The organism is Paenibacillus sp. D9 (assembly GCF_001188365.1).
Classification (GTDB): Bacteria; Bacillota; Bacilli; order Paenibacillales; family Paenibacillaceae; genus Paenibacillus_O; species Paenibacillus_O humicus.
This window is the reverse complement of sequence record NZ_JZEJ01000001.1, coordinates 4,341,039-4,396,824: the sequence shown is the minus strand read 5'-3', so window position 1 is coordinate 4,396,824 and position 55,786 is coordinate 4,341,039. Positions and strand designations below refer to the sequence as shown.

63 protein-coding genes, 2 rRNA genes and 1 other annotated feature (2 of these 66 only partly in view) are annotated in these 55,786 nt (G+C 56.4%); of the genes, 5 read left to right on the top strand and 60 right to left on the bottom strand.

The features are described from left to right. From map to VE23_RS19500, 49 genes are all read right to left on the bottom strand, one after another. Positions 1 to 46: the start of a type I methionyl aminopeptidase gene (gene map, locus VE23_RS19735; protein WP_021878309.1), read on the bottom strand. 713 nt of this gene lie to the left of the window's left edge; only the first 46 of its 759 coding nucleotides appear in the window; the start codon lies at positions 44 to 46; the stop codon falls past the left edge of the window. Then, positions 43 to 696, bottom strand: a complete 654-nt coding sequence (locus VE23_RS19730) for an adenylate kinase (RefSeq protein WP_021878310.1) — start codon at positions 694 to 696, stop codon at positions 43 to 45. Before VE23_RS19730 ends, map begins: the two co-directional genes overlap by 4 nt. A 91-nt stretch (positions 697 to 787) precedes the next feature. Continuing rightward, positions 788 to 2,086: a preprotein translocase subunit SecY gene (gene secY / locus VE23_RS19725; protein WP_021878311.1), complete on the bottom strand. Its 1,299-nt coding sequence runs from the start codon at positions 2,084 to 2,086 to the stop codon at positions 788 to 790. Then, on the bottom strand, positions 2,087 to 2,527 hold the full coding sequence (gene rplO, locus VE23_RS19720; RefSeq protein ID WP_048743590.1) for a 50S ribosomal protein L15: 441 nt from the start codon (positions 2,525 to 2,527) through the stop codon (positions 2,087 to 2,089). A 58-nt stretch (positions 2,528 to 2,585) separates the two neighbouring features. After that, positions 2,586 to 2,765: a 50S ribosomal protein L30 gene (gene rpmD / locus VE23_RS19715; RefSeq protein WP_021878313.1), complete on the bottom strand. Its 180-nt coding sequence runs from the start codon at positions 2,763 to 2,765 to the stop codon at positions 2,586 to 2,588. A 13-nt stretch (positions 2,766 to 2,778) separates the two neighbouring features. Next, positions 2,779 to 3,279: a 30S ribosomal protein S5 gene (rpsE, locus tag VE23_RS19710; RefSeq protein ID WP_048743592.1), complete on the bottom strand. Its 501-nt coding sequence runs from the start codon at positions 3,277 to 3,279 to the stop codon at positions 2,779 to 2,781. Positions 3,280 to 3,299: 20 nt separating this feature from the next. Next, positions 3,300 to 3,668, bottom strand: a complete 369-nt coding sequence (gene rplR / locus VE23_RS19705; RefSeq protein ID WP_048743594.1) for a 50S ribosomal protein L18 — start codon at positions 3,666 to 3,668, stop codon at positions 3,300 to 3,302. A 59-nt stretch (positions 3,669 to 3,727) separates the two neighbouring features. Beyond that, positions 3,728 to 4,270 carry a 50S ribosomal protein L6 gene (gene rplF, locus VE23_RS19700; RefSeq protein WP_049868848.1) on the bottom strand — a complete coding sequence of 181 codons (543 nt, stop codon included), beginning with the start codon at positions 4,268 to 4,270 and terminating at the stop codon, positions 3,728 to 3,730. A 30-nt stretch (positions 4,271 to 4,300) separates the two neighbouring features. Beyond that, a complete protein-coding gene (gene rpsH / locus VE23_RS19695) occupies positions 4,301 to 4,699 on the bottom strand; it encodes a 30S ribosomal protein S8 (protein WP_021878317.1) in 399 nt (132 codons plus the stop codon). Positions 4,700 to 4,730: 31 nt separating this feature from the next. Continuing rightward, positions 4,731 to 4,916, bottom strand: coding sequence for a type Z 30S ribosomal protein S14 (locus tag VE23_RS26065; protein WP_010348808.1), 186 nt, complete (start codon positions 4,914 to 4,916; stop codon positions 4,731 to 4,733). 27 nt (positions 4,917 to 4,943) lie between these two features. After that, the gene (gene rplE / locus VE23_RS19690) at positions 4,944 to 5,486 is read right to left on the bottom strand and encodes a 50S ribosomal protein L5 (protein WP_021878319.1); all 543 of its coding nucleotides are present in this window, start codon (positions 5,484 to 5,486) and stop codon (positions 4,944 to 4,946) included. A 31-nt stretch (positions 5,487 to 5,517) separates the two neighbouring features. After that, positions 5,518 to 5,871, bottom strand: coding sequence for a 50S ribosomal protein L24 (gene rplX / locus VE23_RS19685; RefSeq protein WP_021878320.1), 354 nt, complete (start codon positions 5,869 to 5,871; stop codon positions 5,518 to 5,520). A 49-nt stretch (positions 5,872 to 5,920) separates the two neighbouring features. Continuing rightward, positions 5,921 to 6,289 carry a 50S ribosomal protein L14 gene (rplN, locus tag VE23_RS19680; protein WP_048743599.1) on the bottom strand — a complete coding sequence of 123 codons (369 nt, stop codon included), beginning with the start codon at positions 6,287 to 6,289 and terminating at the stop codon, positions 5,921 to 5,923. Positions 6,290 to 6,327: 38 nt separating this feature from the next. Continuing rightward, a complete protein-coding gene (gene rpsQ / locus VE23_RS19675; RefSeq protein WP_021878322.1) occupies positions 6,328 to 6,591 on the bottom strand; it encodes a 30S ribosomal protein S17 in 264 nt (87 codons plus the stop codon). Positions 6,592 to 6,637: 46 nt separating this feature from the next. Continuing rightward, positions 6,638 to 6,838 carry a 50S ribosomal protein L29 gene (gene rpmC / locus VE23_RS19670; RefSeq protein WP_048743602.1) on the bottom strand — a complete coding sequence of 67 codons (201 nt, stop codon included), beginning with the start codon at positions 6,836 to 6,838 and terminating at the stop codon, positions 6,638 to 6,640. Then, the gene (gene rplP, locus VE23_RS19665) at positions 6,828 to 7,262 is read right to left on the bottom strand and encodes a 50S ribosomal protein L16 (protein ID WP_048743604.1); all 435 of its coding nucleotides are present in this window, start codon (positions 7,260 to 7,262) and stop codon (positions 6,828 to 6,830) included. The genes rpmC and rplP overlap by 11 nt, the downstream gene beginning before the upstream one ends. A 2-nt stretch (positions 7,263 to 7,264) precedes the next feature. Further along, positions 7,265 to 7,930 carry a 30S ribosomal protein S3 gene (rpsC, locus tag VE23_RS19660; protein WP_021878325.1) on the bottom strand — a complete coding sequence of 222 codons (666 nt, stop codon included), beginning with the start codon at positions 7,928 to 7,930 and terminating at the stop codon, positions 7,265 to 7,267. A gap of 13 nt (positions 7,931 to 7,943) precedes the next feature. Beyond that, entirely contained in the window at positions 7,944 to 8,279 is a 336-nt protein-coding gene (gene rplV / locus VE23_RS19655; protein WP_021878326.1) for a 50S ribosomal protein L22, read from the bottom strand. 49 nt (positions 8,280 to 8,328) lie between these two features. Continuing rightward, on the bottom strand, positions 8,329 to 8,607 hold the full coding sequence (gene rpsS / locus VE23_RS19650) for a 30S ribosomal protein S19 (RefSeq protein WP_021878327.1): 279 nt from the start codon (positions 8,605 to 8,607) through the stop codon (positions 8,329 to 8,331). A 71-nt stretch (positions 8,608 to 8,678) separates the two neighbouring features. Further along, positions 8,679 to 9,509: a 50S ribosomal protein L2 gene (gene rplB / locus VE23_RS19645; protein WP_021878328.1), complete on the bottom strand. Its 831-nt coding sequence runs from the start codon at positions 9,507 to 9,509 to the stop codon at positions 8,679 to 8,681. Positions 9,510 to 9,535: 26 nt separating this feature from the next. After that, entirely contained in the window at positions 9,536 to 9,826 is a 291-nt protein-coding gene (gene rplW, locus VE23_RS19640; RefSeq protein WP_021878329.1) for a 50S ribosomal protein L23, read from the bottom strand. Continuing rightward, the gene (rplD, locus tag VE23_RS19635) at positions 9,826 to 10,449 is read right to left on the bottom strand and encodes a 50S ribosomal protein L4 (protein ID WP_021878330.1); all 624 of its coding nucleotides are present in this window, start codon (positions 10,447 to 10,449) and stop codon (positions 9,826 to 9,828) included. Before rplD ends, rplW begins: the two co-directional genes overlap by 1 nt. A 30-nt stretch (positions 10,450 to 10,479) precedes the next feature. After that, a complete protein-coding gene (gene rplC, locus VE23_RS19630; RefSeq protein ID WP_021878331.1) occupies positions 10,480 to 11,103 on the bottom strand; it encodes a 50S ribosomal protein L3 in 624 nt (207 codons plus the stop codon). Positions 11,104 to 11,150: 47 nt separating this feature from the next. Beyond that, entirely contained in the window at positions 11,151 to 11,459 is a 309-nt protein-coding gene (rpsJ, locus tag VE23_RS19625) for a 30S ribosomal protein S10 (protein ID WP_017692074.1), read from the bottom strand. A 510-nt stretch (positions 11,460 to 11,969) separates the two neighbouring features. Continuing rightward, a complete protein-coding gene (gene tuf, locus VE23_RS19620; RefSeq protein WP_021878333.1) occupies positions 11,970 to 13,160 on the bottom strand; it encodes an elongation factor Tu in 1,191 nt (396 codons plus the stop codon). Positions 13,161 to 13,257: 97 nt separating this feature from the next. Next, positions 13,258 to 15,333, bottom strand: a complete 2,076-nt coding sequence (gene fusA / locus VE23_RS19615) for an elongation factor G (protein WP_048743618.1) — start codon at positions 15,331 to 15,333, stop codon at positions 13,258 to 13,260. Positions 15,334 to 15,368: 35 nt separating this feature from the next. Beyond that, positions 15,369 to 15,839: a 30S ribosomal protein S7 gene (gene rpsG, locus VE23_RS19610; RefSeq protein WP_048743619.1), complete on the bottom strand. Its 471-nt coding sequence runs from the start codon at positions 15,837 to 15,839 to the stop codon at positions 15,369 to 15,371. A 53-nt stretch (positions 15,840 to 15,892) separates the two neighbouring features. Then, positions 15,893 to 16,312, bottom strand: a complete 420-nt coding sequence (rpsL, locus tag VE23_RS19605) for a 30S ribosomal protein S12 (protein ID WP_048743621.1) — start codon at positions 16,310 to 16,312, stop codon at positions 15,893 to 15,895. A gap of 159 nt (positions 16,313 to 16,471) precedes the next feature. Beyond that, positions 16,472 to 16,702 carry a ribosomal L7Ae/L30e/S12e/Gadd45 family protein gene (locus tag VE23_RS19600; protein WP_048743622.1) on the bottom strand — a complete coding sequence of 77 codons (231 nt, stop codon included), beginning with the start codon at positions 16,700 to 16,702 and terminating at the stop codon, positions 16,472 to 16,474. 216 nt (positions 16,703 to 16,918) lie between these two features. Continuing rightward, complete coding sequence (gene rpoC / locus VE23_RS19595) at positions 16,919 to 20,548, bottom strand: DNA-directed RNA polymerase subunit beta' (protein WP_048743623.1); 3,630 nt, start codon at positions 20,546 to 20,548, stop codon at positions 16,919 to 16,921. A gap of 35 nt (positions 20,549 to 20,583) precedes the next feature. Next, positions 20,584 to 24,129 carry a DNA-directed RNA polymerase subunit beta gene (gene rpoB / locus VE23_RS19590; RefSeq protein WP_048743625.1) on the bottom strand — a complete coding sequence of 1,182 codons (3,546 nt, stop codon included), beginning with the start codon at positions 24,127 to 24,129 and terminating at the stop codon, positions 20,584 to 20,586. A gap of 614 nt (positions 24,130 to 24,743) precedes the next feature. After that, the gene (locus VE23_RS19585; RefSeq protein WP_049868847.1) at positions 24,744 to 25,352 is read right to left on the bottom strand and encodes a class I SAM-dependent methyltransferase; all 609 of its coding nucleotides are present in this window, start codon (positions 25,350 to 25,352) and stop codon (positions 24,744 to 24,746) included. A 90-nt stretch (positions 25,353 to 25,442) separates the two neighbouring features. Beyond that, positions 25,443 to 25,805 carry a 50S ribosomal protein L7/L12 gene (gene rplL, locus VE23_RS19580; protein ID WP_048743628.1) on the bottom strand — a complete coding sequence of 121 codons (363 nt, stop codon included), beginning with the start codon at positions 25,803 to 25,805 and terminating at the stop codon, positions 25,443 to 25,445. A 119-nt stretch (positions 25,806 to 25,924) separates the two neighbouring features. Then, positions 25,925 to 26,428: a 50S ribosomal protein L10 gene (rplJ, locus tag VE23_RS19575; RefSeq protein ID WP_048743629.1), complete on the bottom strand. Its 504-nt coding sequence runs from the start codon at positions 26,426 to 26,428 to the stop codon at positions 25,925 to 25,927. A 64-nt stretch (positions 26,429 to 26,492) separates the two neighbouring features. Then, positions 26,493 to 26,628, bottom strand: a sequence feature (ribosomal protein L10 leader region). A gap of 13 nt (positions 26,629 to 26,641) precedes the next feature. Next, a complete protein-coding gene (gene rplA, locus VE23_RS19570) occupies positions 26,642 to 27,334 on the bottom strand; it encodes a 50S ribosomal protein L1 (protein ID WP_048743631.1) in 693 nt (230 codons plus the stop codon). 112 nt (positions 27,335 to 27,446) lie between these two features. Beyond that, a complete protein-coding gene (rplK, locus tag VE23_RS19565; RefSeq protein WP_021878535.1) occupies positions 27,447 to 27,872 on the bottom strand; it encodes a 50S ribosomal protein L11 in 426 nt (141 codons plus the stop codon). Between the two features lie 90 nt (positions 27,873 to 27,962). After that, positions 27,963 to 28,496: a transcription termination/antitermination protein NusG gene (gene nusG / locus VE23_RS19560; RefSeq protein ID WP_048743635.1), complete on the bottom strand. Its 534-nt coding sequence runs from the start codon at positions 28,494 to 28,496 to the stop codon at positions 27,963 to 27,965. A gap of 24 nt (positions 28,497 to 28,520) precedes the next feature. Beyond that, the gene (gene secE, locus VE23_RS19555; RefSeq protein WP_021878533.1) at positions 28,521 to 28,730 is read right to left on the bottom strand and encodes a preprotein translocase subunit SecE; all 210 of its coding nucleotides are present in this window, start codon (positions 28,728 to 28,730) and stop codon (positions 28,521 to 28,523) included. Between the two features lie 17 nt (positions 28,731 to 28,747). Then, positions 28,748 to 28,897: a 50S ribosomal protein L33 gene (gene rpmG, locus VE23_RS19550; protein ID WP_021878532.1), complete on the bottom strand. Its 150-nt coding sequence runs from the start codon at positions 28,895 to 28,897 to the stop codon at positions 28,748 to 28,750. Positions 28,898 to 29,273: 376 nt separating this feature from the next. Next, positions 29,274 to 29,924: an RNA polymerase sporulation sigma factor SigH gene (sigH, locus tag VE23_RS19545; RefSeq protein WP_048743637.1), complete on the bottom strand. Its 651-nt coding sequence runs from the start codon at positions 29,922 to 29,924 to the stop codon at positions 29,274 to 29,276. A gap of 300 nt (positions 29,925 to 30,224) precedes the next feature. Continuing rightward, on the bottom strand, positions 30,225 to 30,746 hold the full coding sequence (locus VE23_RS19540) for an NYN domain-containing protein (RefSeq protein WP_021878530.1): 522 nt from the start codon (positions 30,744 to 30,746) through the stop codon (positions 30,225 to 30,227). Between the two features lie 5 nt (positions 30,747 to 30,751). Next, a complete protein-coding gene (rlmB, locus tag VE23_RS19535; protein WP_048743641.1) occupies positions 30,752 to 31,540 on the bottom strand; it encodes a 23S rRNA (guanosine(2251)-2'-O)-methyltransferase RlmB in 789 nt (262 codons plus the stop codon). Then, positions 31,530 to 31,991, bottom strand: coding sequence for a Mini-ribonuclease 3 (locus tag VE23_RS19530; protein ID WP_048743642.1), 462 nt, complete (start codon positions 31,989 to 31,991; stop codon positions 31,530 to 31,532). The genes rlmB and VE23_RS19530 overlap by 11 nt, the downstream gene beginning before the upstream one ends. After that, entirely contained in the window at positions 31,988 to 33,466 is a 1,479-nt protein-coding gene (cysS, locus tag VE23_RS19525; protein ID WP_021878528.1) for a cysteine--tRNA ligase, read from the bottom strand. Before cysS ends, VE23_RS19530 begins: the two co-directional genes overlap by 4 nt. 17 nt (positions 33,467 to 33,483) lie before the next feature. After that, on the bottom strand, positions 33,484 to 34,167 hold the full coding sequence (gene cysE, locus VE23_RS19520) for a serine O-acetyltransferase (protein ID WP_174806382.1): 684 nt from the start codon (positions 34,165 to 34,167) through the stop codon (positions 33,484 to 33,486). Positions 34,168 to 34,658: 491 nt separating this feature from the next. Next, positions 34,659 to 36,134, bottom strand: coding sequence for a glutamate--tRNA ligase (gltX, locus tag VE23_RS19515; RefSeq protein ID WP_048743645.1), 1,476 nt, complete (start codon positions 36,132 to 36,134; stop codon positions 34,659 to 34,661). 256 nt (positions 36,135 to 36,390) lie between these two features. Beyond that, positions 36,391 to 36,873, bottom strand: a complete 483-nt coding sequence (ispF, locus tag VE23_RS19510; protein WP_048743647.1) for a 2-C-methyl-D-erythritol 2,4-cyclodiphosphate synthase — start codon at positions 36,871 to 36,873, stop codon at positions 36,391 to 36,393. A 2-nt stretch (positions 36,874 to 36,875) separates the two neighbouring features. Next, on the bottom strand, positions 36,876 to 37,658 hold the full coding sequence (ispD, locus tag VE23_RS19505; RefSeq protein ID WP_083436161.1) for a 2-C-methyl-D-erythritol 4-phosphate cytidylyltransferase: 783 nt from the start codon (positions 37,656 to 37,658) through the stop codon (positions 36,876 to 36,878). Between the two features lie 49 nt (positions 37,659 to 37,707). Further along, entirely contained in the window at positions 37,708 to 38,820 is a 1,113-nt protein-coding gene (locus VE23_RS19500; RefSeq protein WP_021878524.1) for a PIN/TRAM domain-containing protein, read from the bottom strand. Positions 38,821 to 39,125: 305 nt separating this feature from the next. Between VE23_RS19500 and VE23_RS19495 the strand changes: the two genes are divergently transcribed. Next, positions 39,126 to 39,521 (top strand): hypothetical protein, encoded by a 396-nt coding sequence (locus VE23_RS19495; RefSeq protein WP_021878523.1) that lies wholly within the window; start codon positions 39,126 to 39,128, stop codon positions 39,519 to 39,521. 234 nt (positions 39,522 to 39,755) lie between these two features. Here VE23_RS19495 and pssA read toward each other — a convergent pair whose 3' ends face one another. The 3 genes from pssA to radA form a co-directional block, all read right to left on the bottom strand. Beyond that, on the bottom strand, positions 39,756 to 40,499 hold the full coding sequence (gene pssA, locus VE23_RS19490) for a CDP-diacylglycerol--serine O-phosphatidyltransferase (RefSeq protein ID WP_049868846.1): 744 nt from the start codon (positions 40,497 to 40,499) through the stop codon (positions 39,756 to 39,758). 108 nt (positions 40,500 to 40,607) lie between these two features. Continuing rightward, positions 40,608 to 41,684, bottom strand: coding sequence for a DNA integrity scanning diadenylate cyclase DisA (gene disA, locus VE23_RS19485; protein WP_021878521.1), 1,077 nt, complete (start codon positions 41,682 to 41,684; stop codon positions 40,608 to 40,610). Positions 41,685 to 41,701: 17 nt separating this feature from the next. Then, positions 41,702 to 43,078, bottom strand: a complete 1,377-nt coding sequence (gene radA, locus VE23_RS19480) for a DNA repair protein RadA (protein ID WP_049868845.1) — start codon at positions 43,076 to 43,078, stop codon at positions 41,702 to 41,704. A gap of 195 nt (positions 43,079 to 43,273) precedes the next feature. Here radA and VE23_RS19475 point away from each other — a divergent pair, with 195 nt between their 5' ends. The 4 genes from VE23_RS19475 (at position 43,274) to VE23_RS26665 (ending at position 46,150) form a co-directional block, all read left to right on the top strand. Beyond that, positions 43,274 to 43,978, top strand: coding sequence for a response regulator transcription factor (locus VE23_RS19475; RefSeq protein ID WP_049868844.1), 705 nt, complete (start codon positions 43,274 to 43,276; stop codon positions 43,976 to 43,978). Positions 43,979 to 44,140: 162 nt separating this feature from the next. After that, a complete protein-coding gene (locus VE23_RS19470; RefSeq protein WP_049868842.1) occupies positions 44,141 to 45,289 on the top strand; it encodes a sensor histidine kinase in 1,149 nt (382 codons plus the stop codon). 84 nt (positions 45,290 to 45,373) lie between these two features. After that, entirely contained in the window at positions 45,374 to 45,535 is a 162-nt protein-coding gene (locus VE23_RS26670; protein ID WP_157054004.1) for a hypothetical protein, read from the top strand. Positions 45,536 to 45,973: 438 nt separating this feature from the next. Continuing rightward, positions 45,974 to 46,150, top strand: a complete 177-nt coding sequence (locus VE23_RS26665) for a hypothetical protein (protein ID WP_157054003.1) — start codon at positions 45,974 to 45,976, stop codon at positions 46,148 to 46,150. Positions 46,151 to 46,212: 62 nt separating this feature from the next. Here VE23_RS26665 and VE23_RS19465 read toward each other — a convergent pair whose 3' ends face one another. The 8 genes from VE23_RS19465 to VE23_RS19430 form a co-directional block, all read right to left on the bottom strand. Beyond that, positions 46,213 to 46,707: an antibiotic biosynthesis monooxygenase gene (locus VE23_RS19465; protein ID WP_048743653.1), complete on the bottom strand. Its 495-nt coding sequence runs from the start codon at positions 46,705 to 46,707 to the stop codon at positions 46,213 to 46,215. 240 nt (positions 46,708 to 46,947) lie between these two features. After that, complete coding sequence (clpC, locus tag VE23_RS19460; RefSeq protein WP_021878514.1) at positions 46,948 to 49,413, bottom strand: ATP-dependent protease ATP-binding subunit ClpC; 2,466 nt, start codon at positions 49,411 to 49,413, stop codon at positions 46,948 to 46,950. After that, positions 49,410 to 50,495 carry a protein arginine kinase gene (locus tag VE23_RS19455; RefSeq protein ID WP_083436162.1) on the bottom strand — a complete coding sequence of 362 codons (1,086 nt, stop codon included), beginning with the start codon at positions 50,493 to 50,495 and terminating at the stop codon, positions 49,410 to 49,412. The genes clpC and VE23_RS19455 overlap by 4 nt, the downstream gene beginning before the upstream one ends. A 73-nt stretch (positions 50,496 to 50,568) precedes the next feature. Beyond that, a complete protein-coding gene (locus VE23_RS19450) occupies positions 50,569 to 51,084 on the bottom strand; it encodes a UvrB/UvrC motif-containing protein (RefSeq protein ID WP_049868840.1) in 516 nt (171 codons plus the stop codon). A 27-nt stretch (positions 51,085 to 51,111) separates the two neighbouring features. After that, on the bottom strand, positions 51,112 to 51,576 hold the full coding sequence (locus tag VE23_RS19445) for a CtsR family transcriptional regulator (RefSeq protein ID WP_048743656.1): 465 nt from the start codon (positions 51,574 to 51,576) through the stop codon (positions 51,112 to 51,114). Positions 51,577 to 51,905: 329 nt separating this feature from the next. Next, complete coding sequence (locus VE23_RS19440; protein ID WP_048743658.1) at positions 51,906 to 53,081, bottom strand: GNAT family N-acetyltransferase; 1,176 nt, start codon at positions 53,079 to 53,081, stop codon at positions 51,906 to 51,908. A 251-nt stretch (positions 53,082 to 53,332) separates the two neighbouring features. Continuing rightward, positions 53,333 to 53,449 (bottom strand): 5S ribosomal RNA (gene rrf, locus VE23_RS19435). A 173-nt stretch (positions 53,450 to 53,622) separates the two neighbouring features. Then, positions 53,623 to 55,786 (bottom strand): 23S ribosomal RNA (locus VE23_RS19430) (it continues 765 nt past the right edge of the window).

Below are 55,786 nucleotides of genomic sequence, written 5' to 3'. Positions count from 1 at the left end.
CCTCTCTCATGAATCGCAGTTCGGCTTCAGACTTGCAGATTATCATTCGTTCGAACCCCGCAGAGCGGCAACGATCTCGGCCGTTACTTGGTCAATTTCCTTCTCTCCGTCCACTTCGCGCAGCAAGCCTTTGCCGCCGTAGTATTCCAGAAGAGGAGCCGTCTTCGAGATGTACTCGTCGAGGCGTGTACCGACCTTCTCCTCGGTGTCGTCCGAACGCTGGTAAAGCTCTCCGCCGTCCTTGTCGCAGATGCCTTCAACCTTGGGAGGGTTGAACATCACGTGATAAGTGGTGCCGCAGGTTTTGCAGATGCGGCGTCCCGTCAGCCTGGCCAGCAACAGACCGCGATCGACATGCAGGTTGACTACATGATCGATGCCGCGTCCCATTTCCGCCAGCATGGCGTCAAGCGCTGCAGCTTGCTGAAGAGTGCGCGGGAAGCCGTCCAGCAGGAAGCCTCTCTCGCAATCAGCCAGCAGCAGGCGTTCCCGCACGATCCCGTTGGTGATTTCATCCGGGACAAGAAGACCTTGATCCACGAATTCCTTCGCCTTTTGGCCAAGCGGAGTGCCCTGCTTCATCGCCAGCCGGAACGCATCGCCGGTGGAGATGTGAGGAACGTTGAACTTTTCTACGATTCTCTCGGCCTGGGTGCCTTTGCCGGCCCCCGGAGGACCCATGAAAAGAATGTTCATCCTGTCTTCCTCGCTTTAAGCACAATAGGCACGCGCGGGCTGACCACTACCTCCAGCTGGAGCCAGCAAGCCGCCCGTTCGAAGCCCAGTGTTATTTATTGATAAACCCTTTGTAGTGACGCTTGATCAATTGGGTTTCGATCTGCTTCATCGTGTCGAGAGCGACGCCGATGACGATCAGCAGCGAAGTACCGCCAAGCTGAATCGAACGATCCAAGCCGGCCAAGGATCCGAACAGTATCGGCATCAGCGAGATAACCGCCAGGAACAGAGCTCCGAAGAGGGTTATGCGGGACATGACGCGCGTAATGTAGGTCGAGGTCGGTTTGCCCGGGCGAACGCCTGGGATATAGCCGCCGTTCTTCTTCATTTGATCCGCCATCTGTACAGGGTTGATCTGCACGAAGGTGTAGAAGAAGGTGAAGCCGATAATCAGTATAACATAGATCACCATGCCGAGCGCCTTGTCGTAGCTCAGGTGGTTGATGATCCATTGAGCCCAGCTGTGGCCGGACCAGAACTGAGCGATCGTCGACGGGAACATCAGCAGCGATACCGCGAAGATGACCGGGATAACCCCTGCGCCATTGACCTTCAGCGGAATATGCGTCGATTGTCCGCCGTACATCTTGCGTCCTACAACACGCTTGGCGTATTGGACAGGAATCTTGCGGATGCCCTGTTGGACGAAGATGACGCCGACGAGCACGGCCAGAACCACAATCAGAATGGCCAGAACCTTCAGCACGCCCATGAATACTTCACCAGGCTGATCTACGAAGTAAGTCGTGTAGATCTTCCCGATGTGGCCCGGCATGGCTGCGATAATACCCGCGAAGATAATTACCGAGATGCCGTTGCCGATGCCGCGCTCCGTAATCTGCTCGCCCAACCACATGAGGAAGGCTGTACCGGCCGTCAGGATGACGGCGATCATCGCATAGGTAGCGAAGCCCGGATTTTGAACCAGTTCCATGTTAGTGAGACGATTGAAGCCTACTGCCGTGGCAAAGCCCTGAACAAGACCCAACACAATGGTACCATAGCGCGTAATCTGCGCCAGTTTCCGTTTGCCGTTCTCGCCTTCCTTGGCCCATTCTGCGAAGCGCGGAATGACATCCATGGAAAGCAGCTGCACGATGATCGATGCCGTGATGTACGGCATGATTCCGATCGCGAAGATCGAGAATTTGAAGAGCGCGCCGCCCGTGAACGTGTTCAGCAAACCGAACAGATCCGAACCTTGGTTATTGCTTGTGAAGACGCTCTTGTCGATGTTGGGCACCGGAATGAAGGAACCGATGCGGTATACAAGCAAAATGAAAAGGGTAAAGAGGATCCTCTTGCGAAGGTCTTCCACTTTCCAAATGTTTGAAACCGTCTTGAACAATTAGATCACCTCGGTTTGACCGCCGGCAGCCTGGATCTTCTCTACCGCAGATTGAGAGAACTTGCTTGCTTTAACCGTAAGTTGAACCGTTACTTCGCCATTGCCGAGAATCTTGATTCCTGCGAGAGGGTTTTTGATGATGCCCTTCTCAACGAGAACTTCAGGAGTTACTTCGGAGCCAGCTTCAAATACATTCAACTCTTCGATGTTGACAATCGCGTACTCTTTGCGGAATGGATTGTTGAAACCACGCTTAGGCAGACGACGATACAGCGGGTTTTGACCGCCCTCGAATCCAGGACGCACGCCGCCGCCGGAACGGGCATTTTGACCTTTATGGCCTTTGCCCGCCGTTTTGCCGTTGCCGCTACCGATACCGCGTCCTTTACGGAACGGGCTCTTGCGGGAACCTTCAGCTGGTTTAAGATCATGCAATTTCATCGTTCGTTGCACCTCCTTGTTGCTCTTTGAAAGTCTATGGATAGCGATTTGCTCGCTCTTATACTTCTTCTACTTTAACCAGGTGGTTAACCGTAGTCACCATGCCGCGGATAGCGGGGCTGTCGTTAAGGACAACCGTCTGGCGAATTTTGCGAAGACCGAGCGAAGCGACCGTTGCGCGCTGCTTCTCGTTGCGGCCGATCAGACTGCGGACGAGGGTTACTTGCAATTTAGCCATCGTGTTCCCCTCCTTAACCCAAGAGCTCTTCGACAGTTTTTCCGCGAAGCTTGGCAACATCTTCAGCGCGTTTCAGGCGGGAAAGGCCTTCGAGCGTTGCGTTAACCATGTTCATGGAGTTGGAAGAACCGAGGGATTTGGTCAGGATGTCGCCGACACCTGCCAGTTCCAGTACTGCACGCACAGGGCCGCCGGCGATAACGCCGGTACCTTGGGATGCTGGCTTGAGAAGAACTTCGCCAGCGCCGAAGTGGCCGAGCACCAAGTGCGGGATCGTCGTGTTCACGAGAGGAACAGAGATCAGGTTTTTCTTGGCATCCTCAATACCTTTGCGAATGGCTTCAGGTACTTCAGCTGCTTTGCCGATACCAGCGCCTACATGTCCTTTGCCGTCTCCGACAACGACCAGGGCGCTGAAGCTGAAGCGGCGTCCGCCTTTAACTACTTTTGCTACGCGGTTGATGTGGACAACCTTTTCGGTCAGTTCACCCAACGCATTTGCATCAATACGCAAGTCGATTTACCTCCTTTTAGTTAGAATTGGAGACCCGCTTCACGGGCTGCATCAGCCAGTGCTTGAATCCGTCCATGGTACAGGTAGCCTCCACGGTCGAATACGACGCTCTCATGGCCTTTATCCTTCGCACGCTTAGCGATCAGTTCGCCTACGAGCTTAGCGGATTCGACGTTGCCGCCGTTGTTCACTTTCTCAGCAAGCTCTTTGTCCAGCGTAGATGCGGACGCGATCGTTACTCCAGCCACATCGTCGATCAGCTGAGCGTAGATGTGCTTGGAGGAGCGGTAAACGGAAAGCCGAGGACGCGCTACAGTGCCGTTGATTTTCTTGCGCACGCGCAGGTGGCGTTTCAGACGGGCTTTGTTTTTGTCGCCTTTGGTGATCATTGAGGGATCCTCCCTTCTTGAATAGATGAACCTCTATACCAATAAGCATAGCCTTATGCTTATTTTTTCTTACCGGCTTTGCCTTCTTTGCGGATAATGCGCTCGCCTTCGTACTTGATGCCTTTGCCTTTGTATGGCTCTGGCTCGCGTACGGAGCGGATTTTCGCAGCCGTTGCGCCGACAAGCTCTTTGTCGATGCCGCGGACCGTGATTTTGTTGTTACCGATCACTTCGAACTCGATGCCGTCAGCAGGCACGATTTCAACCGGGTGGGAGTAGCCGACGTTGAGGACGACTTTCTCGCCGGATTTGCTAGCGCGGTAACCAACGCCTACCAGCTCAAGATTCTTGGAGAATCCATCCGTTACACCGCTGACCATGTTCGCGATGATGCTGCGGGTCGTGCCGTGCAGGGAGCGGTGCAGCTTGTTGTCGGAAGGACGTTCTACGAGGATCGTGCCTTCTTCCAAGTTGACTTTGATATCTTTGTGAACCGGACGGCTAAGGGAACCTTTCGGTCCTTTTACCGTGATCACCGTTTCGTCCAGGGAAACATTCACGCCGCTAGGGACGGTAATCGGTTTGCGACCAATACGGGACATTGTTGCACCTCCTATCGTTGTGGCGATTTATTACCAGACGTAGCAGACGACTTCGCCGCCAGCTTTGCCTTGACGTGCTTCTTTGTCGGTCATAACTCCCTTGGATGTGGAGATAATCGCGATTCCGAGACCGCCGAGTACGCGCGGAACCTCGTTGGATTTCGTGTAAACTCGCAGGCCGGGCTTACTGATACGTTTCAGACCAGTAATGACACGCTCGTTGTTGGAGCCGTATTTCAGGAAAATACGGATCATCCCTTGCTTGCTGTCCTCGATATATTCAGCGTCACGAATGAAGCCCTCGCGCTTGAGAATATCAGCGATTTGCTTCTTGATTTTCGAAGCGGGCATTTCAACGGTTTCATGACGAACAAGATTCGCGTTGCGGATACGGGTAAGCATATCTGCGATCGGATCAGACATAACCATTCTTGTGTACCTCCTTCCCGACTAAAGCTGATTACCAGCTGGCTTTTTTGACGCCAGGGATCTGGCCTTTGTATGCTAATTCACGGAAACAAATCCGGCAAATTTTAAACTTTTGCAGAACCGAGTGCGGACGTCCGCAACGCTCGCAACGAGTGTAGGCGCGGACTTTGAACTTCGGAGCGCGTTGCTGCTTAACTTTCATCGAAGTTTTTGCCACTTTGGTATTACACCTCCTGATTCGCGATTACTTCGCGAACGGCATTCCCAGTTGGGTCAGCAGCTCACGAGATTCTTCGTCCGATTGAGCCGTCGTTACGATAACGACGTCCATACCGCGGACTTTATCGACTTTATCGTATTCGATCTCCGGGAAGATCAGCTGCTCTTTAAGGCCAAGGGTGTAGTTGCCGCGACCGTCGAAAGCTTTGGTCGATACGCCGCGGAAGTCGCGTACGCGAGGCAGGGCAACGTTGAACAGCTTGTCGAGGAAGTAGTACATGCGGTCACCGCGCAGTGTAACTTTAACCCCGATCGGCATATTTTCACGAAGCTTGAAGCCAGCGATGGACTTCTTCGCACGCGTGATTACCGGTTTTTGACCGGAGATGAGGCGGAGATCTTCGACAGCGACGTCAAGCACTTTGGAGTTGGCAACAGCTTCGCCTACGCCCATGTTGATGACGACCTTCTCGATCTTCGGCACTTGCATCACCGTCTGGTAGCTGAACTTCTGCATCAGAGCAGGAGTGATTTCATTCAGAAAACGATCTTTCATTCTTGCTGCCATGGTAAAGGGTCCTCCTTTCCGTAAAGAGTAATTAGTCGATAACTTCGCCGGAGCGCTTAGCTACGCGGACTTTTTTGCCGTTATCAAGCACTTTGTAGCCGATTCGCGTTACTTTGCCGCTCTTCGGATCTACGTGCATCACGTTGGAAACGTGGATCGGAGCTTCCTGCTCGAGGATGCCGCCCTGCGGGTTCGCTTGGGAAGGACGCGTATGCTTCTTCACCATGTTAACGCCTTCGATCAGGACACGGTTCTCACGAGGGTAAGCTGCGATGACGCGGCCTTTTTTGCCTTTATCCTTGCCCGTGATGACGATAACGGTATCGTCTTTCTTCACGTGCAGCTTGTTGTTGTGGGATTCCAGAACTTTTTTAACCTTTGGCATGTGTTACACCTCCTGCTCCTTGACTTCAATCACGCCGCCAGGGCGTTAATTAGATAACTTCCGGTGCAAGCGATACGATCTTCATGAAGTCTTTCTCACGAAGCTCACGGGCAACTGGTCCGAAGATACGGGTACCGCGCGGGCTCTTGTCTTCCTTCACGATGACTGCTGCATTCTCGTCGAATGCGATGTAGGAACCGTCCTTACGGCGAACTGTACGCTTCGTGCGCACGATAACCGCTTTGACTACATCGCCTTTTTTGACAACGCCACCGGGTGTTGCTTGTTTGACAGAGCAGACGATCAGATCGCCGATGTGTCCTACGCGACGTCCCGTACCACCCAGAACGCGGATACACATCAGTTCCTTTGCGCCAGAGTTGTCAGCAACCGCAAGGCGTGTAAAAGGTTGAATCATTGAAATGTCCTCCTTTCAGTCATGATGGCCGAATCGTCTTAAAGTACAACGGCTTCTTCGACGACTTGAACCAGTCTCCAACGCTTGTCTTTCGACAGCGGACGAGTTTCCATGATTTTAACCGTATCACCGATTTTCGCAGTGTTGTTTTCATCATGGGCTTTGAATTTCTTCGTGTATTTGATGCGTTTATGGTACAGATCATGTTTTTTGTAGGTTTCTACAGCCACCACGATCGTTTTATCCATTTTGTCGCTGACCACTTTGCCAATCTGAACTTTGCGGTTGTTGCGTTCGCTCATGTTCTTCCTCCTTCCTCAGGCTGGGCCGTTCAGGCACAGGGCTGAATTAGCTGCTGATTCCCAGTTCTCTTTGGCGCAGTACCGTTTTGGCACGTGCGATTTCTTTCCGTACCGCGCTGATGCGGGTTGGATTATCCAATTGGCCGGTAGCCAGTTGGAAGCGGAGGTTGAACAGCTCTTCTTTAAAGCCGGCAACCTTTTGGTTCAGCTCGTCAGTGGTCAGGTTGCGGAATTCATTAGCTTTCATTTGCTTCACCACCCACTTCTTCGCGTTTCACAAACTTCGTTTTAACCGGGAGCTTGTGGGCCGCAAGGCGCAATGCTTCGCGCGCGATTTCCTCGGATACGCCGGCAAGTTCAAACATCACTTTGCCCGGTTTAACGACGGAAACCCATTTCTCCACGTTACCTTTACCGCTACCCATCCGGACCTCGAGAGGCTTTTGGGTGATCGGCTTGGAAGGGAAGATCTTGATCCAAACTTTACCGCCACGTTTGATGTAACGGGTCATGGCGATACGAGCGGATTCGATCTGACGGTTCGTGACCCAACCAGGCTCAAGCGCTTGAAGGCCGAATTCACCGAAGTGAACTTCCGTGCCGCCTTTAGCGCGGCCTTTCATATGTCCGCGTTGTTCTTTGCGGTGTTTGACGCGTTTAGGTACCAACATGATTAGTTGCCTCCTTCCTGGACGGCTGCTTTCTTCTTCACAGGAAGGATTTCACCGCGGTAGATCCATACTTTTACGCCGATGCGGCCGTAAGTCGTATGTGCTTCAGCTGTGCCGTAGTCGATATCGGCGCGCAGCGTATGAAGCGGCACGGTTCCTTCGCTGTATCCTTCTTGACGAGCGATCTCGGCGCCGCCGAGGCGACCGCTGACAGAAGTTTTGATTCCTTTTGCGCCTGCGCGCATCGAGCGCTGCAGAGCTTGCTTCATCGCGCGGCGGAACGAAGTCCGGCGCTCAAGCTGTTGTGCGATGCTTTCGGCAACGAGCGTTGCGTCCAGATCGGCTTGTTTGATTTCGGAGATGTTGATGTGAACCTTTTTGCCGTTCGTCAGGCGAGTCAGCTCGTTGCGAAGGTTCTCAACTTCAGAACCGCCCTTGCCGATGACCATGCCTGGCTTCGCGGTGTTGATCGTGACGTTCACGCGATTGGACGCGCGCTCGATCTCGATGCGGGACACAGCAGCGTCTTTCAGCTTGCCTTTGAGGAATTCGCGAACTCGAACGTCTTCCATCAGAAGATCGCCGAAATCTTTACCGGCGTACCATTTGGATTCCCAATCCCGGATGACCCCGATGCGAAGACCAACCGGATTTACCTTTTGACCCACTCGTTATCCCTCCTTATTTTTCAGATACGACCAGCGTAATGTGGCTGGTGCGCTTGTTGATGCGGCTTGCGCGGCCCATAGCGCGCGGCATAAACCGTTTCATAGTCGGCCCTTGGTTAACGAATACCTGGGATACGACCAGTTTGTTCACGTCGAGCTGGTAGTTATGCTCGGCGTTCGCAATTGCAGAGTTCAGAAGTTTTTCCACGATCGGGGATGCGGAGCGCGGAGTGTGGCGCAGGATTGCGATCGCCTCGCCAACTTGCTTGCCGCGGATCAGGTCAACAACGAGCTGAGCTTTGCGCGGTGCAATGCGCACTTGGTTAGCATGTGCTTTAGCTTCTGCCATGACAGGTACCTCCTCTCAAACAGCGATGGTATGGAAAGGGCAACGCAACTTAACGTCTGCCCGTTTTTTTGTCGTCGTCGTGACCTTTGTAGGTACGAGTCGGCGCGAATTCACCGAACTTGTGTCCAACCATGTCTTCCGTCACGTATACCGGCACGTGCTTGCGGCCGTCATAAACAGCCAGCGTGTGTCCGATGAATTGCGGGAAGATGGTGGAACGGCGGGACCAGGTTTTGATCACCGTTTTCTTGTTCGCTGCATTCAGTTCTTCAACTTTCTTCAGCAGGTACCCGTCGATGAAAGGACCTTTTTTCAAACTACGACCCATGGATCTGCTCCTCCCTTCCTCGAAGCGTTAGCGTGACGTACTTACGTCACGCACAATCGCTCAAGCGGTTATTATTTCGTACGGCGACGAATAATATATTGGCTCGATGCTTTCTTCTTCTTGCGCGTTTTGGCACCAAGGGTTGGTTTGCCCCATGGAGACATAGGCGACTTGCGTCCGATTGGAGCGCGGCCTTCACCACCACCGTGAGGATGATCGTTAGGGTTCATGACAACGCCGCGAACTTCAGGACGCTTGCCCAGCCAACGGGAACGGCCGGCTTTACCGATTTTCACGAGCTCGTGATCCTCGTTGCCCACAGAACCGATCGTTGCACGGCAAGTTTTCAGGATGCGGCGCACTTCACCGGAGCTAAGACGGATAACCACGTAGGATTCCTCTTTGCCGAGAAGTTGAGCTTCCGTGCCGGCTGCGCGAACAAGTTGTCCACCTTTGCCAGGCTTCAGCTCGATGTTGTGGATAAGCGTACCGACTGGAATGTTTTCCAGTGGAAGCGCGTTGCCCACTTTGATGTCTGCGGATGGACCGGAAACGATCGCATCGCCGACTTTAAGGCCTTTAGGCGCGATGATGTAGCGCTTCTCGCCATCGACGTAGTTGATCAGAGCGATGTTCGAAGTACGGTTCGGATCGTATTCGATCGTCGCTACGCGGCCTTCGATGCCGTCTTTGGTCCGCTTGAAGTCGATGACGCGGTATTTGCGCTTGTGTCCGCCGCCGTGGTGACGAACCGTGATTTTACCCTGGTTGTTCCGGCCGGCTTTTTTGAAAAGCGGCGCCAGGAGCGATTTCTCCGGCACGTTTGTTGTGATCTCTTCGAATGTCGAGACCGACATGTGGCGGCGAGCCGGGGAAGTCGGTTTGTACTTCTTGATAGGCACTTTGTTTCCCTCCTTATCTTGTCAGGTTAGACCGACTCGAAGAATTCCAGCTCTTTGCTGTCTTCGCTCAGTTGAACGAAGGCTTTCTTCCATTCGGACGTGTATCCGGAATGACGGCCGTAGCGCTTAGGCTTGGCTGGCACGCGAAGCGTGTTCACGTTCGTCACCTTAACGCTGAAGATCTGCTCGATGGCAGCTTTGATTTCCGTTTTGTTGGCACGGATGTCAACTTCGAACACATAGCGTTTTGCGCCCATGAGCTCAGTTGTCTGTTCCGTGATAACCGGGCGCTTGATAATATCGCGTGGATCTTTCATTACGCAAGCACCTCCTGTACTTTCTCGACCGCATCCTTGGTGATGATGAGTTGGTCATGCGACAGCACATCCAGAACATTGATGCCCGAGGCTGCGACGAACTTCACACCAGGAATGTTGCGGGCGGACAGAGCCACGTTGTTCTCGAATTCAGCCGTAACGACGAGCGCTTTGCGGCCTACTTTGAGGTTGTTCAGAACGGCTTGGAATTCCTTTGTCTTCGGAGCTGCGAAGCTCAGTTGATCGAGAACGATCAGCTCGCTAGCGATGACTTTGGAAGACAGTGCCGAACGAATAGCCAGACGACGAACTTTGCGTGGCAGTTTGAAGCTGTAGCTGCGCGGAGTCGGTCCGAATACCGTACCGCCGCCAACCCATTGCGGGGAGCGGATGGAGCCTTGACGCGCGCGTCCGGTTCCTTTTTGCTTCCAAGGTTTGCGGCCACCGCCGCGAACTTCGGAGCGTCCTTTGGTTTTGTGCGTGCCAGCGCGCTCGGCTGCTTGTTGCAGCAAAACTGCGCTATGCAGTACGTGAGTGTTAGGCTCGATGCCGAAGACATGCTCGGAGAGCTCGATGTCGCCGACTTTTGCGCCGCTCACATTTACCACATCTACTTTAGGCATAGCTTGTTCCTCCTTTCTTCAGGCGGCGAGTTATTTCTTCACCGTTTGTTTGATTTTAACGAAGCTGTTTTTAGGACCCGGAATGGAGCCTTTAACGAGCAGTACGTTGCGTTCAGCATCGACGCGTACGACTTCAAGCTTCTGAATCGTAATCGTCTCATGGCCCATATGTCCCGGAAGGCGTTTGCCTTTAGGTACGCGGTTCGCTTGGATGGAACCCATCGAACCAGGACCGCGGTGGTAACGCGAACCGTGCGCCATAGGGCCGCGGCTTTGTCCCCAGCGTTTGATAACGCCTTGGAAGCCTTTGCCTTTGGATACGCCCGTCACGTCAACGAACTCGCCTTCAGCGAACAGGTCAGCTTTGATTTCTTGGCCAACTTCGTATTCGCCCAGGCTGATGCCACGAATCTCACGAACGTAGCGCTTAGGAGCCGTATTGGCTTTTTTGGCATGGCCGACTTGCGGCTTGTTGGCGTTATTCTCTTTTTTGTCAGAGAAACCGAGCTGAACAGCTTCGTAGCCATCATTTTCTTGGTCTTTCTTTTGCAGGACGACGCATGGGCCGGCTTCGATAACCGTGACTGGCACGACATTACCCTCAGCTGTGAACACTTGCGTCATTCCGAGCTTTTTACCTAAGATACCCTTCATGTTGACACCTCATTTCGTTCTCACATTAGCTTACGCTTGTGGATAACTTACAGTTTGATTTCGATATCTACACCGGACGGCAGGTCCAGGCGCATCAGAGCATCGACCGTTTGCGGAGTCGGGTTCACAATATCGATCAGACGCTTATGCGTACGCTGTTCGAATTGCTCGCGCGAATCCTTGTACTTGTGTACTGCACGGAGAATGGTGATGATTTGCTTTTCCGTCGGAAGCGGAATCGGACCGGAAACGCCTGCCCCGGAACGTTTTGCAGTTTCAACGATTTTCTCTGCAGACTGATCAAGAATGCGGTGATCGTATGCTTTCAAGCGAATACGAATCTTTTGCTTTGCCATATAAGTCCCTCCTTCTATCGCCCAATTTAGTATCGGACATACTCCGCGTGAACTCCTTACACATGCTCCATGGCAAAGGAGCCGGGTGTGTCAGCAACCTCCCGCATCATCGCAACGTCACAGACCAACAGACAATATTTTATCACGTCACACATGCTAATGCAACATGTAAATAGGCTTGCGCTCATGTTATCTTCTTTTGCTCGAAAAAGCCTCCTGCAGGCTGTTTTTATCGTTGAAGAATTAGGACGTATACGAGATTCGGATGATTGGATTCCTCCCTGGAATGGAGAGAGTCGATTGCGTTTCTTCTATATAAATGGAGAGGCGTAATCAACGGCCATCTATGGCCATAAAGGTTGTAGTAGCCAACTCACCGCCCTATTCCTTTTTACAGCCGTTTCATCTCAGAACCAGTGCGAAGGATACGAATACAAATTAAAAATGAATACAAAAAAGCCCCCGCCGAAGCGAGGGCTTGTCCGATCCGCAGCTAGTGCTGCAGGATCATTATTTTTGGATGGATGCTACGGCGCCAGCGCCTACCGTACGGCCGCCTTCGCGGATCGAGAAGCGAGTTCCTTCTTCGATAGCGATTGGAGCGATCAGTTCAACGGTAACCGTGATGTTGTCGCCAGGCATAACCATTTCCGTACCTTCAGGCAGGTTGATGATGCCCGTTACGTCCGTTGTACGGAAGTAAAACTGTGGACGGTAGCCTGTGAAGAAAGGCTTGTGACGTCCGCCCTCTTCTTTAGTCAGGACGTAGATTTGAGCCGTGAAGTTCGTGTGCGGCTTAACCGAACCCGGTTTAGCCAGAACTTGTCCACGCTCGATGTCTTTACGGTCAACACCGCGAAGCAGTGCGCCGATGTTGTCGCCCGCTTGAGCGGAGTCCATCAGCTTGCGGAACATTTCCACGCCCGTAACGACGGATTTGCGGGATTCTTCAGCCAGACCGATGATTTCAACTTCGTCGGAGACTTTGACTACGCCACGGTCGATACGGCCAGTTGCAACCGTACCACGGCCCGTGATCGTGAACACGTCCTCGACAGGCATAAGGAAAGGCTTAGCCGTGTCGCGCTCTGGAGTCGGGATGTACGTATCAACTTGCTCGAAGAGCTCGATGATTTTGTCAGCCCAAGGACCGTCTGGGTTTTGCAGAGCTTCACGAGCAGCGCCGCGGATGATTGGAGTGTCGTCGCCTGGGAACTCATACTCGTTAAGAAGGTCGCGAACTTCCATCTCAACCAGCTCGAGGAGCTCTTCGTCTTCAACCATGTCGCATTTGTTCAGGAATACGACGATGTAAGGCACGCCTACTTGGCGGGAGAGCAGGATGTGCTCGCGCGTTTGCGGCATAGGGCCGTCAGCTGCGGATACAACCAGGATCGCGCCGTCCATTTGAGCTGCGCCGGTGATCATGTTTTTAACATAGTCGGCGTGGCCTGGGCAGTCAACGTGTGCATAGTGACGGTTAGGCGTTTCGTACTCAACGTGAGCCGTGGAGATCGTGATACCGCGCTCGCGCTCTTCTGGAGCTTTGTCGATTTGGTCGAAAGCCGTAGCTACGCCGCCGTATTTTTTGGAAAGAACAGTCGTGATGGCAGCCGTCAGCGTCGTTTTACCATGGTCGACGTGACCGATCGTACCGATGTTAACGTGCGGTTTATTACGTTCAAATTTAGCTTTTGCCATTGAACTTAATCCTCCTTAAGGTCAGGAAAGTTTATGTTAGGTGACAGACGAACGCCGCAAGCGGCTCTTCGCCTGTCACAGCGAACCTATATAGAGATTACTCCGATTTGCTCTTGGAAACAATCTCTTCTTGGATCGATTTCGGAACTTCTTCGTAGTGGGAGAGTTCCATGGAGAACACGCCGCGACCTTGGGTACCGGAGCGAAGTGTCGTGGAATATCCGAACATCTCGGCGAGAGGCACCTTGGCACGAACGATTTGCGCGCCAGCGCGCGAATCCATGCCTTCGATGCGTCCGCGACGGGAGTTCAGCATGCCCATGACGTCGCCCATGTACTCTTCTGGAATCGTGACTTCGACCTTCATGATCGGCTCGAGAATGACAGGTTTACACTTGTCTTTCGCAGCCTTGAGGGCCATGGAGCCCGCAATCTTGAACGCCATCTCCGAGGAGTCGACGTCATGATAGGATCCGTCGACGATCGTAGCTTTGATGTCGACCAGCGGGAAGCCTGCGATGACACCATTTTTCATGGACTCTTCGATACCCGCTTGAGTTGGGCCGATGAATTCACGAGGTACGACGCCGCCGACGACTTTGTTCTCGAAGATAAAGCCGCTGCCCGGCTCGAGTGGTTCGAATTCGATCCACACGTGGCCGAACTGGCCCCGACCGCCGGATTGGCGAACGAACTTGCCTTCGACCTTAGCCGCTTGACGGAACGTCTCACGGTAAGCAACTTGCGGTTTACCAACGTTCGTCTCTACTTTGAATTCGCGGAGCATGCGGTCAACGAGGATTTCAAGGTGAAGCTCACCCATGCCTGCGATGATCGTTTGTCCCGTTTCTTCGTCCGTATGAGCACGGAACGTCGGATCCTCTTCCGAAAGCTTCTGCAGAGCGATACCCATCTTGTCTTGGTCAGCCTTGGTCTTAGGCTCAACCGCAAGCTGGATAACCGGCTCAGGGAAGTTCATGGATTCGAGGATGACCGGATTCTTCTCGTCGCACAGCGTATCGCCAGTCGTCGTATCCTTCAGGCCTACTGCAGCGGCGATGTCGCCGGAGTATACCGAGCTGATCTCTTGACGGCTGTTCGCATGCATTTGAAGAATACGGCCGACGCGCTCGCGCTTGCCCTTCGTTGCGTTCACAACGTAAGAACCGGAGTTCAGAACGCCGGAGTAAACGCGGAAGAAGGTCAGCTTGCCGACGAAAGGATCCGTCATGATTTTGAATGCGAGAGCCGAGAACGGCGCTTCGTCGGAAGATTCGCGGGTCGTCTCCGTACCATCCTCAAGGGTACCCTTGATAGCAGGAACGTCGATTGGAGCCGGCAGATAGTCAACGACTGCATCCAGCATCATTTGAACGCCTTTGTTGCGGTACGAGGAGCCAGCGATGACGGGGAAGATCTTCACTTCGACAACGCCCTTGCGGAGCGCCGCTTTGAGTTCTGGAATGGTGATTTCTTCGCCTTCCAGATACTTCATCATGAGTTCTTCGTCCAGCTCGGCCACTTTCTCGACCAGCTCTGCGCGGAGCTCTTCGGCTTGATCAGCCAGCTCGGCAGGAATTTCGACTTGCTCAGGATCTTTTCCGAGGTCGTCTTTGTATTTGTAGGCAACACGTTCAACGAGATCGATTACGCCGACAAAATCATTCTCGGCGCCAATCGGCAGTTGAATCGCGACAGCATTGGCTTGCAGACGATCGCGCATGTCTTTGATGACATTCAGGAAGTCCGCGCCGATGATGTCCATTTTGTTGATGTAGGCAATCCGGGGAACGTTGTAGCGGTCAGCCTGGCGCCATACAGTTTCGGACTGAGGCTCAACGCCTTCCTTTGCACTGAAAACACCAACTGCCCCGTCCAATACGCGCAGGGAACGTTCAACTTCTACGGTGAAGTCAACGTGTCCCGGGGTGTCGATAATATTGATGCGGTTGCCCTTCCACTGAGCGGTCGTCGCGGCAGACGTAATCGTGATGCCGCGCTCCTGCTCTTGCTCCATCCAGTCCATCGTCGCTGCACCTTCGTGCACTTCGCCGATTTTGTGGGTACGGCCTGTGTAGAACAGGATCCGTTCGGTCGTGGTGGTTTTACCCGCATCGATATGCGCCATAATCCCGATGTTACGCGTATTTGCCAAGGAGAACTCTCTTGCCATTGGAATGTCTCCCTTCAAATTGTACTGCTAGAATCCTACCAGCGGTAGTGAGCGAATGCTTTGTTGGCTTCCGCCATTTTGTGCGTGTCTTCGCGTTTTTTAACGGAAGCGCCCGTGTTGTTGGATGCGTCGAGAATTTCAGCTGCAAGACGCTCTTCCATCGTTTTCTCCCCGCGGTTACGCGAGTAGTTCACGAGCCAACGGAGACCAAGCGCGGTACGGCGCTCAGGTTTAACTTCGATCGGCACCTGGTAGTTGGCGCCGCCTACACGGCGGGCTTTAACTTCCAGTACAGGCATGATGTTCTTCAGGGCTGCTTCGAACACTTCCATCGGATCTTTGCCGGAGCGCTCTTGAATCAGTTTGAAGGCATCATACAGCAGTGTTGCGGCAACGCCGCGCTTGCCGTCGATCATGATGCGGTTGATGAGACGTGTAACGAGCTTGCTGTTGTAGATAGGATCCGGCAGTACGTCGCGTTTTGTTACAGGACCTTTACGTGGCATGTAGCAAGTCCCCCTTTCCCTCAGTATCTAATAAGTTGAAGTTTATAAAAGTCTTACTTTTTAACTTTAGGACGCTTCGCGCCATATTTGGAACGAGCTTGCATACGGTTGTTGACGCCAGCCGTATCCAATGCACCGCGAACGATATGGTAACGTACGCCCGGAAGGTCTTTTACACGTCCGCCGCGGATCAGAACGACGCTGTGCTCTTGCAGGTTGTGTCCGATACCCGGAATGTAAGCCGTAACCTCTACGCGGTTCGTCAGACGAACACGAGCGTATTTGCGAAGTGCGGAGTTAGGCTTCTTCGGAGTCATCGTGCCTACGCGAGTGCAGACACCGCGTTTTTGCGGAGCGCTGATTTCCGTAGCCTCACGCTTCAGGGCATTGAATCCCCGCTGCAGTGCTGGCGATTTGGACTTGACCACTTTTGCTTGACGGCCCTTGCGGACCAGTTGGTTGATTGTTGGCATGTCGGTTGCCACCCCCTTCCCATAATTCATGAAACGCTGAACTGATTGACGCTCATTATTTAAGCCCACAGATCCAGGCGGTTCATCTTTGGACAAACAAAAGTTTTTGCCTGACGTATTGAGCGGAAAAATCCGAACCTTACCGGCAAAAACAACGTCCTACTCTTCATCTCCAACCATTGCTGCCATCGCGGCTCCGACGTCAATCCCGCATTGCTCTCCGAGATCGGTCATCGTCTCCGTCCAAGTCACTGGCACGCTCATTCTTCCGCATAACTCGACGATAGCGCCGGTCAGCCTGTCATCAGCGTCTCTGGCTACATAGACGTGAATCGCCTTGCCTGATTCAACGGTCTTGGTCGTCTGCTTCGTGCCAATCTTGTAAGCCATGGATTCACCATCCTTGCTTAAGCACAGAAATCCACTCACAGGCACACTTCGATATAGTAGCACTAGACTTATCCCCATGTCAAGATGGGCTTGTCCATTTGCTCAAAAGATATTCCGGTTCAAAGAGCACGCCCATAAAAGAGCAGCCGCCCGAAGGCCGGGCAGCTGCTGATGTGGAGCGGTATTGCAAGGCTCCGAAGATTTCCGGTTGAATTGTTAGGATTCGACCGGAACCGTCTCGCTGAGCTCGGCTTCCGCCGCTGCGGTCTCGAGTTCGTCCTCTTGGCCGACGAAGCGGATGCTGCGGTAACGGTTCATGCCCGTACCGGCAGGAATCAGCTTGCCGATGATGACGTTCTCCTTGAGGCCGAGCAGCTGGTCGACCTTGCCTTTGATGGCAGCGTCGGTCAGGACGCGGGTCGTTTCCTGGAAGGATGCCGCGGAAAGGAACGAATCCGTCTCCAGGGAAGCCTTGGTGATGCCGAGCAGGACCGGTTTGGCGACTGCCGGCTCGCGGCCGGAAAGAAGCACTTCGCGGTTGGCTGCTTCGTATTCGTGCACATCGACGAACGCGCCAGGCAGAAGCTTCGTGTCGCCGGCATCGACGATACGGATTTTGCGCAGCATCTGCTTGATCATGACTTCGACGTGCTTGTCATTGATTTCTACGCCCTGGTTCCGGTAAACGCGCTGAACTTCCTGCAGGATGTAGTTCTGTACCCCGCGGATGCCTTTGATGCGCAGCATTTCCTTCGGATCGATGGAGCCGTCCGTCAGCTCGTCGCCGGCTTCCAGATGCTGGCCTTCGATGACGCGGATCCGGGAACCGTAGCTGACCGGATACACTTTGGATTCGGCTTCGCCTTGAACTTCAATCTCACGGCGGTCTTTCGTTTCGCGAATGCTCTTCACGACGCCGTCCAGTTCGCTGATGATCGCTTGGCCTTTAGGGTTACGCGCCTCGAAGAGCTCCTGGATACGCGGCAGACCTTGCGTGATGTCGTCGCCGGCAACGCCGCCGGTATGGAAGGTACGCATGGTGAGCTGGGTTCCCGGCTCGCCGATCGATTGGGCCGCGATGATGCCTACGGCTTCGCCGATCTCTACATGCTTGCCTGTCGCCAGGTTGCGGCCGTAGCAGATCTTGCAGACGCCGTGACGGGCGCGGCAGCTCAGTACCGAACGGATCTGAAGCTTCTCTACGCCTGCATCGACGATCGCATCGGCCTTCTCGGCGTCGATGAGATCGTTGCGGGCAACGATGACTTCTCCCGTCTGCGGATGACGGATCGTCTCGAAGGAATAGCGGCCCTCGATGCGGTCGTACAGATCCTCGATGACTTCCTTGCCGTCCTGGATCTTGGCCACCGTGATGCCTTTGTCCGTGCCGCAATCGTCCTCGCGGACGATAACGTCCTGGGCGACGTCGACGAGACGGCGGGTCAGGTAACCGGAGTCGGCTGTACGGAGGGCGGTATCGGCAAGACCTTTACGCGCGCCGTGAGTCGAGATGTAGTACTCGAGTACCGTCAGGCCTTCACGGAAGTTCGACTTGATCGGGAGCTCGATGATGCGGCCGGATGGGTTGGCCATCAGACCCCGCATGCCGCCCAGCTGGGTGATCTGCGATTTGTTACCCCGCGCCTTGGAATCCACCATGAGCATGATGGAATTGTAGCGGTCCATCGATTTCATGAGGATTTCCGTAATTTGGTCTTTAGTCTTGCTCCAGATCTCGATGACGCGGTCATAACGTTCTTCGTTGGTGATCAGGCCGCGACGGTATTGGTTCGTCACGACTTTGACCTTCTCGTCGGACTGCTTCAGGATCTCTTCCTTCTCCGGCGGCACGATGACGTCGGAGACGGCTACCGTGATGCCCGCGCGGGTCGAGTACGTGAATCCGAGCTCCTTGATCTTGTCAAGGATGACCGACGTCTTGGTCGTGTGGTACTGGCGGAAGCATTCCGCGATCAGAAGACCGAGGTATTCCTTGCCGACAGCGCCCATTTGCGGCACGTTGTCCAGGAAGGAGTTCAGGTCCGCGCCTTTTTCGTACACGAAATATTTATCCGGCGTTCCGTCCATCAAGTTGGTCTTGGTCGCCTCGTTGATGTAAGGGAACGAGCTCGGGAAGATCTCGTTGAAGATGACTTTGCCGACCGTCGTCGAGATGAGCGAGCTGTTCTGCTGGTCCGTGAAGGCATCCTTCTTGAGGACCTTCGCCGGAATGAAGATGCGCGCATGCAGCGACACGATGCCCCGCTGGTAAGCGGAGACGGCTTCGTTGACGGAGCCGAAGACAGAGCCGGATCCTTGCGCTTCCTTGTTGTCCATCGTCAGATAGAAGGAGCCGAGGACCATATCCTGGGACGGAGTTACGACCGGCTTGCCGTCCTTAGGGTTGAGGATGTTGCCTGCCGCCAGCATCAGAAGGCGGGCTTCCGCCTGCGCTTCCGCGGACAGCGGAACGTGAACGGCCATCTGGTCGCCGTCGAAGTCGGCGTTGTAGGCCGTACATACGAGCGGGTGAAGCTTGATGGCGCGTCCTTCGACAAGGATCGGCTCGAATGCCTGGATGCCGAGTCTGTGAAGCGTAGGGGCGCGGTTCAGCAGAACCGGATGCTCCTTGATGACTTCTTCAAGAACGTCCCACACTTCGGCGCTAACTCGTTCGACTTTGCGCTTGGCGCTCTTGATGTTGTGGGCGAGGCCCTTGTTGACCAGTTCCTTCATGACGAACGGCTTGAAGAGCTCCAGCGCCATTTCCTTCGGAAGGCCGCATTGGTACATCTTCAGGCTCGGTCCGACAACGATAACGGAACGGCCGGAGTAGTCGACGCGCTTGCCGAGAAGGTTCTGGCGGAAACGGCCCTGCTTGCCCTTCAGCATATGGCTGAGGGATTTCAGGGGACGATTGCCGGGACCCGTAACCGGACGGCCGCGGCGGCCGTTGTCGATGAGGGCGTCGACGGCTTCCTGCAGCATGCGCTTCTCATTTTGCACGATGATGTCGGGAGCGCCGAGATCGAGCAGGCGCTTCAGACGGTTGTTGCGGTTGATGACGCGGCGGTACAGGTCGTTGAGGTCGGAAGTCGCGAAGCGTCCGCCGTCCAGCTGAACCATCGGACGAAGCTCCGGCGGAATGACCGGGAGCACGTCGAGGATCATCCAATCCGGCTTGTTGCCGGAATGGCGGAACGCCTCGATGACCTCGAGACGCTTGATGGCGCGGTTGCGGCGCTGGCCTTGGGCCGTGCGCAGCTCTTCCTTGAGCTGATCCAGCTCGCGCTCGACGTCGATGTCCTGAAGAAGCTTCTTGACGGCTTCAGCGCCCATGCCGGCTTGGAAGCCGTAGCCGTATTTCTCGCGGTAGCTGCGGTATTCCTTCTCGGACAGAAGCTGCTTTTTCTCCAGCGGGGTTTCGCCCGGATCCGTCACGACATAGCTTGCAAAGTAGATGATTTCCTCGAGCGAGCGGGGCGACATGTCGAGAGCCAGCCCCATCCGGCTAGGAATTCCTTTGAAGTACCAGATATGGGAGACAGGAGCGGCAAGCTCGATGTGTCCCATGCGCTCGCGGCGCACTTTGGCACGGGTGACTTCAACGCCGCAGCGGTCGCAGACGACGCCTTTGTAGCGGACGCGCTTGTACTTGCCGCAGTGGCATTCCCAATCCTTGGTCGGGCCAAAGATCTTCTCGCAGAAGAGCCCTTCCTTCTCCGGCTTGAGCGTCCTATAGTTAATGGTCTCCGGCTTCTTGACTTCTCCGCGGGACCAAGAGCGAATCTTCTCCGGCGATGCAAGGCCGATCTTCATGTACTCGAAGTTGTTCACATCCAACAAGGAGCAACCCTCCTTAGTTCAAGTATGGCTTAGGCTTATTCCGCGCCAGCTTCGGCGCCTTCCAGGTTGAGGTTCAGCTTGTCGCTGGTGCCTTCGTCCTCGTCGTCGATTTCCTTCATTTCGATCTCGTTTTCGTCCTCGTTCAGGATTTTGACGTCCATGCCGAGAGACTGCAGCTCTTTGATCAAGACCTTGAACGACTCCGGAACGCCCGGCTCCGGCACGTTCTCGCCCTTCACGATCGATTCGTACGTCTTCACCCGGCCGACCACGTCGTCGGATTTGACCGTCAGGATCTCCTGGAGGGTGTAAGCCGCGCCATAGGCCTCGAGCGCCCATACTTCCATCTCGCCGAAGCGCTGGCCGCCGAACTGGGCTTTGCCGCCGAGAGGCTGCTGCGTTACGAGCGAGTATGGACCCGTGGAACGGGCGTGGATCTTGTCGTCGACCATGTGCGCCAGCTTGATCATGTACATGACGCCGACGGTGACTTCGCGCTCGAACGTCTCGCCCGTGCGTCCGTCGTACAGAACCGTCTTGCCGTTGCGCTGCATGCCCGATTCTTCCATCGTGTCGAACACGTCGTACTCGCGCGCTCCGTCGAATACCGGCGTAGCGGCGTGGATGCCCAGACGCTTGCAGGCCATGCCAAGATGGACCTCGAGCACCTGGCCGATGTTCATCCGGGAAGGTACGCCCAGCGGGTTGAGAACGACTTCTACAGGCGTTCCGTCCGGCAGGAAAGGCATATCCTCTTCCGGCAGGATGCGGGCGATGACGCCCTTGTTGCCGTGACGTCCGGCCATTTTGTCGCCTTCGGAGATTTTACGCTTCTGGGCGATGTAGACACGGACCAGCTGGTTCACGCCAGGAGGCAGCTCGTCGCCGTTCTCGCGGGTGAACACTTTGACGTCGACGACGATGCCGTCCGTGCCGTGAGGCACACGCAGGCTCGTGTCGCGCACTTCGCGCGCCTTTTCGCCGAAGATGGCGTGCAGCAGGCGCTCTTCCGCCGTCAGCTCCGTTACGCCTTTAGGCGTTACTTTGCCGACGAGGATGTCCCCGGCGCTGATTTCGGCGCCGACGCGGATGATGCCGCGCTCGTCGAGGTTCTTGAGCGCTTCTTCGCCGACGTTCGGGATGTCGCGCGTGATTTCTTCAGGTCCGAGCTTCGTATCGCGGGCTTCGGACTCGTATTCTTCAATGTGAATCGACGTGTACACGTCTTCCTTCACAAGCTTCTCGCTGAGCAGGATGGCATCCTCGTAGTTGTAGCCTTCCCAAGTCATGAAGGCAACGACGACGTTGCGGCCCAGAGCCAGCTCGCCCTGCTCGGTCGAAGGACCGTCGGCGAGGATGTCTCCTTTCTTGACGATGTCGCCCTTGCGCGCCAGCGGACGCTGGTTGATGCAAGTGCCTTGGTTGGAGCGCATGAACTTGTGCAGCTTGTGCTTCACGAGATCGCCCGTAACCTGCTTGCCGTCCACCATCTCGACGCGGCGCAGCCAAATCTCGTTGGCCGAGGAGCGCTCGATGATGCCGTCATGCTTCGCTACGATGCAGACGCCGGAATCCTTCGCGGACTTGTGCTCCATGCCGGTACCGACAAGAGGCGCCTTCGGAATGAGCAGAGGCACCGCTTGCCGCTGCATGTTGGATCCCATGAGCGCGCGGTTGGAGTCATCGTTCTCGAGGAACGGAATCAGAGCCGTCGCGACGGATACGACCTGCTTCGGCGATACGTCCATGTAGTCGACGCGCTCGGTCGGCATCGTCAGGATGTTGTCGGCCTGCTTGTTGTAGCGCACGACAACCTGATCGTCGACGAACTTGCTGTCTTCCGTCAGGAGGGCGTTTGCCTGCGCGATGACGTAGTTGTCTTCCTCATCCGCGGTCAGGTAAGCGATCTGCTCCGTGACAATGGCGGTCTTCGGATCCACCCAGCGGTACGGAGCTTCAATAAAGCCGTACTCGTTGATGCGGGCGAAGCTGGACAAGGAGTTGATCAGACCGATGTTCGGTCCCTCAGGCGTCTCGATCGGACACATCCGCCCATAGTGGGAGTGATGGACGTCTCGGACTTCCATGCCGGCGCGTTCGCGGGTCAGACCGCCGGGTCCGAGGGCGGACAGACGGCGTTTGTGCGTCAGTTCGGCCAGAGGGTTCGTCTGGTCCATGAACTGCGACAGCTGGGAGGAGCCGAAGAACTCCTTGATGGACGCGATGACCGGACGGATGTTGATCAGCGCCTGCGGCGTGATCGCATTGGCATCCTGGATCGACATGCGCTCGCGGACGACGCGCTCCATGCGGGAGAGGCCGATCCGGAACTGGTTCTGCAGCAGCTCGCCGACGGAACGCAGGCGGCGGTTGCCCAGATGGTCGATGTCGTCCGTGCTGCCTACGCCGTGCAGCAGGTTGATGAAGTAGTTGATCGACGAAATGATGTCGGCAGGCGTAATATGTTTGACCGACTTGTCGATGACGTCATTGGAAATGACCTTGATGATTTTTCCATCTTCGTTGGGAGCGAATACGCTCACCGTCTGCAGTGGGATACTATCCGCATCCAGAACGCCGTTGGCGACGTGATACGTTTTGCTGTTCAGCTGTTTTTCCAGGAATGGAAGCAGCTCATCCAGCAGGCGGCGGTCGATCATCTGGCCGGCTTCGGCCAGAATTTCGCCCGTCTCGTTGTCCACGAGAGTTTCAGCCAGACGCTGGTTGAACAGACGGTTTTTGATATGAAGCTTTTTATTGATCTTGTAACGGCCGACATTGGCCAGATCATAACGTTTAGGGTCGAAGAAGCGCGCGACGAGCAAGCTCTTCGCATTGTCCAGCGTAGGCGGCTCGCCTGGACGCAAGCGCTCGTAGATCTCGATCAGGGCTTTTTCCGTGGAGTCGGTGTTATCCTTGTCCAGCGTATTCTTGATGTACTCGTCCTGTCCGAGCAAGTCCAAGATTTCGGCATCGCTGCCGAATCCAAGGGCGCGAAGAAGCACCGTTACCGGAATCTTCCGGGTACGGTCGATGCGCACGTAGATGATATCCTTGGCATCCGTCTCCAGCTCCAGCCAAGCACCGCGGTTAGGAATGACAGTGGCCGTGTAAGTGCGCTTGCCGTTTTTGTCGACCTTGGTGCTGAAGTACACGCTGGGGGAGCGTACCAATTGGCTGACGATAACGCGTTCCGCACCATTGATGATGAAGGTGCCGGTCTCGGTCATCAGCGGGAAATCGCCCATGAACACTTCCTGTTCCTTAACCTCGCCCGTTTCCTTGTTAAGGAGCCTTACCTTAACGCGAAGCGGCGCTGCATACGTAACGTCGCGCTCTTTCGACTCGTCGACGGAATACTTAGGCTCTCCCAGGCTATAATCGATGAATTCCAACGAAAGATTCCCCGTGAAGTCCTGAATCGGAGAAATATCCTGGAACAACTCCAGGAGATCGCTCTCCAGAAACTTCTCATAAGACTTTTGTTGGATTTCAATCAAGTTCGGGACTTCGAGCACTTCGTGAATCCGGTTATAGCTCCTGCGCGTGCGTCGACCATACTGAACAAGTTGTCCTGCCAACTTAACCTCACCCCTCATGTCTGCTTCTCAGCGTGATAAGCGCACTCATGAAACATGACCTAGCCAGACCTCAGCCGGTTACCTTCGGGCCGGCCGGTTTGAGCCTCAATCCCATGGTGGTAAATAAAGAAAAGCCCTTATCGAAGTGGTTTCGAAAAAAGAGCATACTTCCGGTCTGAAACCTCGGCCTCCCCCGCATGGACGAACCATAGGGAAGACATGGTCTCCTATCATGTAATTTTGCCCAAAATCTAAACATTATACGTCAAAAACCAATTTTGTATGCATGGCGCATCAAATAAATAATTCTTGACATTTTAGCGGACTAAAGAGATTCCGCCTATTTTAATGCTGACATTTCATAATAATAGCACATCGACAAAGGCGAGTCAACAAAAATGAGAATTTAGTCTCTAGTCAAAAACAGGAGCACACGATAAGGCGATGACCATCCCTTCATGAAGCATCGCGCGACGATAGTCGTTCCAATCTTCATAGTCGACAGATGGCTTGATTTAGCGGGTCATGAAGGATGAATCCGACGCCATGGCTGTCCGCCGGCTCCGCCATGGCGAGATCAACCTTGACCGCTGCTCCGAGAGGTTGATTGCCTGCTAATTGTCCAAGGAACGGATCGCCTTGAAAATCCGAAACCCTTTATCCTTGCCGACTTCCTTGACGCGGCCGAACAGCTGCTGAAGCTTGGCTTCGGCAGAAGGAGCCCCCTGCTTCTTTTGAATGACCACCCACATGCTGCCGCCGGGCTTCAGCAACGAATACCCTTCCTCAAAGATTCGGTGAACAGTCGCTTTGCCTGCCCGAATCGGCGGATTCGTCAAGATGACATCAAACGGCTCGCCGCCGGCTTTCTCGAACAGATCGCTCTGCTGTATGCGCACATTGGCGATTCCATTCAGCTTCGCATTCTCTCCGGCCAGCTCTACGGCTCGCTCATTGATATCCAGCATGACAACCTGTCCTTGCGGCGCCAGCCGCGCTGCCGTCAGTCCGATGGGGCCATAGCCGCAGCCGACATCCAGCACCCGGTCAGCCTCGCCGATTTCCATCTCCTCGATGAGGAAACGGCTGCCGTAGTCGATTCCGCTTTTGGAAAAGACTCCGTTGTCCGTCATGAACTGAAACCGGAAGCCTCTCAGCTCCGTCTCATGCTTCTGCCGGTTCTGCTGCGTTCCCGGCGTACGGGAATAGTAGTGGTCCGACATCATGTCCCTCCTTCCGGGTATGCCTTCTCATAGAGAGAACCCCTTGGAACCGCGAGGCTCCAAGGGGTTCTCAAGCTTTTAAGAGAAAGCTTATTTCACTTCTACAGCTGCGCCTGCTTCTTCAAGCTTAGCTTTGATAGCTTCTGCTTCTTCTTTAGCTACTTTTTCTTTGATTGCTTTTGGAGCGTTGTCGACAACTTCTTTCGCTTCTTTCAGGCCAAGACCTGTCAGCTCGCGAACGACTTTGATGACGTTGATTTTGGAAGCGCCAGCGCTCGTAAGGATAACGTCGAATTCGGATTGCTCTTCAACTTCAGCAGCGCCGCCGCCAGCAGCTACAACCGTAGGTGCAGCAGCCGTTACGCCGAATTCTTCTTCGATTGCTTTAACGAGATCGTTCAGTTCCAGAACGTTCATGCCTTTAATGGCTTCCAAGATTTGTTCGTTGCTCATGGTTGAACCTCCATTGGGTATAAGTTTTTTTGGTGGTGATGGATGCCGGCTATGCCGGCGCAAGGATTAAGCAATTCCTGCCGGCAGCCCGATGGCCGCCGGACGGAGGAAAATCGTTTTTAGGCTTCTGCTTCTTGCTTTTCCGCCACGGCTTTGACCGCCAGCGCGAAGTTGCGCATAGGAGCCTGGAGGACGCTGAGGAGCATGGAGAGCAGGCCGTCGCGGGATGGCAGGTCTGCCAGCGCCTTGATTTGGGCTGCGTCTACGACTTGGCCTTCGAGGATGCCGCCTTTTACTTTCAGGGCGTCATTTTTCTTGGCGAAGTCGGAGATGATTTTTGCAGGAGCTACGACGTCGTCCGCGCCGAAGGCGATAGCCGTCGGACCCGCGAGAACTTCCGTCAGACCGGAAAGCTCGGCGGATTCGGACGCGCGGCGAACGAGGGAGTTTTTGAGAACCTGGAATTCGATGCCTGCTTCGCGAAGCTGCCTGCGCAGTTCCGTTACTTGAGCCACGTTCAGTCCACGGTAGTCAGCTACAACCGTCGTCGTGCTTGCTTTCAGCTTGGCGGCGATTTCTTCCACCTGCTGCTGCTTGGATTCGATAACTTTTACGTTTGCCATTTTGTTTACACCTCCCGATGTGGATATCCGTTGCATCCTTTAGAACGGTTTACCTTCAACCTGCCGGTGCATGAATAAAGGCCTCCGCCAAGACAGCGAAGGCCATGATTGTCCGTTTACGGGAAACGTATATCATAACACCTCGGTAGGGGATTAAGCCCGAAGGCACCTACTGTCTTAGGTATGCGTGTTCTGAAGTTAGAATCGCAGCTCTTAGCGGAACGTGGAAACGTTGACGCGAGCGCCAGGTCCCATCGTAGAAGATACAGCGATGTTTTTCAGGTAAATCCCTTTTGCCGATGCCGGTTTGGCACGGTTCAGAGCGTCGATCAGCGATTTGAGGTTCTCAGCCAGCTTCTCGGCGTCGAACGACACTTTGCCGATCGGTGCATGGATTTGACCTGCACGGTCAAGGCGGTATTCGATCTTACCGGCTTTGATCTCCTGAACAGCCTTCGTCACGTCGAACGTTACCGTGCCGGCTTTAGGGTTAGGCATGAGGCCTTTACCGCCGAGGATACGTCCGAGCTTGCCGACTTCAGCCATCATGTCAGGCGTAGCCACGCAGACATCGAATTCGAACCAGCCTTGTTGAATTTTGTTGATCATGTCCGCATCGCCGACGAAGTCAGCGCCTGCAGCTTCGGCTTCCTTCGCTTTGTCGCCTTTGGCGAATACGAGGACGCGCTTTGTTTTGCCCGTACCGTGCGGGAGTACAACGACACCGCGAACGGCTTGGTCTTGTTTCCGCGGGTCGACGCCCAGACGGACAGCCACTTCGACGGATTCGTCGAATTTGGCGGTTGCTGCTTTTTTCACGAGCTCGATTGCTTCAGACGGCTCGTAAGTCGCTTCGCTGTCGATCAGCTTAGCGGCTTCAACGTATTTCTTGCCATGCTTTGCCATGAAGAGTTCCTCCTTATGTGGTGTGTAGCGGAACGCCTGACGTACAGCCGTCCCTCCCACTGCGAAACCAAGCGGTCCCGCTGTGACGCCGCGCCTCGAGGCGCGTCCTGGATTAGTCGACGATCGTTACGCCCATGCTGCGGGCAGTACCTTCGACCATGCGCATTGCAGCTTCTACGGATGCAGCGTTCAGATCCTGCATTTTTTGTTCTGCGATCTCGCGGACCTTGGAACGGTTGACCGTAGCGACCTTCTTCTTGTTCGGTTCGCCGGAACCCTTCTCGATGCCTGCTGCTACGCGGAGCAGTACGGCTGCTGGAGGAGTTTTCGTCTCGAACGTGAAGGAGCGGTCTTCGAATACGGTGATGACGACCGGAATGATCAGGCCGGCTTGATCAGCCGTACGCGCGTTGAACTCTTTACAGAACGCCATAATGTTGACGCCTGCTTGACCGAGCGCAGGACCGATTGGCGGAGCCGGGTTGGCTTTGCCTGCCGGAACTTGCAGCTTGACGAGTTTGATGACTTTCTTTGCCATGTGTTACACCTCCTGCGATCGAAGTCAGTTGCCTGACATGAAATGCTCATGCCGCCATCCGGATGAATCCGGAGGCCGGAAACCGGTTCATTATACCTTCTCGACCTGTGTGTAGTCAAGTTCAACCGGGGTTTCACGACCAAACATGTTGACATGGACTTTCAGCTTGCTCTTGTCCATTTGAATTTCTTCAATGACGCCGACAAAGTTAGCAAACGGACCTACTGTAACGCGAACGGTTTCTTTCAGCTCGAATTCCATCTTCGGCTTAGGCTCGGACATTCCCATATGGTTGAGAATGGCGTCCACTTCCTCCGGAAGCAGTGCCGTCGGCTTGGAGCCGGAACCTGTAGAGCCCACGAATCCCGTTACGCCAGGCGTATTGCGAACAACATACCAAGAATCGTCGGTCTGAATCATTTCCACCAGGACGTATCCCGGATAGACTTTGCGCATGACGGTCTTCTTCTTCCCGTCCTTGTTCACGATTTCTTCTTCCATCGGAACCAGCACGCGGAAGATCTTGTCTTCCATGCCCATCGATTCAACGCGGCGCTCGAGGTTGGCTTTCACCTTGTTCTCATAGCCCGAGTAAGTATGAACCACATACCATCTTTTTTCCATTAACAATCCACCTTTGGACCCTTCTTAAACAATCAGTTCAACCAGAGATGAGATCCCGATGTCAAGAAGCCAAAAGTAAATCGTCACAAACACGATCGTGACGAGTACAACGATCGTATAGCTTGTCAACTCTTTACGGTTTGGCCAGCGAACTTTCTTCAGCTCAGCCCAACTGTCTGCAAAAAAACCAAACGTCGATCCGAAGTTTTGCTTCAGCTTTGCGATAAAAGTCACCTGAACCCACCTCCTGACTATCTCGTCTCGCGGTGAGGAGTATGCTCGTTGCAGAACTTGCAGAACTTCCTCATTTCCATGCGGTCGGGGTGATTGCGCTTGTTCTTGGTGTTCGTGTAGTTTCTTTGCTTGCAGTTCGTGCATGCAAGCGTGATAATAACCCGCATTTAGGTCACCTCCCGATCTTAAGAGTGCGCTTCGTCAAACAACGTGCGATAGGACCCGAGAGGGCCTCAGGCCTGATCCGAGTCACTCTAAGTACCTTATCATAACGGATTCTTGCATGTCAATGCAAAATGGAAGGCGTCCGGGCGGCCCGGAAGCCGCACGCAGAGCGGCGGGAAGGCTGGAGAGGCAGGCGGCGGACAGCCCTTGCCGGCATCGGGACCGGAGGACGGCGCGCTGCTTTCATCGCTGTTTCCAAGTATAGCCGTTTTGATAGACTTCTAAACGGCCTTCCATCGGCAGCAGGCGGCGCGGAAAAGAAAAAAGACCCGTCATCCGGGTCTTGAAAGCAGGCAGGTTCAGGATCAGGGCGGCAGCCTAACAGCTGACGTCCCGCAGCTCGAGGTACTTCTCCAGCTTGCGCTTCACTCGCTGAAGGGCGTTGTCGATCGACTTGACGTGCCGGTCCAGATCAACGGCGATCTCCTGGTAGGAGCGGCCGTCCAGATACAGCATGAGAACTTTCCGTTCCAGATCGCTCAGAATCTCGGACATCTTGTCCTCGAGGCCGTCGAACTCCTCCCGATTGATGATGAGCTCTTCCGGATCGCTGACGCGGGTGCCGCAGATGACATCCAGCAGCGTGCGGTCGGAATCTTCATCATAGATCGGCTTGTCCAGCGAAACGTAGGAGTTCAGCGGGATATGCTTCTGCCGGGTCGCCGTCTTGATTGCGGTTATGATTTGGCGGGTGATGCACAGCTCCGCAAAAGCTTTGAAGGAAGCCAGCTTGTCACCCTTGAAGTCGCGGATGGACTTGTAGAGCCCGATCATGCCTTCCTGCACGATGTCTTCCCGGTCCGCTCCGATAAGGAAATAAGAGCGGGCCTTGGCACGAACGAAATTCCGGTATTTGTTGATCAGATATTCCAGCGCTTCGCTGTCGCCCGTCCGCACCGCCTCGACAACGTCTTCATCCGTTCGGCAGTCATAATCGTGCGTACTCCATTCTCTGAGGTCGATGCTCACCAACTATCCCTCCGGCCTGCAAAGCGTGCACTGCAAGGTCTATTTTTCTTAAGTCAGGAAAGCTCTCCTTCCGCTATCGTCCGGACTGGAAAGCCAGGCGGCGACAAGCGGCGGAAAAGCGGACAATTTTGCCAGAAATAATAAGGACAGTATACAAGACCTCTCTTGACATCGTCAACGCAAACGAGCGTTCTATAACCGATAGGATCTTGAAAAATTGTAAACAGATGGTTGGAAAACGCTATTGCGGAGGCAGATAAGCTTACACGTCTATCTCCATCAATCGCCAGTTCCGTCCATTCATTCCCCCCGTCTCATTCTTTCCAGCATCGTCCGCATTTCCAGCGACAGCTTGGCATCGATCGTATTGCGGGATTTGGCGCTGTCGGAACGCAGCGACTTGTCGATCTCGCGGCGGTTCTGCTGCAGTTCCAGCTCCAGCTCCCGGGCCGAGATCCGCAGGGCGCCTTTGCCGAACGCGACATGCTGCTCGACGGAATCCGAGGTCGCCACATAGATATGGCGGCTTCGCTTCTTGAGCTCGGTGACGAGACGTTCGATGCACTCGTCCGCCGTTTCCTTTTCTTTCGTGAATACGACCGTCAGCTTGTGCTGCTTGTAGGCCGAGCGGCTGCCGGGAACCTGATGCGCGTCAAACACGACGTACACCTGATGTCCCGTGTAGCCTTGATAGTCGGCCAGCAGATCGAGCAGCCGGTCCCTTGCCTCCTCCAGATTGCTTTCCTTCAAGCGTTCCAGCTCCGGCCAGGCGCCGATGATGTTGTAGCCGTCGACCAGCAGGACGTCCGACTGGCGGGACACGGCAGCTAGACGCCCCGGCGCTGCCGGACGACCTCGTACATGAGCACGCCGGCGGCCACGGAGGCGTTGAGCGAATTGAGCTGGCCCAGCATCGGGAGCTTGACGAGGAAATCGCATTTCTCGCGGATCAGCCGGCCCATGCCTTTGGCTTCGTTGCCGATGACGAGGGCAAGCGGAAGGTCGAAGCTGGTCTTGTACACATCCTGCTGCGCCGACACGTCCGCGCCCGCAATCCAGATTCCCTCCTGCTTCAGGCTCTCGATCGTCTGGGCGAGATTGGTCACTCGCGCCACCGGCACATGCTCGGCCGCTCCGGCGGAGGTTTTCCATACGGTTGCCGTCAAGCCGGCCGCGCGGCGCTTCGGAATGATGACTCCGTGCACGCCGGTGCATTCCGCCGTCCTCAGAATGGAGCCCAGGTTATGCGGATCCTCGATCTCATCCAAAATGAGCAGCAGTGGCGTCTCGCCGCGGTCCTTGGCCCTCTGCAGCAGCTCTTCCAATTCGGCATACCGGTAGGCCGCCGCCTGGGCTACGACCCCTTGATGGGAAACTTCAAGGCCCAGCTGGTCGAGCTTGCGCTTGTCCACGAACTGGACGACGATTCCCGCTTTCTTGGCTTCGGCCATGATCGGGGATACCGACGGCTTCTGCACCGTGTCGGCGATCCAGATCTTATTCAGCTCGCGGCCCGAGCGGAGCGCCTCCAGGACGGGATGTTTGCCCGCGATCCATTCCTGCTGCTCCTGCTCGTTCTGGTCGTTCTGTTCCTTCTTCTGCCTGTCACTGGCCATTCCCAGTCTCCTTTCCGCGTTCCGCTTCCTTCTCGGAGAAAGCGGCCGCCATCAACTCCCGGATCCGTTCGGTCCGGCCTTTGTAATATAAATACCCCATCAGACTCTCCAGAGCGGTCGCCTGCTTGTAATCGGCCGGATCCGCATTGCGCGGAGACTGGCCGGACTTGGCGTTGCGGCCGCGCCTGACGATGTCGGCCTCCTCCTCCGACAGCATCGGCGCCCAGCGCTCCAGCAGCTGCCGCTGCCCTTTGGCCGACACCATTCCGGTCGCCTCGCGATGGAGATGATGCGGCTTGAGATTCGGCTGGGCGAGCAGATGCTGGCGCACCAGCAGCTCGAACACCGCATCGCCGGCGTAAGCGAGCACGATGGGGTTCAGCAGCTCCGGCGTCTTGGAAGGCGGCTCGTAGGGAAGCTCGCGGCTTTGTTCCTTCACAGGCTCGTTCATTTGCGGCGCCACCGGATGCCCTGCGGAGTGTCCTCCAGCAGGATGCCTTGCTCTGCCAGCAGGTCGCGGATTTCGTCCGCGCGCTTCCAGTTCTTCGAAGCGCGCGCTTCCGTCCGCTCGACGATCAGCGCATCCACCTCGGCATCCAGCAGTCCATGCTGTTCGGACGCGGCCGGAAGCAAGCCGAGCACGCGGTCCATGGCGTCCATCAGCGCGATGAGCGCAAGCGCCTCCCGGGCCGTCACCACAGGCCGCTGCAGATGCTGGTTCGCTTCGGTCACCAGATCGAACAGCACCGTGATGGCATCGGGCGTATTGAAATCATCGTCCATTTTGGCTGTGAAGCGGCCGCTCAGCTCCAGAAGCCGTTCATCCAGCTCGGCATTTCCGGAATCCGGCACGAACCGGAGCGAGCCTAGGCCGGCGGAGCGGCTGCCTGGGGCATCGACGGCTGCATCGGCTTCCATGGAACCGCCGACCGCCGCCAGCCGGTGCAGCAGGTTGGTGCGGCAATTGGCGATCCGCTCCACGCTGCCGAGCGCCTGCTCTACCGTGTCGTCGCTGAAGTTGAGCGGCGAACGGTAATGGCCGGAAAGCATGAAGTAACGGATCGCTTCCGGCTTGATCCGGGTCAGCATGTCATGGACCGTAATGCCGTTGCCGAGCGACTTGGACATCTTCTGGTTGTCGATGTTGATGAAGCCGTTATGCATCCAATAGTTGGCGAGCGGCTTGCCGCTCAGCGTCTCGGACTGGGCGCATTCGCACTCATGATGCGGGAACTGCAGGTCGTTGCCTCCGCCATGGATGTCGAGGGTATCGCCCAGATGCCGCTTCGCCATCGCAGAGCATTCGATATGCCATCCCGGACGGCCCGGCCCCCATGGACTGTCCCATTTGATCTCTCCCGGCTTGGCGCCCTTCCACAGGACGAAATCCTGCGGATCCTCCTTGCGCTCGTCGATGCCGATGCGGATGCCCATCTGCAGCTCCTGCATGTTCTGGTGGGAGAGCTGGCCGTAGTCCGCGAAGGATTTCGTCCGGAAATAGACGTCGCCGCCGCTTTCATAGGCCGCTCCCTTGTCGACGAGATCCTGGACGAAAGCGATGATTTCCGGCATATGCTCCATGACGCGGGGATTCAGCGACGCACGGCGGACGCCGAGCCCTTCCGTGTCCTCGTAATAGGCGGAGATGAACGTGTCCGCGAGCTCCGGCACCGTAATGCCGAGCTGCTCCGCCTTGCGGATCATCTTGTCGTCCACGTCGGTGAAGTTGACGACGTAGTTGACCTCGTATCCGACCGCTTCCAGATAACGGCGCACGACGTCGAAGAAAATCGCGGGCCGCGCGTTGCCGATATGGATATAGTCGTAGACCGTCGGGCCGCATACGTACATTTTGACCTTGCCCGGCTCTTGCGACTTGAACGTTTCCTTGGTTCTGCTCATCGTATTGTAGATTTCCAAACTCATTTACGCTTCGCCTCCGCTTACCGGAATTTCACCGGTTCCTCCATATATTCACGAACGGGCGCCGCAGGCTGCTTGAGCCGGTCGACCTCCGCCTTGAGGGAATTGATTTCATTCTGCATGCTCCGGATCATCTCGATGAGCGGATCGGGCAGCTTCGCATGGTCGAGCCTGTCGCCGACCTTTTCTCCGTTGCGCTTGACGATGCGGCCCGGGTTGCCTACGACCGTGCTGTTCTCGGGCACCTCCCGGAGAACGACGGCGTTGGAACCGATATTGGAATAGTCTCCAACCTGGAACGATCCTAAAACCTTCGCTCCCGAGCCGATGACGACATTGCTGCCTATGGTAGGATGGCGCTTGCCCTTTTCCTTGCCCGTGCCGCCGAGGGTGACGCCCTGATAGATGATGACGTCGTCCCCGATCTCGCAAGTCTCCCCGATGACGACGCCCATGCCGTGGTCGATGAACAGGCGGCTGCCGATTCTGGCCCCGGGATGGATTTCGATTCCGGTCATGAACCGGCTGACCTGAGAGATGATGCGGGCGGCCGTGAACCATTTGCGCTTGAACAAATAATGCGCGGCGCGATGCGCCCAGATGGCATGCAGTCCCGAATAGGTGAAGATCACCTCGAACACGCTGCGCGCAGCGGGGTCGTTGTCGAACACGGCCCGTATATCGGATTTCATGTGACGCAACATCGGCTTCAGCCCCCTTCGGGCGAGATGATCCAAGCTTTCTTCCGTCCAATCAAAAAATAAGCCTCCGCAGCCCGAAGGCTGCAGAGGCGTACAGACGCGGTCCCACTCTGCGGCACAGGGCCGCATCCGCCCGGGAGAAACGCGCGCGAAGCGGTCTCAAGCGGGTCAGGATGCCTGGCGGCCCTGTCTCGTAGCCTGTAACGCCGGCCATGCGTTGCCGCCTACCCGAGCGGAAGAGAAGCTTCCGCAAGATCGGAGCAAGGCTCGCAGGTGCATGAACCCGCCGCCGGAATGGACAACTCCCAGCCGTCACCTTCCCGGCGCGTCGCGATATGCTGCGGCCGGATGCGTGGCGGTTGTCCTCTCTGCAATCCCGGATATGGCGGTTCTCTCCTGGTCAAAGCCTGTAAAAAGGTTCAATTACTTGTAGTATACCCGATAACCCGCAAAGTGCAAGAAGCCGGCGCGCGGAAATATATGCGGGGCCGTCCTCAGCCCAAGCGGGCGCGCAGGCGCTGTGCGACTTTGGCCCGGCCCAGCAGCGAGATGGTGCGGTTGAGGTCCGGTCCGTGCGTCTGCCCGGTGACCGCGGCCCGGATCGGCATGAAGAGCGACTTGCCCTTGCAGCCGGTTTCCTTCTGGACCGACTTGATGAGCGCCTTGATGCCCTCCTCGTTCCAGGCTTCGGGCTCCAGCGTCTCGACGCCGGACAGGAAGGCTCCCAGCACCGTCGGCACCGTTTCTTCCTCCAGCACGGCGACAGCCTCAGCCTCGTCCTCGAACGATTCCAGGAAGAACAGCTCGGTCAGCGGCACGATCTCGGCTCCCCAGCGCAGCTTGTCGCGGTAGAGGCCGATCAGGTCGGCCGCCCATTCGCGCTCGCCGGCCTCAGGCGCCTCCGATACCCGGCCCGCCTTCTGCAGATGCGGCAGGCAGAGGTCGACAAGGCGGGGAAGCTCCAGCGACTTGATGTATTCGTTGTTCATCCAGGCCAGCTTGTTCGTGTCGAACACGGCCGGGCTGCGGCTGAGGCGCGACTCGTCGAACGCCTCCACGAGCCCCTCGCGGGTGAACAGCTCCTGCTCGCCCTCCGGCGACCAGCCCAGCAAGGCGATGAAGTTGAACAGCGTCTCCGGCAGGTAGCCGAGATTCTCGTACTGCTCAATGAACTGGATGATGGACTCGTCCCGCTTGCTCAGCTTCTTGCGGGATTCGTTCACGATCAGCGTCATGTGGGCGAACAGCGGCGGCTCCCAGCCCAAAGCCTCGTAGATCATCAGCTGGCGCGGCGTATTGGAGATATGGTCCTCGCCGCGGAGCACGTGGGAGATCTTCATGAGATGGTCGTCGACCGCAACCGCGAAGTTGTAGGTCGGGATGCCGTCCTTCTTCACGATGACGAAATCTCCGGTTTCCTTGGTGTCGATGCTGATCGTTCCCTTGACCATGTCGTTCCATGTATATGTGCGGTCTTCCGGCACGCGGAAGCGGATGCTCGCGACGCGTCCTTCCGCTTCGAAGGCAGCCTGCTGCTCGGCAGTCAGATCTCGGTGGCGGCCCGAATAGCGCGGGGTTTCGCCGCGCGCGCTCTGCTCTTCCCGCTCCCGCTCGAGCTCTGCTTCCGTGCAGTAGCAGCGGTAAGCCTTGCCCTCGTCGAGCAGCTGCTGCCAGTACCGGCTGTAGATGTCGAGGCGTTCGGTCTGGCGGTACGGTCCGTAGCCGCCGCCGACATCGATGCTTTCATCCCAGGTGATGCCGAGCCAGCTCATGTACTTCAGCTGGCTCTCCTCGCCGCCGGCCACGTTGCGCTTCACGTCCGTATCCTCGATGCGGACGATGAACTTGCCGCCGTGCCTGCGGGCGAACAGATAGTTGAACAGCGCGGTGCGCGCGTTGCCGATATGCAGATGCCCCGTCGGCGACGGAGCATAACGGACGCGGATTTCCTGCGTTCCTTGGTCTGCCATCTTGAATTCCCCATTTCGTTCTTGTTTTCGTCCAGGGGCCTCGCCCTATGAACGCTATTTATGTAAGTGGAACCATTGCGGCGCTGGAGGCAGCGGCAACATGGAGGTGAAAACGCGGCGTCCGCCTATGAAACCGAGTTCCACTGCGCATAAGCAGGATGAGGAAATACGGGTTCGACAGCGAGCCGGTCGGTATCCTGTTCCGCTTGCCTGAGCGGACTGTACGGCTGCACTTAACCGCCTAAAATAAGTGCCATCATAGCATATTTTTCACGAGGCAGACAACCGCCTGAGCGGCGATTCCCTCGCCCCGTCCGGGAAATCCGAGCCGTTCCGTCGTCGTCGCCTTGACGTTCACCTGGTCCTGCTCCGCTCCCAGCACGCGGGCGATCACTTCCACCATCGCGGGAATGTACGGCGCCATTTTGGGAGCCTGCGCGATAATCGTGCAGTCCAGGTTCCCGAGCGCATATCCCCGCTGGACTGCAAGCGCCCACACATGCTCCAGCAGCTTGACGCTGTCGGCATCCTTGAACGCCGGATCGGTGTCCGGGAAATGCTTGCCGATATCGCCGAGCGCAAGCGCGCCGAGCACCGCATCCGCTACCGTATGCAGCAGCACGTCGGCATCGGAATGGCCGAGCAGCCCTTTTTCGAATGGAATGGCGACGCCCCCGATAATGCATGGACGGCCCTCCACCAGCTGATGCACGTCGAATCCTTGTCCCACTCTAATCATCTTTATCGTCCCCTCTCCCTCTGCTCCAGAAGAAATTCCGCGTAGGGCAGATCTTCCGGGGTCGTAATCTTGATATTCGTATATTCCCCTTCGGCTACGGCGACCGGATCTCCGAGCCGCTCCACGACCATGGAGTCGTCCGTACCGAGAAAGCCGTCCGCAAGCGCCCGTTCATGGGCTTCCCTGAGACGGGCGCGGCGAAAAGCTTGCGGGGTCTGGATCGCCCACAAGCTGCTCCGGTCCGGCGTCGATTCGATGATGCCCGCCGCGTCCACCTTCTTGATCGTGTCCTTGACCGGCACGGCGAGCACGGCCGCGCCGGTCTCCTCGGCACGCGCCAGGCAAGCGGACACCGCGGCCTCGCTGACGAGCGGCCGGACGCCGTCATGGACAAGCGCCCAATCCGCCGAGAGCGAGTCCAGGCCGATCCGCACGGAATGCTGGCGCTCGGAGCCGCCCTCCACGATCGCGGCCACCTTGGTCAAGCCGTACTCCCCGCACCAGCGGCGGCAACGTTCGGCATCCGCCGCTCCCGTGACGAGCACGATCTCCCGGATGGCGTCCATCCTCTGGAACAGCTCCAGCGTATGGACCAGCACCGGCTTGCCCCGCAGCAGCAGGAACTGCTTGCTCTCCGGCGTTCCCATCCGCGTGCCGCGTCCGGCCGCCACGATGACGGCTCCCCAGCACGCCTCCCGGAAGCCGACAAGCGCCGCATCCGAAGACGCGGCGCCCGGGGCGGCCTGAGAGGTTGCGGCTTGCTCGCCGCCATATTGCTTGTCCATCTTCCGAAGCTCACTTCCCGCTGTAACGTTTATTCCCTATCATACCCTGTTACAGCGCTTTTTCCAACAGCTTGGGCTTTGCGAAGATCATCCGTCCCGCCGAAGTCTGGAGCACGCTCGTCACGAGCACCTCCATCGTCATGCCGATGTAATCCCTGCCGCCCTCCACGACGATCATCGTGCCGTCGTCGAGATAGGCGACTCCTTGTCCATGCTCCTTGCCGTCCTTGATGATCTGCACGACGATTTCCTCGCCCGGCAGCACGACCGGCTTGACCGCATTGGCCAAATCGTTGATGTTCAGCACCGACACTCCCTGCAGCTCGCAAACCTTGTTGAGGTTGAAGTCGTTCGTGAGCACCTTGCCCCGCAGCAGCTTGGCCAGCTTGACGAGCTTGCTGTCCACCTCGCCGATCTCCTCGAAGTCCCCTTCGTAGATGAGAACCTTCACGTCGAGCTCCTTCTGGATCTTGTTCAAGATGTCCAGGCCGCGGCGGCCGCGGTTGCGCTTGAGCAGATCGGAGGAATCGGCGATATGCTGCAGCTCCTCGAGGACGAACTCGGGAATGACGAGCGTCCCCTCGATGAAGCCGGTCTTGCAGATATCCGCGATTCGGCCGTCAATGATGACGCTTGTGTCCATGATCTTGTGCTCTTCGAAATTGACATGCTCTTCCTTCTCCGGAACGGGCAGCGCCTTCGGCTGCATCATCGCGTGGAGCCCTTCCGTCAGCTCTTCTTTCTTCCTCAGCCCGACGCTCAGTCCCACGTAGCCGAGTCCCAAAGTCAGCAGCGCCGGAGCGATCGTCGCCGCCGCCCCCGGAAGCTGGGATACCGAGGGATAGAGCAGAGCCGAAAGGACAAGGCCGCCGGTCAATCCCGCCGCGCCTGCCAGCAGATCCGCCGCCGGCATGTCGGAAGCGCGCCGTACGCCTTCCCCGAGCATTCTCTCCAGTCTTCCGGCAAGGGCGGTCGCCAGCAGCAGGCCCGCCAGCGCGCCTGTCGCCAAGCCGGTGTAAAATCCGAAAGAACCGTAGCTCCCTGCGAGAGGGCTGTAGCTTCCAAGGCCGGCCGGAAGCGCTCCGCCTGTTCCATTGCCGAACTGAGAGCCGATCATGCCGCCGAATACGATACCGAGTAATTGCAGAATACGTTTTATCATCGCTTATGCCACCTCCATTAGCCAGTATGTTCCAATTTGGAGAAGGCTAAACCGTCGCATCCAAGCAACAATTTTGCAGCAGCAGGCGACGGGCGGGCCTCATTCCCGTCCATGCGCCGCAAGTCCTGCGAAAGACGCGTCATGAAGGATTTCTCATAATGGCGATTTCGTTTTTGTATTCTGGACAGGGCGGGCTTATAATGGATTCAGGCCATCGCCGTCCAGCATACGGCGGATGAAATCGCATGCTCGTCCCATGACATGCATTCCCATAGCAGCAAAAATCGCGAAAGAGGTGGATACCGATGAGCGCTCCAACGCTCCAAGAGTTTCAGCAGCAAGTATCGGAATTGCTCCTGCGTCACCGGAGCATGCTCGATGTCCTGTCCAAGTTCGGACAGACGGGTGCAGCTGTCAACCGCGCTGTCACGAAAGCCGTGACCGAATGCGGCTGTATTGAAATCCAGGCCAGCAAGCAGCCTTATTCGGACGATCCCGAGCTTGAGAGCGCCAAGCAGCTTCTGGGCACACACATGGACGGCCATGTGTGCGAGAACTGCCGTGATGTGCTGAAAAACGAGCTGGGACGCCACCTGTTCTACATGTCCGCGCTTTGCAATCTGCTGGAAATCGATCTCGGCGAGGTTCTGTCCGCCGAATCCGATAAATGCTCCACGCTCGGCATTTTCAATTTGACCTGAACCGGAATTCCTATCCGGACATTGAAAAAAGCAGTCCATCCTCCAATGGAGGACGGACTGCTTTTTAGTTGCTCTCTTCAACGAGAAAGGCTGTGGCCGGCAATCGGCGAGCCTCATCCCAGGCAGGATAGAAGCTCCATAAACAACCAACAAACCCGGCACCGAAATTCGGCACCGGGTCAGGAAGTGGCTGCTGCATCGCAGGAACCGATCCATGCCAGCGGCAGGACGACGCTAGACGCTCCGCTTGCGGACGTTCTCTTCTTCGCCTTCGGAACGGCGGGATCTGCGGCGGCGCAGGCGTCCCTGGACATTAACGTTTTTTTTTAGGCCGTACAGCGCATAGAGCAGCAGCGGCACAAAGATGATCTTGGAGATCTGGTTCGGGAAAGCGACGCCGAGCACGACCGCAATGACGACAACGATCGGAATGCTCCAGATCGCGCCCTTCGGCAGTCCAATCTTCTTGAAGTTCGGGTACTTCACCGTGCTGACCATCAGCAGCGCGAGAACGAGCGTGCTCGCCATCAGCACCCAGGGCTGGATATCCGTGTAGAACAAAGCCAGCGTAGCCAGAACGCCTCCTGCTGCCGGAATCGGCAGGCCGACGAAGTAGCCCGGAATGCCGGAGATGACGTTGAACCGGGCAAGCCGGAGCGCGCCGCAGATCGGGAAGATCGCGGTCACGATCCAGGCGGCCGGCTGCGAGCTGAGATCCTGGAATGCGACGACATACATGATGAAAGCAGGGGCGACACCGAACGATATGATATCGGACAAGGAATCGAGCTCCTTGCCGAATTCGCTTTGAACATTTAGCGCGCGGGCGACGCGGCCGTCGACCCCGTCCAGAAGCATGGCGATGATGACCATCATGGCGGCGACTTCAGGCTTCTCATTGAACACCATAATGATGGCGACGATCCCCAGGAACAGGTTGCCTATGGTAAAAAGACTCGGCAATGATTTTGCAAACACTTCATTTCCACCTCATCTCTACTATGCCTTGGGATATCATGGACATCGGTGGAAAAAATTCCACCATCATCCAAGCCCTCCTGTCGGCATTCCCCCATTCTAGGGGAATCAGATTTGTCTGTCAATGAACATTTGATCTTGAATCCGGCGCAATCCTTCCTTGATCGCCCGGGCGCGCACCTCGCCGATTCCGTCCACTTCATCCAATTCGCCGATCGTCGCCATGACGATATTGGGCAGATTTCCGAATTTCTCGATCAGATTGTTCATGATGATGAGCGGAAGCCGCGGAATCCGGTACATCTGGCGGTAGCCGCGCGGATGGACGGCCTCATCTGCGATCGTCGCTCCTTGCGGATAGCCGAGCAGCCGAATGACATGAGGCGCGTCCATCAGCTCGTCGTTGCTGAGCTTTTTGAGCCCGGTCCGGATGTCCCGGATTTTCTCGTCGCTGTTGTCGCGGGCATAATCCTTGAGCAGGAACCAAGCATCCTCCTCCACGCCTCCGATGAGCTCTTCCATCTGCATGCTGATCAGACGGCCTTCGGTGCCGAGCTCGTTGACGTACCGCTTGATTTCCATTTTGATCCGGAGCACCATCTCCACCCGGTGGATGACATGCGCGACCTCCTGCAGCGTCACCAATTCCTCGAATTCAAGCGCCGACAGATTCGTGAACGACTGCCTCAGCACCGCCTTGTATTTCTCCAGCGTCTGAATCGCCTGATTCGCCTTCGTAAGAATAACGCCCATGTCCTTCAGGGAATACCTTAGATTACCCATATACAGGGTGATGATATTACGCCTCTGCGAAATTGATACCACCAGCTTGCCCGTCTGCTTGGCCACCCGCTCCGCGGTGCGGTGCCTGATCCCGGTCTCGATCGACGAAATCGACGGGTCCGGAATCAGCTGCGTATTCGCATACAGAATCTTCTTGAGATCCTCGCTCAGGATGATGGCCCCGTCCATCTTGGCCAGCTCGTACAGATAGTTCGGGGAAAAGTCGCAATTGATGGAAAACCCGCCGTCCACGACCTCCATGACCTCGGGACTGTAGCCGACGACGAGCAGCGCGCCTGTCTTCGCCCGCAGTACATTGTCCAGCCCTTCGCGGAAAGCGGTGCCCGGCGCGACCAGCTGCAGCAGCTGATTCGTAATTTCGATCTCTCTGTTCTCTTTCATGATTTCCAGCGAACCCCCTATTCCAGCGCCGCGCGCAATGCTTCGGATACGGTATTCACGCCGACAATCGTTATATCGTCCGGCGGCTTCCAGCCCTTGAGGCTTTTCTCGGGCATGATGACCCGCTTGAAGCCCAGCTTCTGGGCTTCCTTGACCCGCTGCTCGGCTCGGGAGACAGCCCGCACCTCGCCGGTAAGCCCCACCTCGCCGAAGACGACGTCGAATGGACGCGTCGGCGCATCCTTGAAGCTGGAGGCAAGCGCGACGGCGGCGGCCAGATCGACAGCGGGCTCGTCAAGGCGCACTCCACCGGCGGCGTTCAGGTATGCATCCTGCGTCTGCAGGAACAGCCCGATTCTTTTTTCGAGCACGGCGATGATCAGCGCCATCCGGTTGTGGTCGTAGCCGGTGGACGTCCGGCGCGGCGACGGGAAATGCGTAGGCGCGACCAGCGCCTGGAGCTCGACGAGCACAGGCCTCGTGCCCTCCATGCTGGCCACGACAGTGGAGCCGGAGACGCCCAAAGGCCGCTCCGACAGGAACAGCTCCGACGGGTTCGCGACTTCGCGCAGCCCGCTCTCGCCCATCTCGAAGATGCCGATCTCGTTGGTGGAGCCGAAGCGGTTTTTGACGGCGCGAAGCAGGCGGTAGGAATGATGGCGCTCCCCCTCGAAGTAAAGGACGCAGTCCACCATATGCTCCAGCAGCCTCGGGCCGGCGATCGCCCCCTCCTTGGTGACATGTCCGACCAGCACGGTCGCGATGCCGCCCAGCTTGGAGACGCGCATGAAGTGGGCCGTGCATTCCCTCACCTGGGCGACGCTGCCCGGTGCGGACTGGACGCTGGGATCATAGACGGTCTGAATCGAGTCGATGACGAGAAAATCCGGCTGGACGGTATCGATGGCCTCATTGATATGCTCCATGTTCGTCTCGCAGAGCACGAACAGCGACGCGCTGAGCGCGCCGAGGCGATCGGCGCGGAGCTTGGTCTGGCGAACGGATTCCTCGCCCGATATATAGAGCACCTTGAGTCCGGCGGCCGACAATGCATGGGAGGTCTGCAGCAGCAGCGTCGACTTGCCGATGCCGGGGTCGCCGCCGACGAGTATGAGGGAGCCGGGCACGACCCCGCCGCCCAGCACCCGGTTCAGCTCCCCGATGCTGCTTTCGATGCGGGGCTCATGCCCGGTATCTATGTCTATGATGGAACGCGGCTTTTCTTTCGTCCCGCGGGCCATTGGAGAGGATAATCCGACGCCGGCGGTTTTGACCACCGTCTCCTTTTCCTCCACCATCGTGTTCCAGGCGCCGCAGCCGGGGCATTTTCCCAGCCATTTGGGCGATTCCGTTCCGCATTCCGTACAGGCGAATTTCACTTTTAGTTTGGCCATCGAAGGCTCCTTTTACGGATATGACGTACCTTCAAAGTTTACCATTTCAGAGGCCGCAACAAAAGAAAATCATGCGAACATTCTTTCGAGAAGGAGCCGCTTGCGCTCCTTTCTCGACGATGTCCGGGAATCTAAGAAAAAGATAAGATCTTTTCCGTTATACTGACAGAAAAGAGAGAGAGGAAGCGGTGGGCCATGAACGAAGAAACGGTGCTGCTCGTCGATGACGAGCCCGAAATCGTCAAGCTGATGGGGCTGTACCTCAAGCAGGAAAGGTTCCGTCTTCTGACCGCTGCAAGCGGCGGAGAGGCTCTGGACATCATCCGGAAGGAAAAAGTGGATCTCGTCGTGCTCGATGTCATGATGCCCGGCATGAACGGAATCGACACCTGCATGGCGATTCGGGAAATCCGGCAGATGCCGATCATCTTCCTGTCCGCCAAAAGCGAGGAGATCGATAAAATCCACGGCCTCAGCGTCGGGGCCGACGATTATGTGTCCAAGCCGTTCAGCCCTCTGGAGCTGCTCGCCCGGATCAAAAGCCAGCTGCGACGATACGGCATCTATGGAGCCGCCGCCGGCGACGCCGCCTCGCCGGATGCCGTCACGATCGACGGCGTCACCTTCAACTCCGCGACGCGGGAAGTGACGGTCGAGGGCCATGAGGTGCGGCTTACGCCCCGAGAATTCTCCATCCTGGAGCTGCTCGGACGCAATCCCGGCCGGGTGTACAGCATCGAGCAGCTGTACGAGATGATTTGGCAGGAAACTTTTTTTGAAGCGGGAAATACCGTCATGGTCCATATCCGCAAGCTGAGGGAGAAGATCGAAGCCGATCCGAGGCATCCCAGGTACATCAAGACCGTATGGGGCGTCGGCTACAAAATGGAGAAGCTGTAGAGAGGGAGCGGGAGCATCGATACGTTGGAGCTCCAATACCCGGACGCATTGTCATGATGCCGATGCTCATGTCGGGGTCCGGCATGTCCCGGCCGCCGGCTCATCGTCCACATTCAACTCGCCAAGCCGCAGAACGACGTCGTTTATGAGGGAGGCACATCTTTGGCCAGCCGCATCTTTCAAACCTTTCTATGGAAATTCATCCTCAGCTTCGCCGCCAGCCTGCTCGGCATGGGAGTCCTTCTTTTGCTGGGCAATTACTTGGCGGAGCAGCTTATCCGGTTCAATCCGTCCAAATCCTTTTTCCTGACGAAGGCGCTTGCCTACACCATCAATGGAATCGGCTCCGGCCCGGTTCGGGTCATCTTCGGACTGCTGCTGTTCATCTTCTTGTTCTTTTCCTTGTCCAGGGGCATCATCAAGCGCTTCGACACCCTGACGAGCGCCCTGCAGGCGATCTCGGCAGGAGATCTGTCCCACCGCATCGACGAGAGCAGCAGCGATGAGCTCGGGGTCGTTGCGCGCAGCGTCAACGAAATGGCCCGCAGGCTGCAGCTCGCCCAGGAAGAGGAGCGGGCTGCCGTGCAAGCCAAGGACGACCTCATTACCGGCGTGTCCCATGATCTTCGCACCCCGCTCACCTCGGTGCTGGGGTTTCTGGAATATATCGAGGACGACCGTTACCGCGACGAGGTCGAGATGCGGCAGTATGTCCATATCGCCTATGAAAAATCTCTCGTGCTGCGCAAGCTGATCGACGATCTGTTCGAATATACCCGCGTCACCAGCAGCGGTTTTCCGCTCCAGCGCGAAACCGTCGATCTCAACCCCTTTCTCGGGCAGCTTGCCGAAGAATTCATGCCGGCGCTGGAGGAAGCCGACATGGCCTGCCGCGTCCATCCCGCAGACGGCCCCCTCATCGTGGAAGCGGATCCGGAGCTGCTGCTCCGCGTCTTCGAGAATCTGATCAGCAATGCGATTCGTTATGGGGCAGACGGAGGGGCGCTGGACATCCTTCTGCGCAGGGACGAGCTTGAGCCTGCTGCGGAAATCATCTTCCGCAACTATGGCGAGCCGATTTCGCAGGACCAGCTCCCGCGGCTGTTCGAGCGCTTCTACCGAGTCGACGCCTCCCGCTCCAAGGCGACAGGCGGCAGCGGCATCGGGCTTGCCATCGTCAAGAGCATACTGGATCTGCATGGAGGAACGGCGTCCGCAACCAGCTCCAGGCGCAAGACCGAATTCATCGTCCGCCTTCCTCTTCCTTGCGGCTCAGACGCCCAACCGGCAGAAGCCGGAGCGGGCGATTAAGAATAAGTTAAGATCACCGTCGGCCCGATGTTAAGAACCGGCCTCTATACTGGTTTCATTACCTGTGCAAAGGGGATGGAATGCATGAGGACCTTCTTGTTCGCTGTCGTTCTGACATTGTCCGCGGGAGCAGCCTTCCAATGGAAAAACCGCAAAGTCCCGCTTCGCCAAGCGCTTCTCTGGAGCGCTGTCGCTCTCGCCCAGCTCGCCGTCATTTTGGGCCCTTCCTTCATGAAAGGCCACTGATCGCGCCCTGGCTGTACGGCCGTTCAGTCCTTAACCATTTCATAATTCGTCGCTAATTTAAGGTGGGAATTCAATTATTCCTATCTTTTTTGCGGTTTCATCCTTTAGGTTGAACATATACAACTATAAAGTTGAATCGTTCTATTTCATTTCAATTTATTACTTCCTAAATTCAACCTGCGGCAATAAATAAAAATAGAGAAATAAGCTCCTGCACCGATCGATAGAAGCTTAAATAAGATAGAAATATGACCGTTGCATGATTCAAAAAAACACTGCGCACGCCAGGCTTCGTCCTCTTCTCCGCTTCCTAGAACCAGCCGCCTCTACGTATAACCTGCGATTCAATGGCCGATGCTAAGCCTATATACAACGGATTAGAGCCCGTACAAGCTCGTCATGCGAACTCATTTCCATGATCCCAAGGAGGGACATCCCATGCCCGATCTGCTGAGACTCGCCCTGATCGCCATCGCCTTGCTCTTCGTCGGCCTCGTCATGCACTGTGTCCGCAAGGGAGTGCTTCGAAACCGCTACGCGCTGCTCTGGATTACTGTCAGCGGAAGCATACTCGGCTTGTTCCTTCTGCCCTTCCTGCCGCTGGGCCACGGCTGATGACGGACTGCGGCGAACAACAAAAAAGCAGTCTCCTCCACATAGAGGAGACTGCTTTTTTACTATTCCGCTCCCAGACGGAACAGAACCTCATGAATGCTCAGCTTGGAGCCAAGCATCAGATCCTTTGGATTCGGCGCGCTTGCCGTTGCGGCTCCATGCCCCGCTTCCGGAGCGCCGCTGCCGTCATGGCCGCCGGCTCCAGCAGGATGCCCCGACGCTGCTGACGCCGCATGCCCTGATGCCGGAGTCCCGTCTGCCGCCGTACCGCCCATCGGCTGCGCTCCTCCGGCCGGAGCTGCGTTCTCCGCTCCCTCAGGAGCCCGCCGCGCATGCGCCTGCTTGAACGAATCGCTGTTCACCCAGTTGTCGAAGCTGGCCTTGTCCGTCCAATGCGTCACGACCTTCAGCTCGTCCGATTCCTCCTTGCGGTCGAGCAGCAGCTCCATGCCCGCGAAGCCCGGCATCGTATGGACGCCTTTCGGATTTTTAAACCTTTCCGCCACCTGTTCTCCAAAGCCCGACTTAATCTGAATCGTGTTCGTTACGACGATCATATCCTTTCGCCTCCTTGCGAGAAATGGGAACGCTATCTTCTCAGTTTAACAGCCTTGGAAGCCGGGTACAAACGGACGCCTGCCCCTCGGTTTCCGATTCCGCTGTGAAGACTTATTGCCCTTCTGAACCCGAGCCGCAAAAAAAGCCCTTCTTCCCAAAAGGAAAAGGGGCTTTTCCGCAGTGCGTTAGGAAGGATTTCCGGCATAAGCAGCCCTGCAATTGCGGAAGATGGCCGCTGCTTACTTCGCTGCCGTTTCTTCCTGCTCGGCTTTATGCTGTTCCGGATGAGGCTTGACGGTCAGGCCGCCGTTCTCCTCGTCGATCACCAGCATATCGCCTTTCTTGATATTGCCCATCAGCAGCTCTTCGGACAACCGGTCCTCGATATGCTTCTGGATCGCACGGCGCAGCGGACGCGCGCCGTAGGCAGGATCGAAGCCTTCCTTGGCGAGAAACGTTTTCGCTCTGTCCGTGAGGTCGAAGTCGACTTCCTGCTCGCGAAGCCGCTTGCGCAGCTCGTCGGACATCAGCGTCACGATGCGGGCGATATGCTCCTCTGCGAGGGAGTGGAACACGATGGACTCGTCGATCCGGTTCAGGAATTCGGGACGGAAGCTCTTTTTCAGCTCGCCCATCACTTTTTCCTTCATCTGGTTGAACTCGCGTCCGGCATCATGCTGGGCCGTAAATCCGAGCGTCGAGTTGCGCTTGATCTGATCGGCGCCGACGTTGGAGGTCATGATGATCAGCGTATTCCGGAAATCGACTACACGGCCTTTGGAATCGGTCAGGCGGCCGTCCTCCAGAACCTGCAGCAGAATATTGAACACTTCCGGATGCGCCTTCTCGATTTCGTCCAGCAGCACGACGGAGTAAGGCTTGCGGCGGACCTTCTCGGTCAGCTGGCCGCCTTCCTCATAGCCGACGTATCCCGGAGGAGCGCCAACGAGGCGGGAAGTGGAATGTTTCTCCATATATTCCGACATGTCGATGCGGATGACCGCATTCTCGTCACCGAACATCGCCTCGGCCAGAGCGCGGGCCAGCTCGGTTTTGCCGACGCCGGTAGGTCCGAGGAAAATGAAGGAGCCGATCGGACGCTTCGGATCCTTGAGTCCGGCACGGGAGCGGCGAACGGCGCGGGAGACGGCCTTGACGGCATCCTCCTGGCCGATGAGGCGGCTGTGCAGAATCTCTTCCATCTTCAGCAAGCGCTCGGTTTCTTCCTCAGCCAGCTTGCTGACCGGGATACCCGTCCAGTTGGCGACGACCTGAGCGATGTCCTCCGGCGTTACTTCGGAATCCGTGCGTCCCTGCTTTTCTTTCCACGTGTTCTTCGTCGTGTCGAGCTCTTCGCGGATTTTCTGCTCCGTGTCGCGGAGCGCCGCGGCCTTCTCGAATTCCTGGCTCTGAACGGCCGCATCCTTCTCCTTGCGCACCTCGTCGAGGCGTCCCTCCATCTGCTTCAGATCCGGCGGGATCGTATAGGTATGCAGGCGGACCTTGGAGCTGGCTTCGTCGATCAGGTCGATCGCTTTGTCCGGCAGGAAGCGGTCGGTGATGTACCGGTCGGACAGCTTGACTGCCGCCACAATGGATTCATCCGTGATTTTCACGCGGTGATGGGCTTCGTAACGATCGCGAAGTCCATGCAGGATCTGAATCGCTTCGTCCGGGGTAGGCTGATCCACCGTGATCGGCTGGAAGCGGCGCTCGAGGGCGGCATCCTTCTCGATGTACTTGCGGTACTCGTCGAGAGTAGTCGCGCCGATGCACTGCAGCTCGCCGCGTGCGAGAGCCGGCTTCAGGATGTTGGAGGCGTCGATGGCGCCTTCAGCGCCGCCTGCGCCGATCAACGTGTGCAGCTCGTCGATGAACAGGATGATATTGCCCGCTTGGCGGATCTCATCCATGATTTTCTTGAGCCGGTCCTCGAATTCGCCGCGATACTTGGTGCCTGCCACGACAGAGCCCATGTCCAGCGTCATGACGCGCTTGTCGCGAAGCGTCTCGGGAATTTCGTTGGCGATGATCTTCTGCGCCAGACCTTCGGCGATCGCCGTCTTGCCGACGCCAGGCTCGCCGATCAGCACCGGATTGTTCTTCGTCCGGCGGCTGAGAACCTGGATGACGCGCTCGATCTCCTTGCTGCGGCCGATGACCGGATCCAAATTGTTCTCACGGGCGGAAGCGGTCAGGTCGCGTGCCAGGCCGTCCAAGGTCGGCGTGCTGACGTTGGCCGGCGCTCCGTGGTTGCTCGATACCGCCTCGCTGCTGCCGAGCAGCTGCAGCACTTGCTGCCGCGCCTTGTTCAGGCTGATGCCGAGGTTGTTCAGCACGCGGGCGGCCACGCCTTCGCCTTCGCGGATAAGGCCGAGCAGAATATGCTCCGTGCCGACGTACGTGTGCCCCAGCTTGCGGGCTTCGTCCATGGACAGCTCGATGACCTTCTTCGCACGGGGCGTGTAGGCGATGTTGCTGGGCTGCTCTTGGCCGCGGCCGATGAGCGATTCCACCTCGTCCTGTATTTTCTCGAGTCCCAGGCCGAGCGCGATCAGAGCTTTGGCCGCGATGCCTTCGCCTTCCCGAATGAGGCCGAGCAGAATATGCTCCGTGCCGATATTGTTATGTCCAAGCCGCACCGCCTCTTCCTGGGCGAGAGCAAGCACCTTCTGCGCACGTTCCGTAAATCGTCCAAACATCATTCGTAAGCACCTCCATCATGGGTTACAGGGAGCAGCCGGCTGCGGATCAGCTCCGCGCGCCTTGCATCGCGCTGCTCCGTATTCAATTTTTCCTCGAATGCCTGCTGCAGGAAGCCAGGCTGGGTCATTACCATCAACTCATTCATAACCTGCGGGGAAACTTCCCGAATCATGCCCAGGTCGATGCCAAGACGGACATCCGACAGTCTCTGGGCCGATTCCTTGGAGTCCATGATCGCCGCATGAGACAGGATGCCGTAAGATCTCATCACCCGATCCTCGAGCCGCAGGCGCGATTCCGCCTGAAGACGCTCGCGGGCCGCTTTTTCATGCTCGATGATCTGCCTCACGACTCCATGCAGATTGTCGATGATTTCATCCTCCGACTGTCCCAGCGTGATCTGGTTGGAAATCTGGAACAGATTGCCGAGCGCCTCGCTTCCCTCGCCGTACAGCCCCCTCACAGCCAGACCCACTTGGGTAATGGCGGACAGGATCCGGTTGATCTGATGCGTGAGCACGAGCGCCGGCAGATGCATCATGACGGATGCGCGGATGCCGGTTCCCACGTTGGTGGGGCAGCTGGTCAGAAATCCGCGTCTCTCATCAAAAGCATAGTCGACTGCTTCCTCATAAATGTCGTCGATTTTGCTGGCAAGCTTCCATGCCTCCTGGACCTGGAAACCGGGATATAAACATTGAATGCGCAAATGATCCTCTTCGTTAATCATAATGCTGACGGATTCGTTCTCGCTCATGACGACCGCTCCCGCACGGGCTTCGTTCGCCAGCGCGGGACTGATCAGATGCTTCTCCACCAGCACCCTGCGCTCCAGCTCGCTGAGATCCGAAAGAACGATCGTCTCGAACGGGCCGATCGGCTCCAGCTTTCCTTCCTGCGCCACGGAAGCAAGCTTGCTCATCACTTCCGCGGACTGCTGGCTGGTGGCCAGAATCGGAAAGGGATAATTGTGCAGGTTGCGGGCGATTCTTACGCGGCTGCTGAAGACGATATCCGAATCGGGTCCGTCTCCCTTCATCCACTCGCTCAGCGCCGTCTGGGCAAACCGGTTGGCTGCCAATCCAATCCCTCCCTACCGTGCAGCCGCCTTGCGGAAGCTGCGCTTATGATGTCTATCTGGATGCTTCCAACGATCAGGCTTCCTTGATCTGCTTCTCCAGCTCGCGGATTTTGTCCCTGAGCTTGGCGGCGGCTTCGAACTCTTCTTTCTGGATCGAGCTCTTCATTTCCTGCCTCAGCCTGTCGATTTCCCTCTGTGTCTGAATCCTTCCGCCCGAGCGGCGGGGAATCTTTCCGACATGGACCGTGTTCCCGTGCACTCTCTTCAACAGAGGATCGAGCCTTTCCCCGAAGTGCTTGTAGCAGGAGCTGCAGCCGAATCTTCCGAGCTTGGAGAACTGCGAATACGTGAGTCCGCACTCCTCGCAGCGCGGCACCGCCTGCTTCGTCCCAGCCAAGCTTCCCGCAGGCTCGAAATCCATAAGCCCCGACAGCAGGCTGTGGATGGAAAAGCCGTTCGGAGCTCCCGGAATGCCTTCGCCCCTTTCGCGGGCGCAGGCTTCGCAAATATGGAATTCCGTTTTTTCTCCGTTTACGATCTTGGTAAAATGAAGCGTTGCCGGCCTTTTGCCGCATTCCTGACAAAGCATGCCGCGTCCCTCCTCACCGGTCCTTCTCTATTGCTTACCCAGAAGCGAGATGAGCATCGCCTTCAGCAGCCTGGCTCGAAGCTCGTCGCGCTGCGGCAGCTTGATCGCGATCGACTCCCGGCATACAGCCGCCCGGAGCAGGCTGCCTTCTCGCTTGGAAATGAACAAGGCTTCCTCCAACTGGTAAATAAGTCCTTCGGCGGCGCTTTGATCGACTTGATTGCCGATCGTATGATGAATATGGCCGTGGATGGCTTTGAGCGCAGGCAGCTCGATCCGTTGGATCCGGATGTAGCCTCCTCCCCCTCGCTTGCTCTCCACGAGGTATCCCTTCTCAAGCGTGAAACGGGTACTGATGACATAATTGATCTGCGACGGTACGCAGGAGAAGCTGTCCGCCAATTCGTTGCGCTGTATTTCCACCGCACCTTCGGGACTGTCCTGAAGCAGCTGCTTCAAATGCTGCTCCAATGCATCGGAAATGTTTCGCATATCACCCACCTCCCTATGCCGGGGCACCTTCAGGATTTTTCTTGAATTGCGGGTAGAAGCCAAACAGCCAAAGGCCGGATGCGTCCCTGTAGCATTCCCTCATCGGCGCAAATTACGACCCGCGAACGGGGACCGGAAGAAAAGGATCTTCGCCTTGCATAAGGCGGGATCAGACTCAACTGACTTTGACTTTCTTTGACTTATATCTTGATTATACTCCTTTTTAAGAAAAGGTCAAGGAAACTTCCGCTGCTGCCATCCAGACGAAAAAAGCCGCCTCTCCCTGCTGTGTTACCAGCTTGGGATAAGACGGCCCGCTTTATACACGGTTAGAAGAAGTCCATGAAATTCGTCATCGCCTCAGGGATACGGCTGCCCAGCCGGACGGCCTCCGAGCGCGGACCCGAGATATGATCCATCTGCTGCAGATCCCTGGCGCGCTTGTATCCGATGAGAAGAGCAGCCAAAGTTCCGATGGAGAGATCCAAACGCTTGGAGGAGGTTCCATCCTGATACCGGGAAAGGCTGCCCTTGCCCTCTTCCGTGATGTCAAGCATCCACAATCCGTCATTCCAGGATGCATCCTCGTCATGAATCTGGAGGACGAATTGATCGCGGACTCCAGGCTGGAACGAAAGCTGCTTGACGAGCGATTGGACATCGACGATGCGAACCATGAAATAAGGATGGATGCTCTGTTCGATGCGCGGATCGTTAAGCTGATAAGGCAGCGGATCTCCCGAGTAGGTATGGAGCACGGCGGAATCGATCATGGAATCATGATTGCTGAAGAAATTCCAAAGCCCCACCCTCGCTTCTTCCGTAAGATAGACGAGCTCATGAATGTCGAGACGCCTCTCCTTCACCTTGTAAAGGGCATACCCTTCCGGCGTGCCGTTCTGGGACCGGTACAGCACCGCATCCCCTTTCTTCCGCTTGAAGACCGAATGCTCCCACCAATCCGCAGTTCGGGCCAGCGTGCCATTGAAGCTCTCCGAATAGGTCTGATAAAGGATGCCCAGAAGTTCGGCATGATCGCGGACTTGAATCCGCTCGACTTTGCCGTTGTTTTGCATTCGTTGAGGCAGCTTGTCCGTCGCCAAGGTGTACTTGACCCGGTCGATGAACAGCTCCCAGCCGTATTTGCGGTAAAAGCCGATCGAAAACGGCGCCAGCATCGATATGGATTGGCCGTTCGCTTTCATTTCCTCCATCGCATGACGGAGCAGCTTGCCCACATGCCCGGAGCGCCTCGATTCCGGCCAGCTTGCGACCGAAGAGATGCCTCCCATCTTCAGCACGATGCCGTTCCAGTTCACCTCGAGGGGAATGATTCTGACCTGGGAGACGATCCGTTCCTGCTCGACACCGACGATAACTTCCTCGCACCTGGCTCTTGCTCTGGCCTGCTCCAGCTCCTCTGCGGAAAGCTCGATTTGAAAGGCGTATTGGCTCAGCTTCATATGCTCGTCGAATTCTTCCGGCTTCAATGTTCTGATCTTCATCCTGCACCCGCTTCCCCAAGATGTTAGGTATAGATGTATTATGACACATATTGTATTTATTTCCCACTTGTATCCTTTTTAATGGGGCGGATTTTCAACGCCGCAAACGATTTCCCCCCTTAACTTTACACGTTTTTAAGGTTCATTTGGTTTTCTGCTATCCATGCAGGCATGTCTCTTTGATGAAGATGGAGAAAAAACATCAAAAAAAGCCTGATCGGCGATTGCTCGCGGATCAGGCTTCTCTCTGTGCTTGGCGACGTCCTACTCTCCCAGGACCCTGCGGTCCAAGTACCATCGGCGCTGGAAGGCTTAACGGTCGTGTTCGGGATGGGTACGCGTGGTTCCCTTCCGCCATCGCCACCAAACGTTACGCTTATTCAAGACCTGGCTTGCGCCTTGAAAACTGGATCGAATCAATATGTTGGATGCTGAGTCCATTCGTGCTTCTTACATGGCTAGCGAATCGTACTGAGATTCATCTCGCCATGTCTCGCCAACGTTCATCGTCTTGCGACGATATCCCGTCAGGCTTGATCCATAGGATAAGCCCTCGACCGATTAGTATTCGTCAGCTGCACGCATTGCTGCGCTTCCACCCCGAACCTATCAACCTGGTCGTCTACCAGGGGTCTTACATACTGGGAAATCTCATCTTGAGGGGGGCTTCGCGCTTAGATGCTTTCAGCGCTTATCCCGTCCGTACGTAGCTACCCAGCGGTGCTCCTGGCGGAACAACTGGTACACCAGCGGTACGTCCATCCCGGTCCTCTCGTACTAAGGACAGCTCCTCTCAAATTTCCTGCGCCCACGACAGATAGGGACCGAACTGTCTCACGACGTTCTGAACCCAGCTCGCGTACCGCTTTAATGGGCGAACAGCCCAACCCTTGGGACCTACTTCAGCCCCAGGATGCGATGAGCCGACATCGAGGTGCCAAACCTCCCCGTCGATGTGGACTCTTGGGGGAGATAAGCCTGTTATCCCCAGGGTAGCTTTTATCCGTTGAGCGATGGCCCTTCCATTCGGTACCACCGGATCACTAAGCCCGACTTTCGTCCCTGCTCGACTTGTAGGTCTCGCAGTCAAGCTCCCTTATGCCTTTGCACGCTGCGAATGATTTCCAACCATTCTGAGGGAACCTTTGGGCGCCTCCGTTACATTTTAGGAGGCGACCGCCCCAGTCAAACTGCCCGCCTGACACGGTCCCTGTACCGGATCACGGTACCAGGTTAGAACTCCGATACGATCAGGGTGGTATCCCAACGGTGCCTCCACCGAAGCTGGCGCTCCGGCTTCCCAGGCTCCCACCTATCCTGTACAGATCGTACCAAAGTCCAATATCAAGCTGCAGTAAAGCTCCATGGGGTCTTTCCGTCTTGTCGCGGGTAACCTGCATCTTCACAGGTATTAAAATTTCACCGGATCTCTCGTTGAGACAGCGCCCAAGTCGTTACGCCATTCGTGCGGGTCAGAATTTACCTGACAAGGAATTTCGCTACCTTAGGACCGTTATAGTTACGGCCGCCGTTTACTGGGGCTTCGGTTCACAGCTTCGGGTTGCCCCTAACCGCTCCCCTTAACCTTCCAGCACCGGGCAGGCGTCAGCCCGTATACTTCGCCTTACGGCTTCGCACAGACCTGTGTTTTTGCTAAACAGTCGCTTGGGCCTTTTCACTGCGGCCCCCTCGGGCTATTCACCCTACCGAGGCACCCCTTCTCCCGAAGTTACGGGGTCATGTTGCCGAGTTCCTTAACGAGAGTTACTCCGCGCGCCTTAGCATGCTCTGCTCGCCTACCTGTGTCGGTTTGCGGTACGGGCACCTTCGCCTGGCTAGAAGCTTTTCTTGGCAGCTGGAGATCATGACCTTCGGTACTATAAGTTTCCCTCCCCATCACAGCCCAGCCTTACGGTTTGCGGATTTGCCAACAAACCAGCCTCACTGCTTGGACGGACACATCCATCGGTCCGCGTCACTACCCTTCTGCGTCACTCCATTGCTCATAACGGCTTACGGTGGTACAGGAATATCAACCTGTTGTCCTTCGACTACGCCTTTCGGCCTCGCCTTAGGTCCCGACTTACCCTGAGCGGACGAACCTTCCTCAGGAACCCTTAGGCTTACGGCGGATCAGATTCTCACTGATCTTTTCGTTACTCATACCGGCATTCTCACTTGTGTACTGTCCACCAGTCCTTACGGTCTGACTTCAACCTATACACAACGCTCCCCTACCCAAGTACCTATTGGTACATGCCATAGCTTCGGTGGTGTGTTTAGCCCCGTTACATTTTCGGCGCAGAGTCACTCGACCAGTGAGCTATTACGCACTCTTTAAATGGTGGCTGCTTCTAAGCCAACATCCTGGTTGTCTGGGCAACTCCACATCCTTTCCCACTTAACACACACTTGGGGACCTTAGCTGATGATCTGGGCTGTTTCCCTCTTGACGATGGATCTTAGCACTCACCGTCTGACTCCCGGTTATACATGACTGGCATTCGGAGTTTGACTGGACTTGGTAACCCTTGGCGGGCCCCGCACCCAATCAGTGCTCTACCTCCAGCATGCTCAACACCGAGGCTAGCCCTAAAGCTATTTCGGGGAGAACCAGCTATTTCCGAGTTCGATTGGAATTTCTCCGCTACCCCCACCTCATCCCCGAATTTTTCAACATTCGTGGGTTCGGGCCTCCAGTGCGT

Coding starts and splice junctions, on each gene's coding strand:
- rplR (WP_048743594.1), bottom strand. CDS start 3,668: ATGATCACCAAAGGCGACAAAAACAAAGCCCGTCTGAAACGCCACCTG.
- rplP (WP_048743604.1), bottom strand. CDS start 7,262: ATGTTGGTACCTAAACGCGTCAAACACCGCAAAGAACAACGCGGACAT.
- nusG (WP_048743635.1), bottom strand. CDS start 28,496: ATGGAAAAAAGATGGTATGTGGTTCATACTTACTCGGGCTATGAGAAC.
- rplK (WP_021878535.1), bottom strand. CDS start 27,872: ATGGCAAAGAAAGTCATCAAACTCGTCAAGCTGCAAGTTCCGGCAGGC.
- rplN (WP_048743599.1), bottom strand. CDS start 6,289: ATGATTCAACCTTTTACACGCCTTGCGGTTGCTGACAACTCTGGCGCA.
- VE23_RS19600 (WP_048743622.1), bottom strand. CDS start 16,702: ATGGCTTACAAGATTGGCACGAAGCAGACGACCAAGACCGTTGAATCA.
- VE23_RS19450 (WP_049868840.1), bottom strand. CDS start 51,084: ATGCTTTGTCAGGAATGCGGCAAAAGGCCGGCAACGCTTCATTTTACC.
- rplA (WP_048743631.1), bottom strand. CDS start 27,334: ATGGCAAAGCATGGCAAGAAATACGTTGAAGCCGCTAAGCTGATCGAC.
- VE23_RS19495 (WP_021878523.1), top strand. CDS start 39,126: ATGAGCGCTCCAACGCTCCAAGAGTTTCAGCAGCAAGTATCGGAATTG.
- rlmB (WP_048743641.1), bottom strand. CDS start 31,540: ATGGCCAGTGACAGGCAGAAGAAGGAACAGAACGACCAGAACGAGCAG.
- rpsS (WP_021878327.1), bottom strand. CDS start 8,607: ATGGGTCGTAGTTTGAAAAAAGGTCCTTTCATCGACGGGTACCTGCTG.
- rpsQ (WP_021878322.1), bottom strand. CDS start 6,591: ATGAGCGAACGCAACAACCGCAAAGTTCAGATTGGCAAAGTGGTCAGC.
- VE23_RS19475 (WP_049868844.1), top strand. CDS start 43,274: ATGAACGAAGAAACGGTGCTGCTCGTCGATGACGAGCCCGAAATCGTC.
- clpC (WP_021878514.1), bottom strand. CDS start 49,413: ATGATGTTTGGACGATTTACGGAACGTGCGCAGAAGGTGCTTGCTCTC.
- rplO (WP_048743590.1), bottom strand. CDS start 2,527: ATGAAATTGCATGATCTTAAACCAGCTGAAGGTTCCCGCAAGAGCCCG.
- ispD (WP_083436161.1), bottom strand. CDS start 37,658: ATGGACAAGCAATATGGCGGCGAGCAAGCCGCAACCTCTCAGGCCGCC.
- VE23_RS26670 (WP_157054004.1), top strand. CDS start 45,374: ATGAGGACCTTCTTGTTCGCTGTCGTTCTGACATTGTCCGCGGGAGCA.
- tuf (WP_021878333.1), bottom strand. CDS start 13,160: ATGGCAAAAGCTAAATTTGAACGTAATAAACCGCACGTTAACATCGGT.
- fusA (WP_048743618.1), bottom strand. CDS start 15,333: ATGGCAAGAGAGTTCTCCTTGGCAAATACGCGTAACATCGGGATTATG.
- gltX (WP_048743645.1), bottom strand. CDS start 36,134: ATGGCAGACCAAGGAACGCAGGAAATCCGCGTCCGTTATGCTCCGTCG.
- rplD (WP_021878330.1), bottom strand. CDS start 10,449: ATGCCTAAAGTAGATGTGGTAAATGTGAGCGGCGCAAAAGTCGGCGAC.
- rpsL (WP_048743621.1), bottom strand. CDS start 16,312: ATGCCAACAATCAACCAACTGGTCCGCAAGGGCCGTCAAGCAAAAGTG.
- ispF (WP_048743647.1), bottom strand. CDS start 36,873: ATGATTAGAGTGGGACAAGGATTCGACGTGCATCAGCTGGTGGAGGGC.
- VE23_RS19465 (WP_048743653.1), bottom strand. CDS start 46,707: ATGATCGTCGTAACGAACACGATTCAGATTAAGTCGGGCTTTGGAGAA.
- disA (WP_021878521.1), bottom strand. CDS start 41,684: ATGAAAGAGAACAGAGAGATCGAAATTACGAATCAGCTGCTGCAGCTG.
- rplC (WP_021878331.1), bottom strand. CDS start 11,103: ATGAAGGGTATCTTAGGTAAAAAGCTCGGAATGACGCAAGTGTTCACA.
- rpsJ (WP_017692074.1), bottom strand. CDS start 11,459: ATGGCAAAGCAAAAGATTCGTATTCGCTTGAAAGCATACGATCACCGC.
- VE23_RS19440 (WP_048743658.1), bottom strand. CDS start 53,081: ATGAAGATCAGAACATTGAAGCCGGAAGAATTCGACGAGCATATGAAG.
- VE23_RS19585 (WP_049868847.1), bottom strand. CDS start 25,352: ATGTCGGACCACTACTATTCCCGTACGCCGGGAACGCAGCAGAACCGG.
- rpsG (WP_048743619.1), bottom strand. CDS start 15,839: ATGCCACGTAAAGGTCCTGTAACAAAACGCGACGTACTGCCGGATCCT.
- VE23_RS19500 (WP_021878524.1), bottom strand. CDS start 38,820: ATGATAAAACGTATTCTGCAATTACTCGGTATCGTATTCGGCGGCATG.
- rplE (WP_021878319.1), bottom strand. CDS start 5,486: ATGGCAGCAAGAATGAAAGATCGTTTTCTGAATGAAATCACTCCTGCT.
- rplV (WP_021878326.1), bottom strand. CDS start 8,279: ATGGCAGAAGCTAAAGCACATGCTAACCAAGTGCGCATTGCACCGCGC.
- cysE (WP_174806382.1), bottom strand. CDS start 34,167: ATGTTGCGTCACATGAAATCCGATATACGGGCCGTGTTCGACAACGAC.
- VE23_RS19530 (WP_048743642.1), bottom strand. CDS start 31,991: ATGAACGAGCCTGTGAAGGAACAAAGCCGCGAGCTTCCCTACGAGCCG.
- rplF (WP_049868848.1), bottom strand. CDS start 4,270: ATGTCCCGTATTGGTCGCAAACCGATTACCGTCCCTAGCGGCGTGAAT.
- VE23_RS19730 (WP_021878310.1), bottom strand. CDS start 696: ATGAACATTCTTTTCATGGGTCCTCCGGGGGCCGGCAAAGGCACCCAG.
- cysS (WP_021878528.1), bottom strand. CDS start 33,466: ATGAGTTTGGAAATCTACAATACGATGAGCAGAACCAAGGAAACGTTC.
- rplL (WP_048743628.1), bottom strand. CDS start 25,805: ATGAGCAACGAACAAATCTTGGAAGCCATTAAAGGCATGAACGTTCTG.
- rpmD (WP_021878313.1), bottom strand. CDS start 2,765: ATGGCTAAATTGCAAGTAACCCTCGTCCGCAGTCTGATCGGCCGCAAC.
- radA (WP_049868845.1), bottom strand. CDS start 43,078: ATGGCCAAACTAAAAGTGAAATTCGCCTGTACGGAATGCGGAACGGAA.
- rpmG (WP_021878532.1), bottom strand. CDS start 28,897: ATGCGGGTTATTATCACGCTTGCATGCACGAACTGCAAGCAAAGAAAC.
- VE23_RS26665 (WP_157054003.1), top strand. CDS start 45,974: ATGCCCGATCTGCTGAGACTCGCCCTGATCGCCATCGCCTTGCTCTTC.
- rpsH (WP_021878317.1), bottom strand. CDS start 4,699: ATGGTTATGTCTGATCCGATCGCAGATATGCTTACCCGTATCCGCAAC.
- rpmC (WP_048743602.1), bottom strand. CDS start 6,838: ATGAAAGCTAATGAATTCCGCAACCTGACCACTGACGAGCTGAACCAA.
- rplJ (WP_048743629.1), bottom strand. CDS start 26,428: ATGGCAAACGTAAAAGTTATCGAATCCAAGCAGCAGCAGGTGGAAGAA.
- rplW (WP_021878329.1), bottom strand. CDS start 9,826: ATGAAAGATCCACGCGATATTATCAAGCGCCCGGTTATCACGGAACAG.
- rplX (WP_021878320.1), bottom strand. CDS start 5,871: ATGCCAAAGGTTAAAAAAGTTCTGGAATCCCACAACAACAAGCTGCAC.
- VE23_RS19445 (WP_048743656.1), bottom strand. CDS start 51,576: ATGCGAAACATTTCCGATGCATTGGAGCAGCATTTGAAGCAGCTGCTT.